Here is a 57,671-nt window from a genome sequence, read left to right as displayed (position 1 = left end):
GGATAATCCATTCCATTGGGAAAGCAACTGTTTCGTAGTATGATTCTAGCTTTTGTTGCGCCTGCGGCATGCTATGCATTATGATATGTTGTTGTGGTGTTGTTATTTCTTATTTATATCCGTAAATCTTCAATCTATAGTTGTTTTTTTCATATTCAAAAGACCCAAGCGAATTCAGAATATCTACAATTATGTCCACATATTGAATCCGCTTTTTATAATTAAGTTCCGCCTTTTTATTATGTCGTCTGCAGAATACTAAATTGTCTTTAAATTCAATCCATTCTATTTCCTTAAAATTAGCTGGACCACTAGTTAATCCTCCATCAAGCAATCCAAATTTGGTAAAATTGTTTTCGTATGATTCCTCAAAACAGAAACCCAATTCTTTGTATATATGATTAGTCCTAACGTACTTTATTTCAAATTCGGCAATATCAATTTCATTATCAATCAGAGCATGAATTAATTTACTCCATTTAGAGTTCGACATAAACGAAGAGTCAAATTTTTTTATAGCATTATCAATTCGATTATTTATTTTTTCTAATTCATTCATTGTCTGCAATACTTATTGTTCCCGATTTCCAATCTCCTTCGAATAGATTTAATATTCAGAATTCTGCCCTTTTGTTGGAAATTCCTTTTCGAGATGATCAAGTCCTCTTCAAAGATAAGTGGTTTTACAAAACCTTTATCTGCCTATGAAATCCTTACAAACCTTCTATTTTTAAGGGCAACAATTGTCAAATTTTAATGGTCCTTTTTGATAACTAGTAGTAGTCAACCACTCTTGTAAAGATATATATATTACATCATCGCCACCTTAATATTGTCTATTGTTATTTTCCTTAATCTCCCCGCTGGCGCAGATTTCGCATCTGTGCCCTTAAAGAATTTACCTCATGATCAAATTGCATGGACACACTCTCAAGGCCGATAAACCATCATCAGTGTTTTATGTGCACTTCTGTCGCACTCGTGAGGTCGAGAATGGTGCAGGTCCTCCTTCAAAAAGCTAATCATTAGACGCTAATTGTTAGGTATTTCAATGTCATCGGTTAAAACTAATTAACTTACATAAAAGACTGAAGGTCTTAAACATCAAAACAAGGGGCATCGCCCCTTGAATTTGACAATAATGTAAATATCAGGCTGTAAGTCTGAAACAAAGTCACAGTTTAAGACTTTGACAGGATCGATTTTCAATTCAGCATTAGCTTAATAACATTGACCATGTGAGTATGATAACGATCCTGCACTTCGCGTCGTATATCACCCTTCAATTCAACTGGCGATCATCAAAATTTCCAGGTGATAACAACAAGAAATTGATTCCGTGAAATCAGACCGCTTTTTTGAAGAGGTGACGAAATGCGTTTGTTAAGCATCAATGAGACAGGTGATTAGGATGTATATTTGCTTACGTATTACTTATTTTTCGTACTTAAAAAAAGTAGTGTAATTACTAATTTTGCTGATGCGAGAAAGTTTTCTTAGACTTAATTTTGCTGGCTTAATTTGTTAATCAGTTAAAATGAGCTAATGAAGCTATCAGGAAAAAATGTTGAATACAATAGCCAGGCATTCAAAAAAGTTTTTGACCGTTTATACCCATCCATGCACATGGTGGCAACCCGCATTATGAATTGCGAAGAGAAAGGAAAAGACATTGCCCAGGATGCTTTTATTAAACTCTGGCAAAACAGGAACCAAGAGTTTGACAGCGAAGAGGCTTTAAGAGCCTATTTATATGTACTGATAAAAAATGCCTGCTTCAGCCAGATAAGAAGGGATAAAAGATTATCCATTATTTCAATAGAAAAAGGGATCCTGGTGGTTGAAAAAGAGATTAAAGATGAAATTCTTCGCGAAGAAACTTACCGTTTATTACACAAAGCTATTAATGACCTGTCACCCCAGGGAATGAAGGTTATTCAAATGGTAATGAGGGGATATACCAATCAGGAAATTGCTGAGGAAATGGGGGTGACCATTAATACCGTCAAAACAGTGCGCCAACGTGCTTATAAGACCTTGCGTGAAAGTCTTGACGGACAATTGTTTATCATTTTAATGGTGGCAATGATGAAAATTCTTTGATATTTTTTTTATCCCATATGTCACCCCTTTTCGAAAACCATTCGTTCTGTAGACTAAAAGATCGATCTCTGCATTAAAAAACCGGATTATTGGCCTCGTTTTTAATCGCATCAGCTTGTCTGACAATATGATGTCGATAGTTGTGCCGCGGAGTTGATCGGAGAAGTAGACTAAAAGTAGTCTGTATCCAATTCAGCACAATGTTAAAGTAAACGGCATTGTGCTTAAAACTAAATGAGACTACAGAGACAAAAATGGAAAAGATAAGAGAACATATAAAATACGCAAAGCTGCTGTCTGCTCATGTGATGGATGAGTTAGATGAGCAGCAGAAGGCGGAACTTCATCAATGGGAGAAGATGGCCGGCAACTCACAGCTTAAGAAAGAAATACTTAATGCTGATGCGTTTACCGATTGGAAAGAAGGCATCGATAAGCTTCAGCTTGACGATCACTGGATGCATTTTCTGCATGCCATGCAACAGGAGAGAAAGCAGGAGCGCAGTATTCCGGTAAGACTGTGCAAGGCAGCAGCATCTGTTGCAGCTGCTGTGCTGATTGGCTTTACATCGTTTTATACCTATCACCTGATGTTGGATGATCATAGCTGGCAAACAGTAGAAGAAGCTCATATTGTACCCGGAACCACCAATGCCTCCCTGGTCTTAGACAATGGCCATATTGTTGATCTAACTGAAAATGAACTATCCCATATTCAGGAAGGAGCTGTTTCCATTACAAACACTGAAGGTGTGTTGGCATACCCTTCAAAGAAACGAGTCGAACCCGGACCGGCAGCTACCAATACCCTGATTGTTCCAAGGGGAGGTGAATACCAGCTGGTGCTGCCCGACGGAACTCAGGTTTACCTAAATGCTGATAGCGAACTAACATACCCCGTTACCTTTTCCGGAAACAAAAGAAAAGTGCTACTGAAGGGTGAAGCCTACTTTGATGTGCTAGCTGACCAAAACAGGCCTTTTATTGTTGATTGCGGAGACCAGTCCATAGAGGTAATGGGTACTGCCTTTAATGTATCGGCCTATGAAGGAGACGATGCCATTGTAACAACGCTCGTTGAGGGCCGTGTAACGGTGCAAACAACGACAGGTGATGAGGTGGCATTTGATACATTGATGCCCCATGAACAGCTGGTTGTAAACAGGAAAAGCGGACAAAGAAACAAACAGGAGGTGGATACCGGGATATACACGTCGTGGAAAGACGGTCGCTTTATATTTAAGAATGAAGCCCTGGAGGTATTTATGGGCAAGCTGGCCCGCTGGTACGACGTTGAAATTATTATAACTGATGATCGTGTCAAAAATATAAGGTTCACCGGTGACTTACCGCGCTATAAAGAAATGTCGAATATCTTAAAAATTCTGGAGGAAGAAACATCAGTATCCGTTGACATAAAGGATAACAAAATTATTTACGTATCCCGCTAAGGAAGTAGAACAGGAGGATGTTGGCGCACCCTCCTGCAAGCATGTACCCTTATCAGGAATACACTAATTATAAACACCTACAAAGTTATGAAAAAAAACAAAGTATTAATGGCCGTCCGCCCGCCTGGCCGACTGCCTAAAGCATGGTTGACCATTGTTTTGCTCTTTTCTGCAGTACTGTCTGTTTCAGCAGACTCCTATTCGCAGAGTAAGCGTATGAGCCTGAGTGTAACCGATCTTAGTCTGGCCAACCTGTTTGAGAAGATCAGGGAGCAGAGCGACTATAGTTTTTTCTATAATGAAGAAAACATAGAGCATCTGCAGACTGTAAGCATCGATAGAACAGATGCCACAGTTGAAGAAATACTGAATGAAGCGCTTGACAATACCGGCCTGACCTATACCATGGTGGATGATGTGATCATTATCAAAGCCAATGAGGAGTCGGTAAATGCTCAACAACAACCACAAAAAATAACCATCAGGGGAAGCGTTACCGACAGAAAAACCGGTGAGTATCTGCCTGGTGTTAATGTGGTGGTAAAAAACAGTGTATTGGGTACGGTAACCGATATGAATGGTGAGTTTGAAATTACACTGCCGGAGCTCAAAGAGGCACTAGTCTTTTCGTTTATAGGCTTTCAGGAGAAAGAAGTGCCCCTGGATGGGAAGCACCATATACTAAATGTGCAACTCGATGAGGAAATGCATGAGCTGGGTGATGTGGTAGTGACAGGTTACCAGGTGATTAATAGGCGAGAATCGACTGCCTCCATTGAAGTAATTAAAGCTGATGATCTGGATAAGATCGGTTCATTAACAGTGGACCAGATGCTTGAGGGAAAAGCAACTGGTTTAATGGCAACACAGTTAAGTAGCACGCCGGGAGCAGCTTCCAAGATCCGAATAAGATCTGGGGGCACGTTTACAGGCTCAAGGGCACCACTTTGGGTGGTTGACGGAATTATCTATGATGACCCGGTTGATTTGACAGCTGATGATATTAATAGTTTTGACAGAGTTAACCTGATCGGGAATGCGTTAACAGGACTGAATCCGCAGGATATTGAAAGTATTAATGTGCTAAAAGATGCGGCTGCAACAGCCATTTGGGGTACAAGAGCGGCCAACGGTGTTATTGTGGTTACGACGAAAAGGGGAAAAGTTGGAAAGGCCACTTTCACTTACAGTGGTAGTTCAAGTGTTCTGATCGCTCCCAGTTACAGTGATTTTGATCTGATGAATTCAAGAGAACGCATTGATGTTTCAAGAGAAAGGCATCAGCGTTTTATTGGTTATAGTGAAGCTTTGGTATCCTATACGGGTTACGAAAAAGCTTTATATGATTATAGAAGCGGAACCATCGATTACGATGGGTTTAAAAGCGAGGTGGCCCGCTATGAAACAATGAATACCGATTGGTTTGATGAGCTTTATAGAACCGGAATAAACCAGAGTCATATGATCAATCTGAGTGGAGGTTCAGAGGAAGTACGCTACTATTATTCGGTTGGTTACGATAACCAAAAAGGTATTGAGCCGGGTGTTGGGCTTGATCGCCTGACGGCCCGGGCCAATGTTAATATTGATGTGGGGTCAAAACTGAAACTGGCATTTAGTATGAGCGGAAGTGTACAAAACCAGGAATTAAATCATCCCAACATCGGCAATGTATTTGATGAGGCTTATTATAACAGCAGGGCACTGCCCTTTAAAAATGAGGATGGTTCATTACATTATGTTGAGACTATTCTAGCAAGAGGCACCACTGGCTACCAGGTTATTCCGAATTATTATAATTTTCAAAATGAATTGAATCATTCAGGCAATTCAGTAGAGAACAAGGATTTTAACCTTAATGTTACGCTGAATTATAATTTGGCAAAAGGCGTTCGCTTAATGGCTACCGGGTCGTACCGTACAACCACCAATGTACAGAATAGCTATATTCAGGATAATACCGCTTATATGGCCGAGTTTAGGGGATATTTTTATCCGGAAGATTTGGATGAGTTGTTTGTTAAAGCAAATGGCTCAGTGCCTTTTGGTGGCCTTTACACTACATCGAATACAGGGTCTAATTCATACCGTGGTAATGTAAGGTTAAACCTTAGTAAAACCATCTTTGATCATCATAATTTTAATGTGGAATTAGGCTACGAGCTTAATTCAATGCAAATGAAAGGCTCGAGTGGCTGGATAGCACCTGGTTATGATCACAATCAGGGAAGAACATTTATTTCAATACCAGAGGTATACCCGCAGCCAGGGAGTGCTGAAATTGATGAAAACTGGCCCTATTCATATATGGTTACGTGGTTAACAAAGGATCGGGGACCCTTTGATATATACCCGAGCATAACTGACCAATTGACCAATCAAATGTCGATGTTTGGTTTGTTCTCATACCAGTACAGGGGTAAGTACATTATAGGAGCCAGTGTTCGAAGTGATGGTTCCAACCAGTTTGGCCAATACGAACGCTACAAGTTTAGGCCTACCTGGTCAGTTTCAGGTCGTTGGAATATTCACAGGGAAACATTTTGGGGTGATAACAGCTTTATGGATGAGTTAGCACTGCGTGCTTCCTATGGTTTCAGGGGAACTCCGCCAGGTGCTCTTCCTTATATGTTAATAGAAGAGTATACGTATAATGCCACAATGGATGAAGATATTGCACAAGTTAGCTCCATGCCAAATGCCAACTTAACCTGGGAGCAAACTTCTACTATTAATGCAGGGCTTGATTTTTCTCTTTACCAGGGACGCTTAAACGGTAGTATGGAAGTGGCTTACAACCAAGGTAAAGATTTGATCATATCACGTGATATTTCATATGTAAATGGTTTGCAAACTCAATTGATCAATGGTGGGAAAAAAGAAGATTATGCCTATGAACTGAGTTTAAGGGGTACTCCTGTTAAAAGTCAAAACTGGGGTTTGCGCTTTGGTGCTAATGCAACATGGCTGCAGGAGGTAATACTTGAAGGTAATCAGATTTCAGCTTATGATTTGGATGTAAACGATTACCTGAATGGAAATATTTACGAAAGTGGCCATCCCATAGATGGTTTTTATTCGTACCAGTTTGACGGGCTTGACGAACAAGGTTTTCCTAAATATAAAAATCTTGAGAATACCGAAGGGACAGCAAATGAACTATTGAGTGAAATATTAACTTATTCAGGAAGACGATCTCCACAGGTTTATGGTGGGTTCAATGCCGAAGTGAGGTTCAAGCGTTTCACAGCTAATGCTTCGTTTTCGTATCAACTGGGTCATCATATTCGCTTACTGGATCTATACAATGAAAATCAAAGCATGCCACTACCGACCGAAAACCTACATGCCGACTTTAATGATCGTTGGCGACAACCTGGTGATGAAAAGTGGGCAGTAATTCCGACCTTAAGTAACAACCCCTTAAGTATAAGTGAATCGACTAATTTATCATATGTTGTTGCATATAGTAATCTGGTACCATACCTTTCAACTGGTTGGAGTTTGTATGATCTGAGTGATATACGTGTTGTAAGGGGGGATCATATCCGATTACAAGCCATAACATTAGGATACAATGTGCCAGAGAAAAGCCTGGCAAAGTTGGGACTGAGAAATATGAGATTGAGTGGAAGCATGTCGAACCTGGCGGTATGGGCATTTGATAAACGTTTAAAAGGACAGGACCCTAACCAGGTACAGGGTGTAGGAATGCCAATGTTACCAACGTATACATTTGCCTTAAATATTGGGTTCTAAAGTATATCCTATGATTTTTAAGGCATCGGATAATATCTCTATTGAATAGACAATTGAAATTTAACTTTTAGACAAATGAAAAAATACATATTAATACTGCTTCTATCCTGCCTTCTTTTGGGTTGCAAAGATTTTCTTGAAGAAGTGGATCAGGATAAGCTGATACCTACCACCACTGAACATTATGCTGCCACCATGTTAGGCAAGAACAGCAGATTTCTGGCAGAGTTTGAAGACTTAATGACTGAATTCATGACGGATAATCTTGATGAGTATCCTGTTGCTGCAGACAATACTAAAAGAGGTAGTAAGACTTTATATACATGGCAAAGGGAAATTGAACTTGATGATGTCGGAGAACACGTAGAAACAAATAATACCTGGGAATCAAGTTATAATAAGATTGCAATTTTCAATTATATGATTGAAATGGTTGAAGATGCCATTGGCGAACAGGATGAAAAGGATTATATAATAGGTGAAGCCTATTTTTTAAGGGCTTATCAATACTTTATTCTTACAAATCTGTACGGGGTGCCCTATAATAGCTCTACAGCAAACATTGACCTGGGCGTACCATTAAGACTGGGCACCGGCCTTGAGCAAACATACAACCGTTCAAGTGTTAAAGAGTGCTATGAACAGATTATAAGGGATTTGGAAACAGCCAGAGAATATATTGAAAAAAGTGGAGTAGAAAAATCGAAATGGCACCCAACGGTATCAGCCTGTGATCTTTTATTGTCACGAACCTACTTGTACATGGAACAGTGGGATAAAGCTGAGCAATATGCAACAGCCGTTATTGAATCCAATGACTTGCCTTTTATGAAGGAGAACAGTGTTTATATTGCAGAAAATAAAGCTGGTGTGCTCTTTTCTTATGGAGAATCAGTTTCGTACAGTTTTAATACTCAATTAGACATAGGGGGATATCGTGTTAGTCAGGATTTAATTGAGCTTTACCATCCCGATGATAACAGGTTAGGGAATTTTTTCTATGAAGCCCCTGGAAAATTGTTTAAAGTCTATTATCCTTCTAAAAGAGAGATGTCTTTTACTTCACTTGGAAAGAGTAATTTGCATGTAACTGAAGCGTATTTGAACCGTGCTGAAGCAAGGTATAATAATGGGGGCGATGCAGCGAGTGATTTACGCACTTTGCTAGAAAGTCGCTATAGTAATAAAGGTTCCATTGTAATAGAGGAAGGTCCTGAACTACATATGCAGATACTAACAGAGCGGCGAAAAGAGTTATGTTTTGAAGAACAGCATCGATGGTTTGACCTCAGACGTATGAAAGACCGCCCAACAATTGGTCATTACTATTCGATAACTGATAATAGTGGTAGAATTTCCAGTACACAATATTATGAATTACAACCGGAGGATTTAAACTATACCCTGCCTATACCATTGTATGAGCGGGATAATAATCCGCTGATACGTAACAATGAACGAATGGATAAGTTGCCGGTAACCTATTGATATATAGTTTATCGGAAGATCTGTCTATGCAGTCGTTCTGGTAATTTTAAGTTTTATATCTAAAAAAAAATATTAATGAAACAATATCTATATATATTAGGATTAATACTATTGTTCAGTTCCTGTGAAAAAGAGGAAGCATTAAGCCCATCCGGTTTAGATGAGGTAGCTCCCAAATCTGAGGAAGTGGATATGACAAAAGATCTTATTGCCAAGTGGAATAATGATTATGGCGTGAAAATATGCTATGACTTTGATGTCAAAACCGACTTTATGTTTGCATTGCAAGAACGTCAGGAGCTTGACACATGGAAAAAGGATACCCTAAAGCTGTTTAATGCTGAAAGCATTGATTATGGGCTAAGAATGCTTGATTCTATGGTGCTTCGTTTTTTTAAGCCCCAACTTGAGCTTAATGGAAAGATGATTGCTAATGATTTTATTAAGAACTACTTTCCCAGGCATATATTTATAGTAGACAGTATTGGCTCAAGTTCAACCAATTATAATTCGTATAGCCATGGTCCGTATATTCATGAACCAGATAACTATGAGTATTATGGTCATTATTATTCGATTTTACAAAATGGTTATGAGCCGGCCTTTGCGTTTAATTATGAAAGTCTTCATGGACTCGATAAGGATGCCGTAACGGGTATTAAAAAATACCGCAACTCCATGTTATACTGTTTTATTTCCAGTTTGTTAATTGAAAAAAAGGCGATTGACCTCTTGCCTGCCGAACTGTTTGAGCCGGTAGCAGCTTTGTATTTGGAGGATGTTGATGATTTGGCAGAAGAGGAAGATGCACCAGTTTGGGACAGATTTGGATGGGGGAATGAAAGATATATGTATTATGAACCTCAATGGTACATAAACAAGGGTTTAGTCCTGACAAACTCGTCGCCTGTTGCTACAAAGGTATATGGTAATGTAACCATGTATACTACTATTTTAGGATTAGACTCACCCAAAACCATTCCGGATAAAGAAAGGGATGTTCGTAACCTCTTGCACCTATTAATCTACGAAACAAATACAGACAACCTGGAAAGCTATTATACAGGTAAGGTTATTGTGCAACGAGTGAGACTGATGATCGAAGAACTGTATAAAATGGGAATTGATATTTATGAGATCAATCCTGCTGCCAAACACTTTTTCGACTATAATTTTGATTGGGAATAGGGTTTGAGTCTTCATAGCAATCCACGGTGTTCTTTCTTGTGACACCGTGGGAATATTATAGACTGGCGCTGGTAGTTATTACCAAACGTCTATTAATAAGATGATAATAACTTAAACGAGCAATGTGATTTTTTTAAGATGTAATCTGTTAATGGCGGGTTACTATGAATCAAAAAATAATGTAAAATGAAAAAAATAATCTATATATCAATAGCATTACTGGGTATACTATATGCTTGTCAGGAAGACCCGGCCTTTCCTGATCCGGGTTTTGATACTACTTCTGATGTGAGTGTAACAGTACGAAGAGATACTATTGACCATTATTACATAAAAGGTGATATGAAAGTGCCAAATGGTGTTAATAAAATAGAAATATTAAATGGTCTTACCTACGAGGTGATTGATGAAGTGCCGGATTACAATGGGCAGCAAATATTTCAGTTTGAGTACAAGGTTGATTTAACAGCTATTACTGATTCTGACTCAACTCTTTATTACACCGTGAAGATCATTGACAATGATCTGCGTACCTATAATAAAGCCTTTTCAATTGAGGTGAAGCGCTTTTCTGAGCCAACTATTAGCATAAATGGTTTAAGCGGAAGTACTTTGGGTGTGGTAAGTCAGGTGTTTGAATTGAGTGCCCAATTTGAAACAGGCCTTTACAATATGGAACGATATAAAGTTATATTTGACGGTAAAACCATTGATCAGGGATTCTTTGAAAAAGATACGGCCTTGTATGATTATTCATTTGTCTGCAATGAGCCTATGGTCAAGAATCAAGACTACACCTTAACCATTGAACTTGAAGATGAGCGAGAAGAAGTACGGTCTCAATCAATATCGGTAGTTATGGTTGATATGAAAAGACCTGTTAAGGTATTCAGGTTGAATGAATGGTATGGTGAAAAATCTTTAAGTCGGGAGTTTAATATGGCTTATAATTTTGATAAACCCTACTTACTGGATAGTATCTATGGGTATACTATTGGTAACACTGCAACAGGTAAATTATACAGACCTATTACTTATAAGTTTTACCATAACGAATTTAATATGGTTGAACGTGTGGAATCCTGGTGGGGTGATCCTGAAGACGATTATGCAACTGAACTAAGGGAGATGTGGGCCTATGAATATGATGAAAAACAGCGCTTAACCCAAGTTTACGACCTGGATGAGGAGTCAGAATATGACGTTGAAATATTGGAATGGCACGAGGATGGACGGGTAAAAACCTATCGTAGGGATCCCCATCGTGGTGGTATTGCTATGGAGTTACCTTATGTACAGAATGCAGCGGGTGAATTTTTACATGCCGACTCCTGGTTGTTAAGAACACGATCGATTATCGTTGAATATTCACCCATACCAAATCCGTTACATTACAAGTATTTGCCGCCGTTTTATCCCGATTACAATACGCGCTATCTCGATTTGGAGATACTTTTAATGCAGAAATACGGAGTAGTAGAAGTTCAGGAATATAAGGATGAGTTTGGATTTAATCATGATTTATATGTAGATCAAATTCCGGAAATTATTGGCGCTTATGCTACGGATAGCAATGGTAATATGACTATTAATTCTTTAAAAGACTATAATAGTTACTCGGAAGAGTATAATTTGTATGAAGAGTATTCTTTTATTTATGAATAACACGAAGTAGCACAATAAAAATTAAAACAAAAGGTAGCTTGTATTGATTGAAACGTTGTTTTAAGTGCCACTGAAAGATCATGTAAATTTGTGAATGGTAGATTTTCTGCACACGTTATTACTCCTGTATATTGGTGTATAGAAGTGATGCGGTGAGTGTTTCAAAGTGGAGGAATAGAAAGCGTCTAATAATGATGGGTCCAATCTTTTTATTCACTAAGCTTCAAGGATAGTAAATCAAACCCAGCTTCACTCTCAGTATTTTATTCAGTGTTATAGAGCAAACAATATCATAATGATCACATACAAATAGAGCTTGCTTGTCATGGTGCCCATTAGAATTAAAGCTAATAGCATCAGGCAGGTATGTTAATCACCTAAATCTCACCCTCTATGTCGCTCATCGCGTCGGAGTGTTTTCTACTGCTTACCCGGGGTCTTAATGGCTTCGGGTGAGTCAGTAGACATAATATCAAACGTAAAGAAATAGAAGGATATACTTTGTCGCGCCGACAAGCGTATCATCAAATTGTGAAAAAATGAAATCACTAACAACAGTAGCCCTTTGTTTAATTGCTATTAGCATAAGTGCCCAGGGTATAAAGTTCACCAAGGGAGAATTTAAAGAAACCCTTGCTAAGGCAGAAGAACAGGATAAACTCGTCTTTATCGATTTCTACACCCAATGGTGTGGACCTTGCAAGTCCTTAAGCAAGCATGTTTTTACTCAAAAGCAGGTTGGAGAGTTTTTTAATCGGCATTTTGTGAGTATTAAGATGGATGCTGAAGCAGAAGGGAAAGAGCTGGCTCGCAAAAATAAGGTGAATGCTTACCCTTCCTTGCTGTTTTTTAACCCCCAGGGAGAAGTTTTACACCGTGTGGTAGGTGCTATTAGTGCTGATGAGTTGCTTAGCGAAGCACAATATGCAATGGATGCAATTAGTGACCCGAACAGTTTTCTGGAGTTGAAAAAGAATTATGCAGCAGGAAAAAGTGATCCAGAGTTCCTTAAGCGATACATTCAGGTACAAAAGCAACAAAAGGAAGCACCTTATGATGCTATTAACGACTACCTCAAAGTACAAAAGGACATGAAGGAAAGCTATTTCGAGATGATGGAGTTTTTACTTAACAACAGGAGGTTCCTCATTTGTGGAGGTGAGGCAGAGCGCATTTTGGATGCTAATTACGATGAGTTTTTTGACATTGCCACCCGGCGTGAAGAGGAGACACTCAAACAACTGAAGAAGGATATGATAATGCGCACAAGGCAGTACGCACTCGCAAATAATGATAGTAAGACCTATGAGTTATTTATGGAGCGTTGGAATAGACAAAATCCGAATAGCGATGGCTTAATAAATAATGATTATTGGACCATTGAGTTGCTGGAGTTGAAAGGAGAATCAAAAGCTCTTAAAAAGCAGGCCAGATTATATTTAAATGAATTGCTAAACACCCGGTCGGTAAAAGATATACAAGCCAAAGATAAAGCGGCCTACGATGCCTTTTGCGAAAAAAACAAAAGTCAGGCGGGCAGTTACATTATAGAAGCACAGAAAAAGCGTTTACGTTACGCTAATGCCGAGCAGATTACCTCCATACTGCTAAAGGTAGCAAAGTCATACCTTTCAGCATGTCGCTCCAAGAAAGACTGTAAGGCAACCGCCCCTTGGATAGATTATGGAAAGCAGTTAATGCCAAATGATTTTCGTTTACCGTCGTTTGAAGCAGATGTTTTGTTTGTACGGAAGCACTACCATGAGGCCATTGCTTTAAAAGAGGCAGCTTTAAATATGATGTCCTCCAATGACAGAGGCAGGAAAGTGGTAAAAACAGAACTTGAACAAATGCGACAAGCATTATAAATAAACAGAATCCTCGCTATGGTGTCGTTCATATCTCGGCAAGGGATGATGTCGTAGTGATTCCCCAGCCCATCCAGTGCCTTTTTGTCATTGGGTGGGTGTTTAAATGCATGGAGTCAGATACCGAACAGGCAGTCGCATAATGGTGAATGGAATTGGTTTAATACCAAAAACTTCTCCCTGCTTGCCGTTGGCCGGCTTATAAAATGGTTTAATAAACAAACGATGAAAAATACAATAACGCTGGCGATACTGTTATTTGCAGTAACGCAATTAAGCATTAGTCAGGGCATCAGCTTCGAAAAAGATGGTTTTAATGCTGCCTTTAATAAAGCACAAGAAAGTGGTAAGATATTATTTATTGATGCCTATACCACCTGGTGTGCCCCTTGTAAATGGATGGAAAAAAATACATTTCTGGATGAACAAGTTGGACAATATTTTGATGAGCATTTGATTGCCATAAAAATAGATGTTGAAAGAGGCAATGGCCCTGACATACAAAAGAAATATGCCATTGTGGGGCTTCCCGGTTACGTGTTTCTCGACTCAAAAGGAGTGGTCTTATTACGCGAGAAGGGCTCAAAGTCAGTTGATGCTTTTATGAAGCTTGTGAAACAAGCCAAGGAATATGCCGACGACCCCAACAATATTGGGCGGCTTGCCGAACGTTACAAACTGGAAAAGGACAATGAAGAGTTGGTCGCACTGTACCTGGATAAGTTACATGAAACACGCGCAGTTAATTATACGCCAGTGTTAGAACATTACTTGAGTATACAAACCACAATGCAGGGGTCAGACAAGGAAATGGCTTTATTATTGGCGAAACATGCCAAGGCCATTATCTACGGAGGTAAAGCAGATCGTATTATTCAGGAAAACTTCTTAAGTGATAACTGGCGACAGGTGGTACGTAAAGATATTCGTCAGACCTATCAATCTTTGTCAAAGCAACTGGAGCAACAAACTTTTGAATATGCAGTGCAGGAAAAGGACTCTGCTTTAATAGATGTCATTCTTGAAAGAGGAAGCAAAAAAGAAGGTAAAGCCCAGCAGTTACTAACTAGTTATTATTACCAGACAGGAAATGGCGCAGCCTATAAGGCACTTCAGCTGCCTGTTATTGAGAGGTTCTACAACAGCTTAGACATTGCCCATTTAAAAAGTACATATAATGCAAGAACAGTTATTAATGGCGCTTCCAATGGAAGAATCATTATTACAGCTGCCGCACGCAAGTCGCAAGACCTTATGAGAATGGCCACTGAATTTGCACGATACATTGAAAGTGACCATGAAAAAGAGCTGATACTTAAATGGGCATATACTGTTTATGACCTTATGCCCGATGAGGCCACCAACATCGATTTTTATGCCAATGTTATGTATCTGTATGGCGATAGAAAGCAGGGCATTGAGCTAAAGGAAAAGTCGATTCAGTTAAATACAAATGATAAACGAAAAGAGGTGTATCAAAACCAGCTGAGTGATATGAAGGCCGGTAAAACCATTGTTTTGTAATTCAAAAAAATGATCACAATGAAGCAGTTGATAGTATTATTTGGTCTTTTAGCATTAGGTCTGGTATCGTGCCGGAAAAGCAATGATTACCCGGTTATAAACAATGGAGCAGAAGGTATTTTGCCCAATGGAATTAAATACTATGTTTTAAAAACACCATGGGTCAAAGGCAAAGCATCATTGGGCATGGTTGTCAATACAGGTAGTTTATACGAAACACAGGATGAAATAGGTTGTGCTCACTTTCTGGAACACATGTGTTTTAAATCGGTGCCGGGGTATAATGGTAAAGATAAGACCCTCGATTTTGTTAATCGTGGGGGCCTGAATATTTATAACGACTGGCAAGCGTTTACCAGTGAATATACTACGGTATATAAATTTATTTACCCCATAGGAGATGATGAAACGCAGGGCGAAATGATCAATTTCATCAACGGGGTGATTTCCGGAATGGTTTTTAATGAGGAAGCCATCGAAATAGAGCGCCAGGTTATATTGAAAGAAACTGAGACATCCTACGCCAATTCACCAAATAAAAATTATTCAGGAGGCTATTTTGAGCATCACCGAACATTAGGCGACTCGGCACAGATTGCTGCTATTACAGGAGAAAAGCTGAATCAATTTTACCGTAAATGGTACCGTCCTGAAAACATTGCCTTGGTTATGGCCGGAAATGAACCGCTTGATCAGATGGAACAACAGCTCATTAAAGCTTTCTCGCATACCAGGTGTGTGGTTGATTCGGCATTACCAAAAGCTTTTTTACCAATAAACGAAAGCAATATCGATTTATATGCTTCTCGTCACAATACAAACAAGATCAATGCAACAGTCAACTATCGTTATCAACGCTCAGGAGTAAGAAATAAGGAAGATCTGCACAAATCCTTGGCGCATGAGATGACAGGTAATTTATTGAAAGGCGCGCTTGAGCAAAAACGGGATTTTAAAGTAAATATCGGACATGGTATCAATCCAGGCATTGTTGTTAGTTTTACTTGTAAGGACTCGGCTGATTTTCGCACAAAGTTAGAAACCATTGGCAACACCATATCACACCTGAAGTACAAAGGTGCGGATCAGCGATTAATAGACCAGGTTTGGAAAGAGTATCCGTCTGTTTATACTAATGCCATGAAAATTGATACAGTACCAGTGCTTAATACGGTCTTATCCAATGTATTCCGCTTTTTTACCCATGACAGGCCCTTTACGCAACCGAAGTATTTTAAGAAGCTGGTAAATAATGAGGGTACATCACTTAACCCTGCTGATATTAAAGAAGCTGCTATTACCATCTTTAACCAAACATTGGGCATGGTGGCCGAATTTCCGGATTACGGAAAGGCATGGGAATCGAAAATGCTGAAGGTGCTGGATTCATCAAGCAACAAACCGGAAGCAAACGTTGAATTAGGTGTTCCCCAAAAGATACGTTTTAAACGTCCGGAACCCAAAAACAGGAAAATGTTACCGGTAAAAGCTTCTAAAGAATATACATCATATGTATTAAATGAAAAAATACTGGAAAACGGAGTATATACATACACCTTATCTAATGGGATGAAATTGGTGTGGCTGAGAAATAGCCGCGAGAAATCACTTTTGATAAGCATCGACAACGGTATTCAGCATGTTCCAGCTCAATACAGGGAGTTTATGCGTCTGTTTTCGACTGTAAACATTGATAGTGTGTCAGGGGTGGATAAGGAGTTTTTGGATAAGCAACTATTCGATTGGGGATTACATAGTGGTATTCATCCTCGGTTAGGAGAAAGAACGATAACTTGTAAAATTAATTGGAGCTTGGATAACACAAGCTTCTTATGGCCTTACCTAAACCTGTATTATAAAGGCATTGGTATTAGCGATTTCGAGTACCAAAAGAATCTTGATCGCTTTAATGACAAGGCTGATATAAAGCCGAATAAGAATACATACTATTTTTTTATGACTGGTTCAGAAGTTCTTCCAACACCTGCACCGGGAGACAGAAAGATACTTTCAAAAAAAGAGCTTGAGGACTATTTCAACAGGCTTAATAACCCTGCGAATACAACTATATGTATTCAGGGAGAAACAGATATAGAAAAAATGATATCGTGGATGGGGAGTATTCCTGTTAAAGGGACACTATCTGCAGGTCAGGGGCAATCATGGTTGCCGGAGTCGAATATGATAATAAAATCAGAAAAGGCAAGAGCGAAAACCTTGAATGTCAATCGCCTTTATAAAATGCATCAAGCTGAGTGGAGCCTGAAAAATTACCTGCTCAATGGTATGTTTGAAGAGTACATGAACCGCCAGTGTCTGCGCATACTGCGCAACGAAGAAGGCCTGGTATACGCCTGGGGTAGCAGTTCATACTCAGGAAAGGAGCCGCATGCCTTTACCACAACAAGTATCCGCTATAAAATAGTGCCCGAACTAAGAGATCAATCCTTACAGGTATTAAACCGGATTTGTGACGATGTCAAAGAGAATGGTATCCATGAGGAGGAGCTGAGAGGCCTGAAAAACAGAGAGTGGAACCGCTACCTCGATTCATGGAATGCCGAAAAGGAGCGACTGGATTTCTTCAACTACCAGCTTAAAACCAAGGGGCGTTTATGGGCCGATAAAGAGGTAAAAAGCACCATAGAAAGTATTAGCTCCCGGGAGCTAAATGACTTTGTGCAAAACATGCTTGCACAGCCTTCAGTCACTTTAATTAATTGATCACCCTGCTAAGGCTGATGACTAAATACAATAATTCATTATTAAAAAATACATACTGATGAGATTCTTAATCATTGCACTAACTGTTTTTATTGCGGCTCAAACAGCCCGAAGCCAGGGAATAGAATTTACCCTTAATCCAAAGTGGGACAAGGTCATTAAGAAAGCCAGGGAAATGGATAAATACATTTTTGTGGATTGCTATACCAAATGGTGTGGGCCATGCAGGAAATTAAATGAAAACGTTTTTCCGCAAAAAGCTATTGGAGAATTTTATAATCAACACTTTATTAATGTCAAGTACGATATGGAAGAACCCAATGGCATAGCTTTCAATAAAGAGTACAAGGGTGAGGTAAGGGGCTATCCGACCTTACTTTATATCAATCCCAATACAGGTCAGGTGGTTCACAATGTGGTGGGTTATAAAACTGCTGATGTGCTGATTGCAGAAGCTCAAAAGGGTCTGAACAATCAAGGTTTGGTAAGTTTACAAAAACGCTATGACAGCGGGGAAAGGGACCAGGAATTTATGTTAAGCTATGCTGCTGCTCTGGGTGATGGTGCCAGGGATCAACAAGTGTACGATGTGCTTGATGAGCTGTTCAGAAACGGTGGTGAAGATTTTAAATTAACGGATAAGGAATGCTGGGAACTCTACAGTAAATACATCGATAAGCTTAACTATGGCTATGTACAATATATCATACAAAACAGGTATAGGTTCTATAAACTGCCATATGTTGACAAAATCAGTCTTGAAAATAGAATTAAATACTGTGTGTATGCTGAAATGAAGAGTCTGTTCAGTGTAAGGGTGCAGGAAAAGGAATTCAGCTATGTTTTGCCCATTGATGATGACAAACTTGCATTGGTGAAGTCAAACCTCAAATCCCTGAGGTCACTCCAGAATCTGGAGTACATTCATTCCCTGGTATATATTTATGAATTGCTGAAAAACGAACAGTGGGAGAAGGCTTACTACGCCATGAATGCCGCTGTGGGATTTAAGTTCCCATATGCCAGGAATGGCTGTCTCGACATTTTTGCATACATCGTTCAGGAATGTGATGATAAACATTTATTGGCCATCATTTTGAAGAGGTACAAAGAATTGCAGGAGGAAAGGAAGAAAGAGTTCAGGGACTATAATATTTACGGATACATTGCCTTAACAGCCGATAAACTTGGCTTGAAAAAGGAAGCAAAAGAAGCCCGCAAGACATATGAGATTCTCAAAGAAAAACGGATAAAGCAGTTTGCAAAGATGAAGGAAAGGGCTGAAGAGAGAAGAGAGAGGTGAGAGGTGAGAAATGCGCAATAACCCAACTGCATAATCCTGAATGGACAGAGACCAGTTTGCAGTTGGCTTTAACCGGAGTGCCTCATTTTGCCATTATAAACCCGGATGGAAAGCTGATAATTAATAATGCTCCCAAGCCCTCATCGGGTATACCGGAGCGATTATTAAAAGCAATGGCCTGTAAAGTCAAATAAGACAAAACAGGCTGAAGTAGAGGTTTTAAGCCGATGATAAGGCCTCTTCTTTACAAATATTACTAAAACACATTAAACCGTATAAGTTATGACAGTAAAGTTTAAAGTGCAGGAGAGAAGCAATCCTCAAAAGAGGGGTGAGAAAAAGTACTATATACTACCTGTTCGTACAGGGACCATAAAGCGGACACAGCTGGAGACTGAGATTGTGGAGCTGACATCATTAAGTAAAGCTGATGTCCGTGGTGTTTTAATAACACTTTCTGAGCTTATTGCCAAATATATAACCCTTGGTTACAATGTGTCAATTGAAGATGTAGGCACGTTAAGTTTACGTGTTTCCAGTGAGGGGAGTGAGACTCCGGAGCAAGTAACAGCATTAAATGTGCGAAGCACAGGTATAGGGTTCAGAGCTGCTACCTCACTGCGTGACGGCATTGAAAAGATCAAATTTGAAAAAGAATAATATACACCTTTTGAAAGCTTAAACCTTTGCGCTCAAAAGGTTTAAGCCTTCGTCTTAAAAGGTTAAACCTTTCAATGCCAAAGGTACTACCTTTCAGCTCAAAAGCTTAAACCTTTCAGGTAGTACATGCTGTCATCAATAATCATATTCTTTTTAATTGTGAGTCAGATACCAACGAGAGGAGTTAAAAAAAGGCCGGTGAATGTGAGTGAACAGGTGTATGCTGTCACAGCTTAATTTGCCCATAAATACAAGTATAGAAACAGATAAGTGAACTTAGTTTTTATTGATCACCCAAGAACAACAATAATGTACAAAACAACCATTTTTATTATCAGCTTAATAGTAAGCTGGACATCATTACTGTCGCAACAATTTACTGATTTAACGCAACAGGTACCTCTAAATGCAGCCATTAAAAAAGGCGTATTACCCAATGGACTTACTTACTACATATGCCATAATAACAAACCCGAAGACCGGGTTAACTTTTACATCTACCAGAATGTAGGTGCTGTGCTTGAAAACGAAGAACAGGATGGATTAGCGCATTTTCTGGAACACATGGCTTTTAACGGTACTAAAACATTTCCGGGAAACAGCTTAATAGATATGCTGGAACGGAATGGTGTCAAATTTGGAAAAGATCTGAATGCCTATACGGCACAAAACGAAACCGTGTACAATATTAACAATGTACCATCTGCAAATAAAGAATTAATAGACTCTTGCCTGCTGATCTTAAGAGACTGGAGTAATGAGCTTTTATTGGATGTGGATGAAATAGATGCAGAACGGGGTGTTATATCTGAAGAATGGAGAACACGACGCAATGCAGGATTCAGAATACGCAGAAAAACAGGACCGACCATTTACAACGGTTCCATATATGCCTACCGGGATGTTATTGGCGAACTGGATGTTATAAAAAACTTCAAACCCAAAGAATTAAGGGATTTTTATCACGATTGGTACCGAACCGATCTTCAGGCTATCGCCGTGGTGGGTAACGTAGATACTGATGTCATAGAAAGAAAGATAATTGATTTGTTTTCGCCCATTCCGGCAGTTGAAAATCCCAAAGAACGTAACACAGTGATTATACCTGATAATCCGGAACCGCTTTATGTGCTGGCAACAGACAATGAAGTAAGTTCCATAAACATTGCCTTAAGTGTTCGTTATGAAGATAAGTCTGACAATACGATTGGTTCGTGGCGACAATCATTGGTGGACGGTTATTTTAGTTCACTTATTAATGCCCGCATCAGGGAAATAGCACAAAAAGGGGATGCACCTTTTGATCGTGCAAGTATCGGATTCAGTTCCCTGGCAAGAGGCTATAAAACATTCAAAGTAAGCGTTAGTGCCAAAAAAGGTAAAGAAGCTGAGGCATTTGAAACAGTATATACCGAGTTGCAGCGGGTTATAAACCATGGGTTTACTGCAGGTGAGCTTGAGCGAAGAAAAACCAACAGTTTAGTATCGGCTGAAAATGCTTATAAAAGAAGAGATGAGAAAACCACAGAGTCATACTGTAATGCCATAAAAGCAGATTTCCTTAATAACAGATCATCGCCTGACCCTGAGTTCAGCTATCGGTTTGTTAAAGAGATTGTACCTGGCATCAGTCTCGAAGAGGTTTCAGGCGCAGCTACTGCCTATTTGCGCGATCTAAACAGGGTATATACGGTTATAGGTCCTGAAGAAGAGGGGTTGAACCATATGTCGCAACAAGATATTGAAGCCATTATTGCCCGTATTGAAGCCAAAGACCTGGAACCATATGTTGATAATACACCGGTAAATTCATCACTTTTAAAATCAACTCCTCAGGGCGGAAAGATTGTTTCAGAGAAACCACTTGATGCTTTTAGTGCGACAGAATGGACACTATCCAATGGTATCAGGGTGGTGTATCGTTTTGCCGATTATCAAAAACGTAGTGTTAGCTTAAGAGCGGTCAGTTATGGAGGTACCAGCCTGTACCAGCCTGATGACCTGCCTTCGGTCAGTGCAGCTGCCAGCTATGTGAGTGGCTTTGGCTTAGGACAATATGATCCGGTGCAGTTGGGTAAAGTTTTAACTGGGAAGACTGCTCAATGCAGTTATAAACTGGGCAGTTTTACAGAGTCGATCATGGGGGCGTCAACACCTGAAGATATTGAAACCATGTTCCAGTTAATGTATATGCGCTTTAACGAACCTCGCTTTGATGAAGAAAAGTTTGATAACCTGAAAGAACGGGCCAGGGAGCGACTTAAGAACAAGGTTGTAACTGCTCAAACAATAATGAGCGATACCATGAAGGTTATAATGGCCAATGGAAATCCACGTTCACTAAAATTCGATGAGGATTATATTGATCAGATCAACTTTGAGCGGATGAAGCAGATATACGATGAACGCTTTGCCAATGCTGGTGATTTCACTTTTTTTATTGTCGGAGATGTTGATGCCGAAATACTTAAGCCAATGGTTGAAAAGTACATTGCTTCTTTAAGCAGCACAGCCGACAGAGAGACCTGGGTCAATAATGGTTCCTATTTTCCAAAGGGTAAAAACATGCACCGGATTTTAGTGCCAATGGAAGAACCTAAGGCAACAGTTGTGATACAAATGAAAGCAGGTACCAGGTATTCACGGGAAAACATTATTTATCATTCGATATTGGGTTCCATACTGAACCTGCGCTATACCGAAAACATCCGTGAAAAAGAGGGAGGCACATATGGTGTAGGTGTAAAAGCATCTACATCGCGCATTCCACAAGTGACAAACAGCCTGAATATTAGTTTTGATTGTGATCCTGAAAGGGCTGACTATTTGAAAGCGCTCGTATATAAAGAGCTTAATGTGATACAGAAGAAGGTGGAACAGACTGATCTTGATAAAGTGGTCTTAAATATGCAGAAGAACAGTCAAAATAAAACAGAGTACAATTCATATTGGATGTCTGCCTTACTAACCTGGTATGATTCAGGAGAAAATATATTGGAACCTGATTATTTGGATGATATAGTAGATAAGGTGAGCACCGCTGATATTGAAAAGGCCGCCAGGAAGTTCCTGAAAAAGGCCGATACAGTTGAGGTACTGTTCTTGCCAGAAGAATAGAGGTTTATTTGTGTTAGTTTAAAACCCATGGTGTTGCTAACGACATTGTGGGTTTTAATTTAAGGGTATTACCTTTGAGTGTTCGGAAAGATCTCAAGGTTCACAATTATAGTAATTTGCAAGCTGTAAATCAGCTCTCCTCCTAGCAAAGGAGAGGGGAGGTGGTTTTATACCTTTTTTATATATTAGTTTTCAACAATATAAGAAAGATATGAATTGCCATTAAGGGCATGGCAACTTTATCGTTAACACTTGGTCTTGATAAGGGCATACGACGATTAAGTGTGTGGAATATGTGTATTGCCTTTATCCTGTTGATGTTTGATATCGTTTAAAGGTCTTCCGTAGTCATATCAGACAATAATTAATGTCGTACATTACTAGGCAAGCAATTAAAGGTCTTTTTAAAGCTTTTAGTGAAATGACTTTGGTCGTTAAAGCCTAATGAAAGAGCAATATCTATTAGCGAGCGTGAAGTCGACTCCAGTAATCGATATGCTTCGTTTAAACGCTCTGCCATCAAATATTGATATGGTGGCATACCAAATACCTTTTTAAAGTTAGCTCTTAGTTTACTCTCTGACATGGCAAACGAAGTACTTAATGTTTCAATATCAGGAGGTGATTCAAGAGATTTTGATAATAGCTCTTTAATTTCGAAGAGTTTACTTAACTCAACATCAGGTATGCCGTACTTTTCTTCATTATCACTACGCTTATATAGCTGTAAAAAGAAAAGTGTACTTAGTTCAATAGATTTGGCGGAGATTAATCCCTTTTTACCAATATCAAGTTTCTGATATGAAAAAATATCTTTTATTAGTTTGGAATATTTTGGGCTCATATTTTCAAAAAGAACCCAGGGAGATGTATTCTCAATGATTGTGTTCAAGCTTGACCACTTAGATTCCGTAAAAGAATTCCATTTATCAATAGGTATATGAATAGCAAGCCATTTTATGCTCTTATTTTTGTGAATTACAATTGTTTGTTCTGTATATGTATTAAATAAACTAGCTCCATTTTCTTTCCCCTCTCCAATAGCAGTTGATTCATTTCCGTATTGAATATTCGACTCTAAAATAAATCTAATAACCAAAGATTTTAATTGATTAGGCTTGACTGTAATAGTAGTGTCTATACCAAACTGACATTCGCACAGGACAAAATGAATATCTCCTAAAAAATCAATGACTTCGTAATTAAACTCATCAATGTCGGATATAAAATTATAGCCATGCGTTGTTATCAGACCATTGGGGAATATGAGTTGTAATTGGTCTAAAATTGATTTTTTAGAATCGATAAAACTGAGTTCAAAATGCCTCATTAAATTCTTCGTTTGATTTTTAGTTGAAGGACCTGCAAGTAATAATATGGAAAAGTTCTTGTGTGTATTTTACATGATCAAACACTTAAGGTCCGATGTGAACCAGTAATTTTTAGCTTATTTATTTCTACCTGATTTTTATAATGTCAATTTGTACAATTGGTGTATTGTTTTTTACAATTCTAAGGATCTTGATACTTACAACTTTGTAATGTAATTAAAAACTAAAAAGAAACGAAATGAAAACAGTAAAGAATAATACAGTCGAACAATTGAAGAGAAAGCTAAGCTGCAGAAATAATTTGCTAACAAAGTTAGTAGTGATTCTATTAATTGTTTTTGCAAACGATATGCTGGCCCAGGATGAAAAGTCGGTTAGCAATCATCGTATTAGCGAATATATTCATTGGTATCCTGCCATTAAACAAGCAGAAATGCGAGATAAGTGGGAGCAGAATCACACATCAGGAGAATGGCAAATAACAGGACTCGTTAGTCCGGAAGACAGAACAGTTATAACCCCTCAGGCTGATGTTAATTATAGTTATTCCTGGTTTAATATTTCGGAGGAACCGGTTGTAATTACTATGCCTGAGTACAACAGGTATTACTCATTATCAATTTTTGATATGCATCATTTCATGAATGTTATTGTAAGTCCTGAGAAGCCTGTTGTTGTTAAACTTCCTCACCAAAAAAATCCCATAGAAGACTCATATGAGATAGTGTTGCATACAAATCAGGGACTTGCATTTACCAGACAGGTTGTTATAGACAATGAAGATGAAGTATTGAAACTGGCAGAACAAATAACCATTGAAGGAGGTGGAGGAAATAAACCATTTATTATTCCCAAGTTTACTGATGAAGAGATAGCTGTGGGCGAGAAGGCGATTGTAGATTATTCCATGAAAGTATCTAATGGAAGGAATTTGTTTGGTTCTAAATACGAGGGAGTTGGTGACTTAGATAGAAGTGCAGGTGTGTTTCTTGGTCAATTGGGAACTCAGGCATACGTTGTGGATTATGCACAATATATTCAAGATCAGTTTGGGGAACCTCTTAATGGTGAAGATAGTTATGAGATTGTTGTGCCTGCAGAATCATTTATAAGAAATGAAAAGGGATATTGGTCTTTGACAATTTATAATATGGAAGACAGATACCTGATACCTAACGATCAAAACAAGTATGTTATTAGTTCGTATAAAGCTAAGATGAATCAAGATGGAACAATAACCATTCGAATTAACCCTAATGGATTAGGTGAAAATGCTTTACCTTCGAATGGAAAGAACTTTTACGGAGTATTTAGAGTTTATGAACCCAAAGGTGATCTGGTATTTCCTAAGATACATAAGGTGGAGTAAATACTTTAATATCCAGAATATCAAGGTAACGAATGACAACCTGTAGACCATTGTGTTTAATGGTGGTTTTTTAAACTCAAGATCTGAATTTATAAGCTTGTAAAATTTACAGAGATTGTCTTAGAATACCTGGTTTTCTCAAATCTTCTTTAATAAGTCAGTTAAACTTTAAATATCACCCGTTACAAGTGTTTGCAGATCAGCTTTGTGTGTTAATTATTGTACTTTATAGCACTATTTCATTAAATAACAATTGAATGTCAAATAATTAGAGTATGTTTGTCGATGAATTATAACTTCAATATAAATAAAAATGAATAAAGGAAAAGTAAAATTCTTCAATGACTCAAAAGGTTTCGGTTTTATCACTGAAGATAATGGTAAAGAGCATTTTGTGCACGTTTCAGGGTTAATTGACGAAATCAACGAAGGTGACGAGGTAGAATTTGATCTGCAAGAAGGTAGAAAAGGTTTAAATGCCGTTAATGTGAAAGTAGTATAACTATATAACGTTTTATTTGTATCGAGAAGAGGGGATTCAATTTAGAATCCCCTCTTTTGACATATGGTGATTTGCTGTGTGGCCAGAATTGTGAAAATTCATCATGATATTTTGTAGAGACTTGATACTATCTACTCATTGCTTATGTTGTGGTATCATTACACATTTGCCTCGGTTGGTATCAAAACAAATGGTATAATCTATACATCCCAGTTAATGGTAAGGCTAATTTCATCGGTAGATGCATTGCTTAAGCACTCGCCTGCAGACGGTTTGTATACAAATACCAGTTGCAGGCTGCCTGATGTGTTTATATGCCCTGCCAGATCTCTTATATCAAGGGTATGATCGCCCGTGTTATCAAAGGCTGCTACTGGCAGACTTGTAATTGCATTACCACTCGCATCGGTGCCCTGCTTAAATGCCCAGGTTCCATTGCCGTAATAGCTCATTAAACTGTACAGGTTTACAAGAGGGTTGGTGTTGGCACATACATCTACTTCTTTATCGTTTAGCTCGTAGGTATCGCTGACGATTACATGCAGGTAGCCTTTATTGCTTAAGTGCTGTGTACAATATTCTTCACTTACATTAAAACCTATTTTAAGATGACTGTTATTGCTATAGTCACTTAAATTAAAAGCTGAAGCATCACTAATATCCGTACTTTCGCCTACAACACGGTAAGCACCTGTTATGTTTGCCTGCCCGCTTGCAGTCAGGATGGAAGGCTCAATTATTTTACTTATATCAAGAGTAGTATTGAGACAGGCAGTTATACGAGTGTCATTAATACTAAGATGGTCAGGCATAGTAGAGCCTCCATCACTAATATCGAGGTAATCGCCATCATTGCCATCTTCGCCTGTTGTTCCGTCACCCCAGCCTGCATCAATTAATTCTTTGCGGGCCATAGTTCCTGCGCAGTATTTAATGCCATCGGCACTAAACTCCACATTATCGTTTGCTGTATTATCTTGCACCTGTTCGTTCCATTCTATCAACATTTTATCATAGTTGGCACTGCTTAGTCCGCTATTGTCGAGCATGTTACCTGCATTGGTCAATGAGCCTATCTTCCACTGGCTTAGATCGCTATCAAAAGAACTCGCATCACAGAAAATATAGCCCATTGTGGTCACCTTACTCACATTCCAGCTACTTAAGTCACTTGTAAATTGACCGGCTCCATAGAACATTGCATACATGTTGGTCACTTCACTCACCGTCCATTTACTTAAATCGCAGTTAAAAGAACCAGCATCACGAAACATTGACGACATAGTGGTAACTTTGCTCACCGTCCAGTTACTTAAATCGCTGGTAAACAAATGAGCCCCATAGAACATGGAAGCCATATTGGTAACATTATTCACCTCCCATGAGCTTAAATCGCTTGTAAAAGCGCGGGCTCCACAGAACATGGAATACATATTAGTAACATTGCTTACATCCCAGTTGGAAAGATCTCCCTCAAATAATGTAGCTCCATCGAACATGTGCCGCATACTGGTAACGTTACTTAAATTTGGTTGATCCGTAGCATTACAGGTGAGGTTTGCACAACCGAAAAAACTACCTGCCATATTTATCCACTCAATATCACCCCATTGCTCAATGGTTAGTAATTTATTTTTGAGACTTGTTGTACTTCCTCCAAAGTAAATGCGAGGAAAATCACCACTTATTTTAACTGTATATGTACCTGCTGCGCTATAGGTATGCTCAAAGGCATCACCGTCAGATAACTGTTCAATGGTACCATCGCCCCAGTCAACCATAAAGTTATAACCTAAGCCCTCGTGAGGGATGGTTATTTTTTTATCGGCATCAGTTACTTCCCAGGTGGTGGTAAAAGTACCGCTACAATCTTCTCCGGCATCATAAATATTGGTAACACTATTAAATGAATTATCAATTCTAGTATCTCCCCAACCATTTGTCAATAAGTTAGTCCGGGCACTTTTTCCCATACAATAACTGATTCCTTCTGCACTAAAGGCTACTCCTGTTATTTCGTTGGATGTACCAAGGCTTGCTACTACCTGATTATTCCAGCCTATTAACAGTTTATCGTAGTTTGTAGTACTCATACCACTATTATTGAGCATACCGCTTGCTGTAGTGAGTGCGCTTATATCCCAGGCACTTATATCCTGATTAAAGCCTGATGCGCCACTAAACATATTATCCATGCTTGTGACTGAAGCGGTTTTACTGCCCCAGTTTAATGGCTGACCCCCATTATTGTAAGCAGGGGCAGTTGTAAACATTGAATTCATGTTTCTAACACTGCTTACATCCCAAGAGCTAATATCCTGATTAAAAACAGTTGCCCCCAAAAACATTTCGTTAACAAACTCAACCTTACTTATAGTCCATGAGCTAATATCCTGATTGAAGCTTACAGCATTTCTAAAAACTTTATCCATACTGGTTGCACTTGTGGTAGTCCAGGTTAAAGGCTGACCACCATTATTATAATCGTCGGCTCCATAAAACATTGCTGTAAATAGTGTAATATTACTTACATCCCAACTGCTGATATCCTGATTAAACTTTTTAGCATCACCAAACATAAAGCCTGCCCTTTGAAAGCTACTTGTTTTATTGCCCCAGCTTAAAGGCTGCCCCCCATTATTGAAGGCTGTGGCTTTATAAAACATATACTCAACATCACTAACATTACTTACATCCCAGTGCGATATGTCTGCATCAATTACCGAACAACCCATAAACATGGCTCTTAAGCTAATTACATTGCTTAAGTCAGGTGCATCGGCTGCATTTAGTTGTAAATTACTACACCCGTTAAATGCATGCGCCATACTACTCCACTCAATATCACCCCATCGCTCAATGGTTTGTATTTTAGCTTTATCACCACTATTGTTAAAGTAAATAACAGGAAAGTCACCACTTATTTTAACTGTATATGTACCTGCTGCGCTATAGGTATGCTCAAAGACATCTCCGTCTCGTAAGCTTTGTACAGTGCCGTCTCCCCAGTCTATGGTGAACTTATAACCCGTATCTGAGGTAGGGATGGTTATTTTTTTATCACTGTCAGTTACAGTCCAGGTGGTGATAAAAGGGCAACCCTGACCGGCATCGTTAATAGTCCATTGTGAACCGTTTGAAGCTAATAAGTTGGCACGGGCTGAAGCTCCCTTACAGTAATTAATACCTGCTGCTCCCAGGGCAATATTGCGATTGCCCAATGACTCACCGGCTGTTTTAGCACCTTCCACCTGTTGGTTCCATGCTGTTAGCAGATTATCGTAATTTTCCATGCTCATACCACTGTTATCGAGCATTTTGGCAGCACTGCTAAGGCTACTTATTTCCCAGGAACTTATATCCTGATTAAACGATGATGCGCCAAAGAACATAGAATGCATAGTAGTCACACGATTTACCTCCCACTTACTTAAATCGCTGTTAAAGGATATTGCTCCTGTAAACATATGACTCATAATTGTAGCACTATTTACCTTCCAGTTACTGATGTCCTGATTAAAAGATGTTGCTCCCTCAAACATGGAGAAGAAATTAGTATTCTTACTAACAACCCAATTACTAATATCGCCATCAAATGATGTGGCATCTTTAAACATACCTTCCATATCAGTAATAGTGCTAACATCCCAGTTACTCAAATCGGCATTAAATGAGCTGGCACCAGAAAACATGTACCTCAATTTGGTCACATTACTTAGATCAGGAGCATCGGTGGCATTATTGGTAAGGTTAGTACAACCAATAAATGCTTGATCCATACTGTTCCACTTTATATTTCCCCATTGCTCAATGGTTAGTAATTTATTTTTGAGACTTGTTGTACTTCCCCCAAAGTAAATGCGAGGAAAAGTACCTGATATTTTGATTGTAATTGTCGAGTGTCCGGCAAACTCATCAGATGTAAATTCACCTGTTTGATTTGGGAGCCACTTAATTCTGCTACCATTCTCATTGAGTATTTCAATATTATACTTATAGACGTTGTAACCAGTAGTAGGTCCATTAGCGATTGGTATGGTTATACTGCCCCCATCCGGTGCCCAGGTGGTGATAAACTCATTTTGTGCCCAAAGGTTCATGCCCGATAGCAGCACAATAATAATACTCAAATAAACTTTTGGCATAACTTGGTTGAATTATTGAAAAAAATAAGGAAGGGATGTTTGTTTTACTCTTTGGATAAACCTGGCGTATAAGGCGAGTGTGAATTAGCATAATATGCCACACTATCGATAGCCTTTAACTGGCTTGCTGAATATGTTGTTTGTTGTGCAGAATTTTTCAATTTCATCATTTGTTGTATTGCAGGCTTATAAAAATTACGAAGACAAATTTAGATGGATTGAAGCTGATATGAGGTAGTACTTTTACCCATTTTATATGGGAATTATTGGTACTCCATTTGCGTAGAGGCATGGGGAAAATTAGTAAAATCCATACTAATAATTAGTAATTATGAACGATGTTTAGCAAGTGCTGTTGTTCCTAAAAGCATTGCCTGGCAAAGGGTAGAGGATGATTGAGTTGTCATTCTCGAAAAAGGGTTTCAAGTGGGGGGTGAGTTAATATGATTTATATCATGATTATTTAAGGCAGTATGTTGTAAGAGAGGGTTGAGATAGTGAAAATGCATAGTAAGGCCTTAGGACGAAGTGCCTACACTAAATCTTTCAGGCAACAACAAGTGCTGTACAGGCATGTCCTGAGCTGGATAAGATGTGGAGCATCCAATGGAGAATGATGTTCTTGTTGGCTTGAAACCAGATCAACCAGGGGGAGTTTTAATCGTTATTTAAGGTTGTAGAATTCAATATATTCTGTAGGTGTCTTACCAGTTATTTTCTTAAATGTCCGATAAAAAGAAGTTTTTGAATTGAAACCGGCCAGTTCTCCTATATGCAGTAAGGTAATTTGTTTGTGTTTGCCTTCTTTTAAAAGACGGATAGCTTCTTTAGTTCTGTAATCATTAATAAAGTCGTAGAATGATTGATTGAGTGAACTATTTAGTAGCTCTGAAATGCGATGTTTTGATAAGCCGGTTCCATCAACTAATACTTGCGCATTCATGTCACTTTGAAGGTAAGGTTTATCAACATCCATAAATGTAAGGAGTGTTTTGATATCTTCTTTTTCCTTATCGCCATCTTCTGCTTTTGTTCTTGTTTTTTGAGCATCGGCATTCTGTTTTTCACTGGAAATTATGGATTCCAATCCTTCTGTAAAACCAAACAGATGAGGTTTGTTGAGGGTGAAGGTTCCCATCCAGATGGTTAACATGGTTAGTCCAAGGTAAAAGATATTGAAAAGATTAAAAGGCAAGGAAAAATCAAATATTCCGATAGCGACAGCAGAAGAGCCAATTGACCATAGTACTACATTAATGATCACAAATTGCTTTATCCATTTAATAGCATTTCTTTCTGCATTTGAAAGTTTACGTTTTCTAAAGTATTGAAAATGATGGATTAGTCGTATGGATAAAATGGTATAAAAAATACCCTGGCTCATAATTAAAATGTTGCCATAGGAATAGAGTTTAAGCACATACCATGGTAAACCATTAACCCGCGCTAACATTTTTGCTTCTCCGCTTTGAAAATAAAATGGAGCCAAGACCAGAAAATAGATGGCAGCTGGAATAAAGTGTATGTATATTTTTGAGAAATGGCGGGCTTCTTTATATAAGTATGTTTTAACATATAAGTAGATAAGAGGAAAGTATAGCCAGGTAAATCCTGAACCGATGCCGTATAAATGAGGAAAGCGATTCCAAAATTCATCGGACTGAAAGACGAAAATAAATACTGTAAAAGACCAGGTGAAGATAAGGGTTCCTAACACTTTATTGGCAAAAAAGCTTTTGGGATAGAACCAAATAATAAAGGATAGAAGAAGGGCAATCAGTGCACCCGAAATTAATATAATGTCAAACAAATTGTCTATAACCATCGATAACAGTCATTTTTTATAGATGTTGAAATCTAAAGCGTATAACGTCAAGCAAAATAAATGTACCTCAATTTTTTAAGAAGGGAAATATTTAAAATCAATTCACATCCTAATTATTGAGTTATGTTGTCCTATGTTTTTTTCTACAGTGTCTGATTAATTCATTTATCGACACGTGAAAATAATACAATTTTGGTGTTATCAGTGCTACTATCGGCATTTTTGAGTTGGACCACTAATGAAACATCCTGCGAAGATATAATAGTCTGATATGCAGGATTAAGGGAGGGGTTTCAATAGCCCGTTAACAGTGCCAACGGAGCCAATGGAACCCTCAATTTTGCAATGGAACCTTGTCTTAAAACCATAAATCTAGTTTTGGGTATTCAATTCTCCACTTCGGGGATTTAATATAGTTAAACTAAAAACAGAAAAATTTATGGTTAAGAAGTTTCTATCATTATTAATGATTGCAGCTGTAATGTTTACAGCATGTAATCAGGATGAAATTGATTCACTAAAAAGTGATGTAAGTGAATTAGAGGAAAAAATTGAGCAAATGGAAGCTGATAAAGCTGCTTTGATGACTCAAATAGAGAATTTAGAAACACAAGTTGGTGACTTAACTGCTGCTAATACTTCTTTGCAAGCTGATTTGGATGCATTGACTTCACAATTAGCTGATCTGCAGGCTGAGTTAGATGCTGAAAAAGCTAAAATCTTTTATGGTGATGTGATTACAGCTGAGCAATATGCTGCTTTAGCTGAAGCAACAGGAGCTACCGTTATTATTGGTAATGTTGTTGCTGAAACTGCAGAACATGCAAGTACTTTGGCTAACATTGCAACAATTGGTGGTAACCTGGTAACGATGGTTAACTTACCAAATCTTGAAATGGTATCTGCTAACATGAGTGTTGAAGGTATAACTGTTGAAGAGGGTGCAGATTTAATTGCGATTAGCTTTAATATGCTGAAAACAGTTGGTGGAGAATTCCTTGTTAATAAAAACGATGGTATGGGCTCCTTAGAGGCCGGAGAACTTCTTTTTGTTGGTGGTGATTTTACCATTACTGGTAACGGATACATAGGAAGTGTTAGTTTCGTTAAGCTTACCGAGGTAGTAGGTAACTTCAAAATTTATGGCAACTCAGCAAGTAGTGGTGGCATTAATCCTACTTATAGTGGTTTGTCTGTTATTCAAGGAGATTTTACTGCTTTAACAACTATCGGAGGAGATTTTGACCTTACTGGTAATAAAAATTTAACGACGGTTAAGGATTTTAATGCAGTAACATCGCTATCAAAAGAAGGCGTAAAAATTAAAATAGGAAGTAATCATAGTAAAGGTGTAGCCTATGATGTGTTTGGTTCGTTAACTTCTCTTACAAAGGCAGATATAGGATTTTATCCAAGTGCTGCTTCCGTATCTGGTTTTAATGCATTGACAGATGGGGTTTATAAAGTTCAACTTTCGGCAACCATGATGGTATCTGGTGATGAAAGCTTTACACCTTGTGCATTAAATGCATTTAATGCTTTGGTGAGTGTGGAGTACCAATTAGATCTTAGAGCAAAAGACGTATCTGATTTTAACGCCTTAGCCGCATTTACAGGACCAACAGGTATAACTGACCCGGAAGCGTACAACTATCAGCAAACAAAAGTCTCAATTTACGCTTATTCGACACAACCTACTCATCCTGCAAACGGATGGACATCAGATTTATCTGCATTGAATACTTACTTTAATAAAGTTAAAGCTGGTGATTTTGATGATGCTCAGTTCCATACTGTTGAGTTTAAAAATAATACAACAAACGTGTACCGACAAACGAAGTATGGCACCACGGGCACAACAACAGACCGCGATAACTACATTGACGCAGTTACTGCTACACCGGCTCTATAGCCAGCTTAATTAAGATAATAACAATTTACAATATCCACCGGAGCAAAAACTCCGGTGGCTTTCAGCTAACATATCTTATTTACAATAGAAAATAGGAGTACCTAACCTATTGTGTAAATGCTTAAGGAAATAAAACATGAAGTATAATTTTTACTTAACACTTGTAATGTCTTTACTGTTTAGCGCTTCGGCTCTTGGGCAGGGCAGAATGATTTCAGGTGTTGTTACCGACGCTGCAACAGGTGAATCATTGCCTGGTGTAAACGTACTCGAAGAAGGAACATTAAACGGAACGGTCACCAATTTTGATGGGCAGTACACGTTAACCGTTAGTGAGGGAGCGAAATTTCTGGTGTTTTCATTTATTGGTATGGAGGTACAAACTATTCCTATTGAAAGACAAACAGAGATTAATGTGCAGCTTAGTGCCGATGTTACTGAGGTGGAAGAAGTAATGGTAGTAGCCTATGGAACCACTACCAAAGAGGCCTATACAGGTGCTGCACAAACTGTCAGGAAAGAAATTATTCAGGATCGTCCGACCAGTTCTGTCGCAAAAAGCTTACAGGGAACCACAGCAGGTCTTCAGGTGAGTAGCTCATCTGGCCAGCCTGGCTCAAGTCCGGCCATCCGTATTCGTGGAATTGGTTCATTAAGTGCGGGAAGCTCACCCTTATTTGTTGTTGATGGTGTACCTATTGCAGGTGGATTAAACGATATTAATCCCAACGACATTGAAAGCTTAACTGTATTAAAAGATGCGGCTGCATCATCATTATATGGTTCACGTGCAGCGAATGGAGTTATCATCGTAACAACAAAAAGCGGGCAGGAAGGAAAGACTCAGATCTCCTTTAATTTTCAAACCGGAGTTAATACCAATATCTCCGAAGGATATCGTTTAATGAATTCAACGCAGTTTTATGAGCAGAGCTGGTTGGGCCTGTATAACCAGGCCTTGTATGTTGATGATTTAACGGTTGAACAAGCCCGGCAATTTGCTCATGACAATGTACAGGGAACTGTTGGTTTTAATCCTTTTGATATTGATCAACCATTGGATGATAACGGAAAGTTGATTCCAGGTACCCAGTTGAATACCAATACAGACTGGCGCGACCAGGTTTATAAAACCGGTATTGTTCAAAACTACAATATGAATGTTGCGGGAGGAACCCAATCAACAAAAGTCTATTTTTCCTTAGGTTACTTTAGCGATAGTGGTACTGTATTGGCTTCAGACTATGAGCGTTTTACGTCTAAGTTAAATGTGAGTCATAAGGTTAATGATTTCATTTCTGCAGGAATGAATACACAACTGACCTATTCCAGGTCTAATGTATTACCAGCAGGTACTGCAGGTGCCAACCCGGTGCGTGCTGCTCAAATTATAAATGCTGCTTCACCGGTGAAAAATGGAGATGGCACATACAATTTCGAAAACAAATCGGTATTTGACTTTAACCCGGTTGCATTGGCCGAAATGGATATTCGCCGGGGAACAGGGATGCGTAATTTAACAAGTGCTTTTCTGAATTTGAGGTTTCACAGGAACCTGTCATTTCGTACTACAGGAAGTATGGATTACAGCTCTGGTAAGAGCTTAACATATCTAAATCCGGAGCATGGAGATGGAAAAGCTGTTAACGGTCGTTCAACAGAAACAGCGACTGAATTTAGAGCCTGGAATATTTCCAATATCCTTACCTGGAGCAAAAAAATGAATAGTTCATCAATTGAAGTGCTGGCAGGACAGGAAGCTATTGGCGAGAAAAGTACTGCATTAAGTGCTGGAGTAACTGATTTTGCGATACCAGGAAAGCCAGAATTGGTTTGGGGTGCTGATCCGGAAACTCCTGCCAGTTCAGTGAGTGAAATGCGCATGTTATCGTTCTTATCACAAGCGAAATATAATTATGGGGGGAAGTACTACCTAAGTGCCAGTTTACGTGGAGATGGCAGTTCTCGTTTTGGTGAAGATAACCGTTTCGGACTATTTTACTCTGTTGGCGGTAGCTGGCGTATGAGTGAGGAGGCATTCATGGGTGGTATTAACTGGCTTAACAACCTTAAATTACGTGCCAGTTATGGTACTTCGGGTAACAATAACATTGGTAATTATGCCTCTTTAGGCTTGTATTCAGGAGGATTCAACTATGGTGGATATCCAGGACTGGGAGCTTCTCAGTTGCCCAATCCATTGATTCAGTGGGAAAAGATAACAAGCACAAATATTGGCCTGGAATCGCAATTATTTAAACATTTTGGGGCCACAGTGGAATTCTATCACCGTCAGTCAGATGGCTTATTGTATAACGAAGGCTTATCCTCACTGTTTGGTTTTACATCTATCACCACCAACCTTGGAGGAATGCAAAACACGGGAGTTGAAGCAACCTTGTCTTATGATATTCTTCGAAAAAGGGCTTTAAAATATGATGTATCATTAAATATGTCGACCAACAAAAATGAGATCCTGGACTTGAAGACTGATCGTGTTTTAACCGGTACGAAAATATTAGAGCCGGGTGGCGATATCTACCAGTTTTACATGCGAGAGTGGGCCGGTGTTAACCCCAATAACGGCCGTCCAATGTGGTATACCAATGCCGAACAGGATGATAAGGAAAGCTCAGAACAGCCTGATTCTGCCTTTGAAGATCCCCTGGGATCTGGAAAAATGGTAACAAGTGAATATGGAGATGCTGAACGCAAGCGCATGGGATCGGCTTCTCCCAAGGTATTTGGAGGCTTTACCAATAACCTGGCTTACAGAAATTGGGATTTAAGCTTTTACTTCTATTACAGTTTAGGTGGTAAAATATACAACAACGATTACATTTCAAATATGCACGACGGTAGCAGTCCGGCAGATAACCTGGCTTTAGAAGCTCTAAACAGCTGGACACCTGAAAACCGATATACTGATGTGCCCCGATACCTTAAAAGTAATCAGGATCAGGGGAATGCCACCTCTTCACGATTTATCGAAGACGGCTCTTACTTACGATTAAAAAATATTTCTCTTGCTTACAATCTAAATCCTGATTGGACAAGAAAATATGGTATTGACAACCTGCGCCTGTTTATGTCGGCCGAAAATGTATGGACATTAACCAGTTTTAAAGGGTACGACCCTGAAGTGGCTTTGAGTGGAACAACAAACGGATATATTCCTGGAGTTAAGAGTATCACCTTTGGTTTAAAAGTGAATTTATAACAGCTTAAGCGATGAATAAAATGAAATTAAATATAGCTGTAAAAAGCATTGTAATCGCACTATTTACTTTTTCAAGTATTTCGTGTAGCGATTTCTTAGATACAAAACCATCAACTTCGGTGGGCGATGAAGAAGCTTTCAAAACTTATGTAAATGCCAAAGCATCGCTCATTGGCACCTATGATCAATTGAGTTCCTATGCCTTTGATGGTTTATACGTACCAATTATGGGTGATCTGATGGGCGAAGATGTAATGCTCGATGCCGAAGATAATTGGGGATGGTTTGTGGCTGTTTATCAGCAAAATGTACTGCCTAACTATACGTGGGTGTCAAGCCCATGGGTGCTTGGTTATAAAATCATATATGATGCCAACCAAATTATCGATAAGGCAGTGCATATTGAAAACATTACAGAATCTGAAAGGGCAGAGTTAGAAAGCCAGGCCAGGATTATGCGCGCCTATGTGAATCTTAAGCTGATTCAGATGTATGCGCCGGCAGTAAGTGTCGCACCGGAACACCCAGGAATTTTACATGCCATAAAGCCTTTAGTATATGGTGATGAGGATCAGGGAAGGGTATCAACCAGTGTTATTTATGATCTGATTGTTTCAGATTTGACATCTGCTATCAGTTTAATTGACCAGTATGATCTTGAATATGGACAGGATGCTACTAAATTCTTTGGGAAACGTGCAGCTCATGCAGTTTTGGCAAGAGCATATCTAAATCTTGAAGAATGGAATCTGGCTCTTGATCATGCGGCGCTGGCACGCAAAGACATGGAATTGATGACTATTAATGATATTACCTCAGGTTTTATGTCTCCCAATCGTGAAACAATCTTCTCAATTGCCTACACCAGTGATGACAATAATATCTATCTGAGCTTACCGTCTTTCTATTTTCCTGCATCAGGTTATAGCTCTATTCGCATCGATTCGGCTTTTGTGAATCATTTTCCAACAGGTGACCGCAGAAGAACCATGCTATTAAAGGAGTATCAGTTTACTCCTGATTTTGGGCTTAAGGATGATAAGCACATGACTTTTAAGTTTCGGCACAATGGCAAAATTGGAAATGCCGAGCGTATTGCCATCAGGGCAGGTGAAATGCTATTGATTGAAGCCGAGTGTGAGGCTGAGTTGGGTAATAGCAGCCGTGCACAGGATCTACTGCTTGAAATTCAAAAGAATGCTTATCCAGGTGCTATTCGCAGCAAAAACACAGGAGAGGCTCTGGTTAATGAAATACTACTGGAGCGGCGTAAGGAATTGTATGGCGAAGGATTCAGATGGAATGATATTGTTCGTCGCAATCTACCTGTTAAACGGAGCGACGACCACTGGGTTGAAGCTGATTTTGGCCCTGAAGATCAAGAGTATTATAAAATGACCTTTCCAATTCCTCAGCGTGAAATAGATGTTAATGAGGCCTTAACTGATGCCGATCAAAACCCGGGCTATTAAACAGGATGTTATGAACAGAGGGATAGAAACAATTAAAAGTAGCTTCCTTATCGCTTGTGCTTTACTTATGCTGTTGGCATGTGATAAAGAGGTTGAAGAAGTCAATATTGACGCAGATGCCGGACGAAGCTTTTCTGATATGGCAACAGAGGGTTATAGTGTAAAGCTGGACGCATTGATGCCTGAAAATGGGCAGGTAGGAACATGGTATATGTTCAAAGGCAAAAATGGGCGATTTGAAGAAGTAAACAATCCGAAGACCATGTTTTTCGGAGAGCCTGGAGAGCATTATGTTCTTGGCTGGGAAGTAAAACAGGGTGATAAGTACTCTGTTTCTGAAATCACCGTTTCATTTCGTGAGATGATAGTGGCCATGAAAACAGAATTGCCTGACACATTATTGGGTAATGTGTCAGTTTATCTGGATGCAATGGCGCCTGAATTTGGAGAAACAGGTGAATGGTCGATCATTGAAGGTGAAGGTGGTCAGATACTGAACCCAAATGATGCGAAAGCCGGTTTCGTTGGTAAAGCCGAGACGCAATACAAAGTGCGTTGGACCATGACATTTGGATCTAAAACGGCGTATATCGAGCGTTCCTTTTATACAAGCACTTTAAAAGCCTGGGCCGGAGATGATAATACAGATATTATTACAGGAGGTAGGGAAGAAGTACGTTACTATAATCTGGATGCCCAATTACCGGCCGGAGCAACAGGGTCATGGACAATATTAGATGGCGAAAATGGTACAGTATTAAGTACAAGCGATGCGAAATCGCTCTTTAGCGGAACTGTAGATACCAATTACCGCCTGGTATGGAATGTAAGTGTGAATGAATATACCTCAAGTGACACCTTAGATCTTCGTTTCAGGGGTAAGTGGGGGGTATATACCGATCCGCGTGATGGGCAAAAATACCGATATGTGGAATTAAATGGAAAACAGTGGTTTGCTGATAATCTGAACTACAATGCTTCCTTTTCACAATATGGTCGTTCGTGGTACTATGGCCAGTCTTACCGTGCCATAATCATAGATGGATATGCTATTGAAACCGATGAAGACAGAAAGCGTTACGGACGTTTGTATAATTGGTATGGAGCAATGGATGCGCTTCCTCCTGAATGGCGCTTACCTACCAATGAAGACTATGAAGAATTAGTAGCCTTCTTAGGCGGTTCTTTTGCTTATAGTGATATGATTGAAGGTGGAGAATCCGGTTTAGAGCTTGTCTTTGCCGGGATGGCAGGACAAAGCAATAATAACCCCGACGCGCGTGATGTTTTTCAACAGCAGGATGAGGCTTGTGTTCTCTGGACATCAAACTATTTTGAAAGAGACTTTTCAGCTATAGCTATTGCGCTGGTTAATGGTACCGGGGGTGGGCATCAACAAATCAGAGTCAGTGCTTTCTGGTCAGGATTTAGTGTGAGAGCGATACGTGATATCAACTAATTATTTGAAAATGAAGCATTATATAAATATACTGATAACTGCTTTCTTACTGTTATGTGCTACAATCAGCGCTCAAACAGAAGAAGATGTTGTTTATGGAAAACTTCGTATTAAACTAAAGCAAGAAGTATTACACGAAGTGAGTGGCTTAAAGTCAGCAAGCATGGGTACCAGCGATCAACTGTTGGGGCTTGAGAGTATAGATGACTTGAATAAGCAAATGGGTATTACACGTATTCAACGGGTAATTCCTTTCTCTGTTAAGCATGAGAAAAAACACCGTGAGTATGGCTTTCACCTATGGTTTGAATTGGATTTTGATCAACAAACCAGCCCGAATGCCTTGTTAGAATTCTATTCTTCACTTGATGAGGTTGCAATGGCAGTTCCTTTATATAAAAAAGTTACTTCACAAGGCAAGGCTTTCCCTATAAACATAGACTCTATCATGTCTAAAGGAAAAGTTGTAAGCGGAAAAAATGCTCATGGCTTAAAGTCAACGGCAGCCGTTGAATTTAATGATCCGCTTTTGCATCAGCAGTGGCATTACGAAAACGATGGTACCATTGGAACTGCAAACGTGGATATTGACCTGACAAAAGCTTGGGCTAAAGAAGTTGGGCAAAGCAATGTCATTGTTGCTGTTATTGATGGTGGTGTTGACACAAACCACGAAGATTTGAAAGATAACCTATGGGTAAATGAAGCCGAGCTAAATGGCGAAGAGGGTGTTGATGATGACCAAAATGGTTATGTGGATGATATACATGGCGTAAACTTTGTAATGGGAGGTCCCGTAACAGGTGATGTACACGGAACACATGTTGCAGGAACGGTTGGTGCAGTGTCTAACAATGGTATCGGAGTGGCCGGAGTTGCCGGTGGAGACGGCAGTGGAGATAATGGTGTACGCATCATGAGCTGTCAGGTTTACGATGACCGTGTTGGCGGAAGTGGTGACTTTGAAGCGGCTCTTATCTACAGTGCCGATAACGGTGCTGTAATTAGTCAGAACTCATGGGGGTATACAAGCCCCGGTTATTTTGATCCGCTGGTTTACGATGCAATTAAATATTTTATTGCTGAAGCAGGCCAGTACGAGGGTAGTCCCATGAAGGGGGGTGTTGTGTTTTTTGCAGCCGGTAACTCTGCTTCTGACCATGAACACTATCCGGGTGCTTTTCCTGAAGTTGTTGCTGTTGCTTCAACAGGCCCCACCGGAGACAGAGCTGCATACAGTAATTATGCCGATTGGGTTGATATCTCAGCACCGGGTGGAGATAAGACGTATGGCAATGAAGGAATGGTTCTAAGTACCTTGCCTGGTAACGATTATGGTTTTTTACAAGGTACATCAATGGCTTGTCCGCATGCCTCAGGTGTGGCTGCATTGATGGTTTCTCGCTTTGGTAATTCATCATATACACCCGATGATCTGATCAGGAATATGTATAACTCTGCTACCCCGTTTACATTTGACCACAAGGATAAAATGGGAGTAGGGAACCTTAATGCGTTGAATGTACTTTCTGAGGATCTTCAGTTGCCTCCTGATCCAATTGATGACTTAAGGGCAATAGATGTGTTTCATAATCAGGTACGCATAGGCTGGACGGTGCCAGCTGATGAAGATGACTTTCAACCGGTGGCATACAGGTTGGCTGTCAGTAGTGAACCCATTACGGTTAGAAACTTTGAAGAGCAGAGTCTCATTCAGTTTAACAGTATTTTTGAAGCAGGCTCTGAAGTTGAGGTTACCTTATCAGGCTTTAGTAAACTTACCGATTACTATTTTGCCATTAAGTCTTTAGATCGTTATGAGAATATCTCTGAAATATCAAATATTCTGAAGGTAACAACAAGTGATGCTCCTAAGTTTAGAGAGTCAACACGTTATGTTGAAGTTGATTTGGATGTGACAGCGTCGCGCGTGGTTCGTAAAATGCTTCAATTCTCAAATGTTGGGGAAGGAGTGGTTTATTGGAACAGTCAGACCGTAAACGAGACTGAATACTGGCGTGATCAGGTGGAGGAAATTCAAAAAGAATTATTGGAAGAGCAAGCACAACAAGCAGCCATACTGTCTTTAGCTGACACAGAACAGGCTCCGCAAATGGGACTTAAGAGTACCAGCATTGCATCCGATAATTTTGACCATTGGAAAAATGATCGCACTGTCTTTCGCGATGGCTTTGACTATAATAACGAATGGGGGCGTTTGAGCCTTGTTGGTTCAGGAAACCCTAATGTGGGCCTTATTTTCGCTACCAGGTTCAATGCACCAATGAACATTACTCATATAGAGTGTATGATGGCATTAACGCAAAAGGAGAAACCTGTTGTTATTGAATTAAAGAAAGGAGAAACACTGGAAGATGCTCAGATGGTATACATGCAAAAGTATTACAGCGATACAACAAATGTTATTATGAATCGCCGTATTCCTTTGTATCAACCGCAGATTATGCGTGAAAAAGAAACCTATTGGGTAGTGCTGCATTTTCCTAAGGAAGAGTTTCAGCCTTTAGTAATACAGGAGTCTACTTATATTCCCGATACTTTTTTCGCATCGAATGATTACGGACAAAGCTATATCCCTGCCTGGAAAGTTATTGGGCCCAAGGTTCCTGTTTTGTCAGTGTTATCATCTGGTGAAAATGGTGCAAATACCTTTATTGATCCTGTCAACGGTTCAATAAAAGCAGGTGAAATTATGGATGTTGAACTTATCGTTGATGCTCAGACACTAAAAAATGGTAAGCACTTATCATCGCTTAGTGTTGTTACCAGTGACGTCTTTCGTCCGGGTATTAACATTGATGTGATGATTAATGTAAGCGGACAGACAGCGAAAGCAAAAGTTGAAAATGTATATAAGTTTCAGGGAGGAACCGATATAGATGATAAAAATACTTATGCGATTGAGAATGCAGGTTTAGATACTTTGAAAGTGTATGATTTGAACTTTAGCCTAAGTGAGTTTCAGAAAGATTTTGCTGATACCATAATGGTTTTACCTGGGCAGATTGCAGAGATACCTTTTGTATTTAATACAGAAATGCCGGGAGCATTTAGCGAGACTGCCACGCTTGTGAGCAATGTGGGAGATGTGGATCTGATTACTGAGATGATTGCTTATGAGTCGCCATCTATATCGGCAACATTAAATGCAACCACAGTAAGTGTGCAAGCCGGCCAACAGGCAACAATTGACCTTAGCATTACGAATACCGGTAATGGTAACGAGCTAAATTATGATTTATCGGCTAATTACCTGCCTCATATGGCTGGCGGTAAACTGACGACAAAACTTAACTATAAGATACGTTCATCGTTTGATGCTGTAGATCCTTTAGAATATGCCTGGGACGATATTGAGTCGTATGCAAACAGGTATCCGATGGCTCAAATCTGGACAAAGCCATTAGATTTTCAACAAGCAGTGCCATTCTTCGATAAAATGACGGATATTGCTGTGTCAGGTATTAGTGGTAATATATCATTTTTCGGGGCAATTTCAGGAACAACGATGCTATATGGCTTGAAATTGAATGGTGCCGATAATCGTATAGAAAACTTTTACCATTATAGCTTTGGAGACAGAGAAGTATTTACGGTTGAGGCAAAGGCAGTGTCAAGTTCATACAAAGAATTAGAAGGCCTGAAAACGAAGTATCAGATGGTGATATTTCGTGATGGTACGATTGAATACCGCTATAAAGATGTGGAGCAGCTATTGAATGAAGAGAATGCTGTATATGAAGTGGGTATGATTGGCTCCACTCTTAATGACAGCGTCTACTTTAAGCATTACAACGATACTCATGTAATCACCAATAATTCAGTAGTACGCTTTGAGCCGACCAACCGTAGTTCTGCCATTGGTGTTGAGAGGAGTGTTAAGAGTAAGGTGGCACGAGGCCAGTCAGTCTCCATACCTGTTACCGTTCAGCCTGATGTGTTGCTATTGGGTAATGGTGTTTACAAAGATACCTTAATGATAGAAAGTGATGCGAAAGAAGGAATACAGAAGCTGCCTTTAAGCATTACAGTTACCGGTACGGGCAATTTTTCAGCGGCCGACACCCTGGATTTTGAAGATGTTCATATTGGTCAAACGGCTACAAAATACCTGTCTGTTTATAATGATGCTTATGGTTCCGGTGACATTAGCAGCATAGTATTTACTCATGCTGATTTCACAAGTAATATATCCTATCCCTTAAGCATTGCAGGCTTATCTGAAAAACGTATTCCGGTACACTACCGACCTGTTGCTGCAGGAGAGCTTGAAAGCATGGCAACCATTAATTTTTCTAATGGTCAAAGTAAAGTCGTCAGATTATTGGCCCGTGCAGATATTGATCCGGATTTCGATTTGACTATTACGCTTCCTGTAAGTGCCACTGTCAAGGCTGGAGAAACGGTGCGAGTACCTTTTAAGCTGACTAACACCAATGACCAGGTAAACCTGGAGTATTTCTTCAAAAACTCAGCCATTGGACATGTATACGGTGCCAATGTGCATCCGGGTGCAGGACGCAATGAAGATGCTATTGTTGATGACTATGGCTACAAATGGGAAGATAGTGATGACCGTTTAAACTTCTTCAAATGGAAAGACATTAAGGAAACAGGTACATTGATTGAACCATCACATGCGCGTGCTACCATTGTGGCATTGCCATTCCAGTTCCCATATTATGGTGAACTATATGATACGGTATATGTATCGAAGAATGGTTACCTGGCTGTTAATCAGCCCATGGATGATTTAACAACCATTATCTTTAAAAAGGATGATGGAATCAGTGGAACGATAGCTCCTTTTATGACTCAATTAACTCCAGACCGGGTCAATGGGGGAGTGTATGTCTGTAAAGAAGAGGACAGGGTATATTTCCAGTGGGAGCAACATTCAGGAGATGCCGGTTCTGGAGGCAAAGTCACCTTCCAGGCAGAAATTGTTGATGATGGTAGCATCTATTTCCACTACAAAGACATAGAACAATGGTCGGGCATTATGGTGTATGGTATCGAAAGTCCTGATGAGGAAGAAATGGTGGTGATAGATAAAAGCTACATTATGAATTGGGCAACGATTGCCGATAGCACTTCAGTGGCACTCACAGCACCAACTCAAAATGTTTTGTCTCCTAATGAGGAAATTGATCTGGAGCTTGAATTATCTGCAGAGGCATTTTATATGCCTGGTAACTATGTTGATACAATTGTGATGGCTACCAATAGCCAGGCACAGGAGTGGGTTGAAATACCAGTAGAGTTAAATGTGACATCGGGTTCTAAAACCTTGTTGGTGAATGATACAATAGATTACGGCGAAGTTATTCTTGAACCTGCTTGCAGCAAAGAGACATTGATAAGTCTTAAGAATGAGGGGCATGGGATTCTTGAGGTGACTAACTTAGTAAGTTCAAACATTGGTAAGATTGACTTGTATGACGCTGAAGGCAATAAGTTTGAGGTGAACTTTGGCGGTCGATTGGTGCCGTCAATCAAAATAAACCCATGGGAAACATTTGTTGTAAGGGCTGTTGCATTTTTTGAAGAATTAGGTGCTGTTGATGACGAGTGGATATGGAAAGGCACTATGGATGATACGCGCACGGTCGTATCGGCCAATATTGTTGAAACACCTCTTTTTGCATGGAGTGCTGAAGATCAGACGCTTAAAGCCCTTGAGTCTGAGGAGGAAGCGTATCAGTTTGTAATTGAGAACAAGGGAGTTACAAGTCTTCGCTATGAATTAAGTCCGGCTGTGAAGCCAGCACTCGCATTAGGTGAATACCCTGGCATTATCGATGAGAAAGGTGTTACAAGTCTGGAAGCTCCTGTTATTGTAGATGAGATGAAAGTTGATCATTACGATGATGAGGCGGATGGTTACTTTCAGTCGATGACTGGTCACAGTCGATTTTATGAGTGCACTGAATATACAGCTCCGGAGGAAGGCTTTTACCTGACTCATGTTAAGAGTAATACCATCATTAAAGAAGTTAACTCTCGTGTATTGATCCGTATATGGGTTGGCGGTGACCAGCCTGGTGTGGGTATAAACCAGGAGTTCGAAGAAGATGTTATCGGAGACAGGGGGGAGTTAGCTCTTGAGCAGTATTTTACCGTAACAGAGGTGATAAACAAAGAATGGGTTTACTATAAGCTTAAAGAACCTATAAGTATTCCACCTAATGAAACATTCTTCATTACTATTTTACCACCATCTTCGCAACCGGGATACGATACAGCAGGGCCCGATGATGATGAAATGTTTGATAAGTCGTGGGTAGGCATTAACAGGTGGTATGTTTATGAAGATGGAAAGCCTATTACAGAACAAAGTGATTCGGTCATATACTGGCAGAAGTACCCGATAATGAAACAGATGTGGAAAATTCGTCCTGTTACCGCCGGAGGTGAAGGTCAGTGGTTAACACTTGATCAGATGACTGGAGAGATTGGGGCAAACGGTGCAGATACTATTACTGCAGTCATCAAGCCTCAGTTTGCAAGCAAAGGTGAGCATATTGGTACTGTAACTGTCAATTCGAATGATATTAATTATCCAAAAGATTTATTCAATATCAACCTGCAGGTGAATGGTCAGCCAGTGTTTACATACCGACCCAACGAGTATGCAGATACTCTTAATATATTGGAGCTGGACGTAAAGGAGTATAATTACTACTTTACCGATCATGAAGGTGAAGACCTGTTGTTTGAGCTAACAAACACCTATGGTGACTCCATTGATATCAGCTATGAGCAGGTAAGTAATGAGCTGGCTAAAATACGCCTGGAAACAGGGTATGAAAGCAGTGGACTATATGAGTTGGATATTACCTTAACTGATGCTTCAGGCAACAGGACAAAAGATGTTTTGCGCATTCAGGTAAATGATGTGAATCGTGCACCGGTATTAAAACCGGGTTTTGAAGAATTCTTCCTGTATATGGGTAACCCCGAAGGAATTACCATAGATGTGAAGGATTTATTTACCGACCCCGATGGTGACGAGCTAAGGATTCTGTCAGGCAACTATACTCCGGCAGTTTATGATTTAGCCTTGGGTTACCGGTACATTACCATGCATCCACTTCAGACAGGTGTAGGTTTTATTGTATTTGGGGCTGATGATGGAAAGCCCAATGGCTTCTCAATTTATGGATCATATGTTTATGTGCTCGATGGCGAGTCAGGAGATGAGCAGAATATGTTTGATTATGAACCGGAATCAGGAGAATTGGCTGTCTCACCAAATCCTGTAGAATCGGGAAGCACATCGGTAAGCTTTTCACTGGAGGAGAAAGCGCATATCTCTTGCGAACTATACTCAATGAGCGGTATAAAGGTAAAGACCCTGTTCAATGAAACATTGGATAAAGGAAATGTCGTGAAGTTTGTTAATGTGAACGGATTAGCTCCGGGTGTATATACTATCGTCATTCATATTGATGGTAAAACAAAAATGACAGAAAGGTTAGTTATAGTAGGATAATTTTAAGCTAGCCTGCTAGGGTGGGGGGAGTATTCATGCCGGAAACCTCCCCCTAGCCCTATTGTTTATAATCAAATCGCTAAAATTGCATAAGTATGATACTAATCGATTACCTGGGGGCTATCTATTTGACGACTTTTATGGCTATTTTAGCTGTATTTATTCGAATTAGTATTAGAGTTAAGAAGAAAGAAAGGGTATATATGGAACATGCTATACTGGAGGGGAAAGCAACCGTTATGTTTTCGAAAGATAAGGTGAGAGGAATGTTGTTTTTAACGGATAGCAATCTAACTTTTAAAAGCCTGGATAATAATGTTGAATTAGACTTTGATTTAGGTGACTTATCTGAAAAAAGGGTTAATACAATGTGGAAACTGCTTCAGCAATTTCTTATAATTAGTAATGAAAAGAACGATTTTCGAATAAAAGTAAAGTACCCTGAAGATTGGAAAGCAATCATATTATACAAAAGTGCCCTTGCTACAGATACCAAAGGCGCATAATGAACTGAATTATTTAGGTGAATATTAGTTGACGAATTGATTTGTATTAATTCGCTTGTTAAAATGTTTAATAATCAATCTGCTATGGCTATGATAACCTGCCAACTTAACGACCTGCATTCCCCCTGAATTAGTCAACTTCTTAAGTGATAAACCAGCTCGTATCGTAATGCTCAACATTTACAGGCAAGAGCTACCTTTCTATGGATTGTCTGACTATGCCAGCATAAATAATTAAGCTAGGCACTTAAATTTATAGCTTATCCGGAGCTATCATCCATAAAAAATCCGATACCCCGTTTTGCATGTTGACGATGGTTTCCAATTCGTTTGAATCGAAGTAAATACTGTCACCCTGGTTTAATACATGCAACTTGCCGTTTAAACTTATTTCAATAACTCCGCTTAAAATATAACAGAATTCCTGTGCGTGTCTTGTACTGTCAGTTAAGTCTTTGCAGTGTCCCTGGCTTTCAAGTCTCACAAGGTAGGTTTCAATGCTTTGTACCAGACTATAGTCAGATATCTGGTAAAGAATGGCGCCATATTCCGTTTGTTTAATAAGCTTCTTTTTATTGTGACGAACAACCGGATTTCTATTAATGGTATCTTTTTCACCTACTAATGCGCCTATTGTGGTATTGAGGGAATTAGCAATGGATTTTAAGGTATTTAATGATGGTGATGCTTTTTTGTGTTCAATTTGTGAAAGTAAACTGGCACTAACTCCCGCAGCATTACTTAACTCTCCCAAAGATAAGCCCAGAGCTTCTCTTCTTTCTTTGATTCTTTCACCAAGTCTTTCCATTTGTCATGTATGATTGAAATTTCAAATATACTGAAATATTAAATGTTATTGAATTTGGACATTAATAATTAAATAATATTAAAATATTCAATCTGATTAAACAAGTTTAAAAAACTAAATGTTGTCTAAGGATCAGTAGGAGAGGGGAGTGTGATATTAGTGATATTAAATATATAATTCGATTATTAAGTAACATTAAATATTGTGCCCCAGGATCAGAGAAAATAGTATTACTTTCGTGCGCAGAGAAAACATGGAAAAAGTGCTGATTTATTGTTGCTTAATGTTTGTCATGGTTGCTTATGCAAGCTGTGAGTATCCAGGTTCGTCATCATCACCTGGCAAGAAGGTTGAGATTTAATGTCGAACTCAGGTAAATAATAAGTTAATGAGTGTGATAAAGAGATAGATATTATGGAGAAATTAGTTACTTCTAATTTGAAACTGGGGATTATTGCAGGTGGGCAGCTTGGTAAAATGTTAATACAGGAAGCCGGTAAGTGGAATATCATTACATATGTATTGGATAATGATGAAAATTGTCCGGCCAGGAGCATTGCTTCACATTACATCAAAGGCGACAACCTAAGCTTTGAATCAGTTTATGAGTTTGGGAAAATGGTTGATGTATTAACCTTTGAAATAGAGAATGTAAATATAGAAGCACTTAAAAGGCTTAAGGCAGAAGGTGTAAGGATTTTGCCTGACCCCGATATACTGGAACTCATACAAGATAAAGGTCTGCAGAAGCAATTTTATGAAAGTCATGGCATTCCGACATCACCGTTTAAACTTTACGATTCAGAATCTTCAATTAAAGAAGATATAGAAAAAGGTCAGCTTAACTATCCATTGGTTCAAAAATTGCGAAAGGGTGGATATGATGGTCGTGGCGTAGCAGTTCTGAATAATTCAGATGATTTTCCGAAATTACTGCCCGGTGCATCGCTTATTGAAGAAAAAGTTGAAATAGCAAAAGAGATCTCGGTTATTGTTGCCCGAAACAAAAGTGGCGAGGTAAAATGCTACCCTGTCGTTGAAATGCTGTTTGATCCTGCTGCCAATCTTGTTGATAAATTAATTTGTCCTTCATCAATTTCAGTTGAACAATCAGAAAAAGCAATTACTTTTGCAGGCAGGATTATTGAATTGCTGGATATGGAAGGACTGTTGGCTGTTGAGTTTTTTATAGACACTAAGGGAGAAGTGATTGTGAATGAAATGGCACCACGTACCCACAATAGCGGACACCATACCATTGAAAGCATTATTACATCGCAATTTGAGCAGCATCTGCGCTCCATATTGAACTTACCACTTGGTAGTACAAATCCTAAGCTTCCATCGGTAATGATAAATATTTTAGGGGCAGAAGGGTTTGAAGGGCCGGTCATTTATGAAGGGCTAACAGAAAGCATGGCAATTGAAGGTGTAAAAATTCATTTATATGGAAAAAAGATAACCAAGCCTTACAGGAAAATGGGCCACGTAACCGTTTTATCTTCAACATTGGAAAGTGCATTAAATAAAGCAGAAAAAGTAAAACAATTAATTAAGGTAAAGTCATGAAAAAAGTAGTGAGTATTGTAATGGGGTCAGACTCAGATTTACCCATTATGAAACAAGCGGCCGAAATGCTTGAAAAATTCAATATTGCTTATGAAATTGATATTGTTTCTGCGCATCGTACTCCTGAAAAGTTATATGAGTTTTCATCAAATGCACACAAGCGTGGTGTTGCGGTAATAATTGCCGGGGCAGGTGGCGCAGCACATTTACCAGGAATGGTTGCTGCAATATCTCCACTACCTGTTATTGGAGTGCCAATTAAATCAAGCAACTCCATAGATGGTTGGGATTCTGTTTTATCGATTTTACAAATGCCGGGGGGAGTACCGGTTGCTACTGTAGCATTAGATGGAGCAAAAAATGCAGGTATTCTTGCGGCACAAATTGTTTCGGCAACAGATGAAACGGTACTGAATAAAATTATTGAATACAAACAAGAGCTTAAAGAGATCGTAATAGAGAAATCGGGTAAGTTAAAAGCTTAATAAGCAGCTCAGCATTAGGGCGGGACCATTAATTCAAGACAGAACAGACATGTTAGATACTAATTTAGATATTGCAGCACGATATATAAAAGATGGAAAGTTAGTCGCAATTCCGACGGAAACTGTATACGGTTTAGGCGCAAATGCACTGGATCCATTAGCTGTTGCCAAAATATTTGAACTAAAAGAGCGACCATCATTTGATCCGCTCATCGTGCATATTGCAGATTTAGATCAATTAAATAAGCTTACTTCAGGTCCCGACGAAAGGATTTTGAAGTTAGCGGAGAAATTTTGGCCAGGCCCCTTAACCATTGTGATGCCTAAAAGCGATATTGTTTCTGATATTGTAACATCAGGCTTACCAACAGTCGGCATAAGAATGCCTGACAATAAAGTGGCTCTTGAGTTAATTAAAAGATCAGGTTGTCCCATTGCAGCGCCGAGCGCCAATAAGTTTGGAAGAATCAGTCCTACAACAGCTGAACATGTAAGAAAGCAATTGCCTGATGTTGATTATATTTTGGATGGAGGTAAAACTACCGTAGGTATAGAATCAACCATTATCAAGCTTACAGATAAAGGCTTTCAGATACTTAGAAACGGGATCATTACTCAGGAGGAATTAGAGCAAGTTGTTCCCTTTGATGGAAACTCTGAAATTGATAAGTTATCTGCTCCCGGTATGCTTAAATCCCATTACAGCCCTAAGAAAAGGTTCTTAATCGCTGATAATGTAAGTTCAGATCTGGACAGATCAAAAGCCGGGCTTATTTCATTTACCGGCAATTTGGAGGGTAGCTTTAAAAAGGTGATCAATGTTTCTAAAGCAAATGACCTGAGGGAATACGCTGTGAATATGTTTGAAGCCATGCATACTTTCGAAGATGATAAGGAAATTGATGTAATTATTGCAGAACCGGTAGAAGAACAAGGCATTGGAAAAGCAATAATGGACCGACTAAGAAAGGCTGAATATAACTGGCAACAGGAATAGACTGAATTGTCAACTCATCGGATGATTATGGACCATCTTTGTTAGTTATCCGCTGGGTAATAATTCATTAAAAAAGAGACCATCTCCCAGGAGACAGTCTCTTTGCATAGTTTGTTGATAAGCCTTAGGTATTACTCAATAACTTTTACATTTACACTGGAAAAGCTTTGAATAGTTGATTCGGTATGTAGTTTCTTTATAGGCTGCATGTTGAAAAGCAAAGAATACTAAGCTATAATCATTCACAATCGCATTTTTTCTTCTCTAATATAAAGAGGCTGTTATCTTTGTAATAAAATCACCATTAATGCAAAGACTATTTATTACCTTTTTTATAGCCTATTGCTTGCTTTTACAAATAAATGCACAGCACTATCTGCCCAATGTAACATCATTCACTAAGGATGATTATGGGGCCGGTCGTCAAAACTGGGACATTGATATCGATGATAAAGGCGTTGTTTACTTCGCCAATTCAGCTGGCTTACTTTGCAATATATATGGTGAGTGGAAACATGTTAAGACAGAGGAAGGTCTTTATCTAAGAGCTGTTCTTGCCGAAAATGATACAGTATGGTGTGGTGGAGCGGAGATAGGTTTTTTTGTAAAGCATAACGGACAACTTCAATATAAAAACCTATATAATCTGGAAGGAGAGCAGGTATGGAATATCGCATCAACAGCCACAGACATTGTTTTTCAAACAGAGTATAGTATTGGATTTTATAATAAACTCACAAAACAATTCACATTAAATAAAATGTCCGAAGCATTCTGGACAATGTGCATTTGGAATGGTAAGTTATGGCTTTCAGACAGAGATGGTTACTTTGGGTATTTATCCAACAGGGAATTTAAAAAAGTGGCTTATTTCGAGAAAAATGCAAAGCAGGAAGTACGGAAGATGTTTGTGCATAATGACTTATTGTACCTGGTTTTCTTCGAAGGAGGTGTTTTTCAATTTGATGGAAAAGAATTTAAGCCCGTTTTAATTCCTGAATCATTAAGAGAAAATACCTTGTTTACAGGATTGTCATATGACAATGAGAATATTTGCCTTGGAACTGTATCTGCCGGTTTTATTCAATGCGACAATAATGGCGATCAAAAAACGATAGTTAATTCGGGTCACGGCCTTATCGATAATACAGTGCTGTCAATGGCTACTGATAAAATGGGGAATGTGTGGCTTGGATTGGATTATGGTGTTGCAAAGGTGGAACTGCAAAGCGCAGTGAATTATGTGTTTAAAGGTGCTGCCACCTTTACTAAGAAGGTTTACAAGGGTCAAACATATGTCGGCACTAATAAAGGTGTATATCGTCTTTCAGAACAAGGAGTGCCACAAACAATTGAAAACATTGAAGGTCAGGTATGGAAACTTCGAGCAATAAACGATGAGTTGTACATTTGCCATAACAGGGGCTTATATAAATTAAAAGATGATAAGGCTGAACCAGCGTTTATGATTGGTGGTTTTCTTGATATTGTTCACTTTAAAGGCACTGATCATTACATCCTTTCCACCTACTATGGTCTTGTTTTGGCCCGTCATGATGGCAAACGTTTTCACTATGTCAAAAACCTGGAAATATGGGGGAATGAGAAGCTGGCATATGATGCGATAAACAATTGCATATGGGCAGAAATTAAGAACGAGAAAATGTATCGATTATCATTGGATGAGAACTTAAAGGTGATAAAGGAGGAATTCAATGACATTAAACATTTATACGATACCAGTAATGGTTTGTTTTTCGATGATGGAAACCAGATAATGGCCTATAAAAACAAGCGGTTTGAAGTAACTCATGAGCCTTTATTGGATCAAATAGCATGCAAAGGATTAACAGCTCTTGATTATAGCGAAGATGGTCGCTCGGTTGCCTATATCTGTGATGATGAGATTAAACTCAAAATGCTTTTGTCTGATGGTAATATTCATTCATATGATGCCATACTCAAGTCCTTGTCAAATGATATTGTGGAGTACCATCAATTCATTGAAGTTGATAAACAAGAATTAGTGCTGGCCACCGATCGTGGTCTTGTTGTTTTTGATCTGAATTTTAGCTCTACTTTCAATAAAAGCAGTCAACCTGTTATTTCATCGGTGAATGTATTAAATGAAAAAGCAGGTAAAAAGTATTATCCCTATAATGAGGAAAGAGTATATCTGGGAAAGGGCAATAAAAGTATTGAGTTTCGATTTGGAATTAATAAATCAAACTATGATGAAGTTGAGTACAGATACAGATTATTACCTGTTGGAGAGTGGAGTGAATGGAGTGTGTCCGATGAGGCTATTTTTTCAAACCTTAAAGGAGGTAAATATACCTTATCGATCCAATCCCGTTTAAATGGAGGTAATCCTGTTGATGCTGAACTTGCGTTTAAAATAGATAAACTCTGGTACCAGACATTCTGGGTGATACTACCAATCATTGGAGGATTTTTATTGATTCTATCGGTTGTTGTTTTGATCATGACAGCCATAAATAAGGGAAAGCTTAACAGGCAGAAGCAGGACATGTTGTCGGCACAGGCGAGTGAAACCTTACAGATGAAAAATGAGCAACTGCTCCAATATACCGAGATCATTAGTCACAAGAATGAATTCCTGAATAAATTAAAAGACGGATTGGAGTCCATGCGGAATCAGGATGCTCAGCGATTCGTGAACATGATCAGTGATGAAGTCAACAATGAGAAGAAGGAGTTCTTATTTCATAAGCTTTTTTCTGAGGTTCAGCAAGACTTTATAAATCGCCTTACTGATGTCTATCCAACACTTACTTCGAATGATGTCAGGACGCTTTCGTTCATCAGGATTAACCTTGACAAGAAAGAAATTGCCAACCTGATGAATATTACTCCAAGAAGTTTGGATACCAACCGTTATCGTCTTCGTAAAAAATTAGATCTGGACCAGCAGACCGACCTTGATCAGTTTATTCGTAATTTCTAAATTTAGTTTGTTTTTATAATATTCAGATATACAGAACCTTCGCATATCTTGTTGTATGATTTTTGACAGCTTTCTTTTGAATGTTGAGAGTTAGTCAACAGGCTTTTTTTTGATGTCCTGTCTGAAAGTAATAACGTTGATTTAGTTTTTAAAATGGCTGCTTCCATGTTCATGGAGCCGCTATTCCTTAAATCATTTAAACTAAATTAATATGAAAAAAATTACTTTTTTATTGACGTTACTATTAACGTTTTCATTCACATTTGCACAAAACGTTGCGCTTAACAAAACGGGTACAGCTTCAACGGCTAGTCAGCCTGCCAATAATGCCTTTGATGGCGATGGGACCTCACGCTGGGAGTCAGCATTTGAGGATCCTCAGTGGATCTATGTTGATTTGACCGGAGTATACAGTATAACCGGCGTGAAACTGAATTGGGAAGGAGCATTTGCAAGTGCCTATACAGTAGATGTATCAAGTGATGCCGTTAATTGGACAACTGTGTTTACGGAGTCAGCAGGAGATGGTGGTGTTGATGATATTACATTTGCTTCTGTGAGCGCTCGCTATGTTAGAATGCATGGTACAACAAGAGGAACTGGTTACGGATATAGCTTATGGGAGTTTGAAGTGTATGGAACGCTTGATGAAACTTCAGTGGCTACCTTAAGTGACTTGCAGGTAGATGGCAGCACTGTTGAAGGTTTTCAGCCGGGTATATTGGATTATAATATTGCATTACCAGACGGTACAGTTACTGTACCAACAGTTACAGCAACAACCACAAAAGCAGCTGCAGGTGCAGTTGTCAATGCTGCCGGGGCGTTGCCGGGTACAACAACAGTAGTCGTGACCGCAGAAGACGGTGTAACGACTGTGACCTATAATGTCAATTTTACTATACAGGCTCCTGCAGCACCTGTCCCCGGACATGATGCAGTTGATGTACTTTCGGTATACAGTGATTCATACACGAGTATTGCTACTAATTTAAATCCATGGTGGAATCAATCCACAGTAGTTACCGAAGTGCAATTGGATGGTAATAATACACTTAAGTATGAAAACCTGAACTATCAGGGTATGGATTACACCTCTTCTGATGTTACAGCCATGGAATATCTGCACATCAATTATTATACAACAGATGCCACTGCACTGGTGTTTTCATTGATCGGTGGTGGTCAGGAAAATGCTTATAACGTAGCAACAGATGGTAGCGGAATTGTAACAGGGCAATGGGTAAGCCTTGATATTCCTCTCACTCACTATACATCACCTGATTTAAGTATGGTTTCTCAGTTTAAAACAGAAGGTAACGGTACGGTATATATCGATAACCTGTTTTTCTGGAGAGAACCGCAGGCAGCCGGAACAGATGCTTCATTAAGTGAAATAACAATTGATGGAGAGGTGATTGACGGATTTAATAGTTTAAAAACTGCCTATAATGTTGATTTGGTTTATGGTACTACTACTGTTCCTGTTGTTGATGCTACAACCTCTAATGCTGCAGCTACATATGATGTAACTCCGGCAAGTGGAATACCAGGAACAACCTCAATTGAAGTAACTGCGGCCGATGGAACAACAAAACAAACGTATACTATCAGCTTTGAGGCTTCAATACCGGGTGATGCAGCACCAGCACCTTCATTAGCAGAAGCCAATGTGATTTCGGTATACAGTGATGCTTATGCTACAAATATTGCCATAGATCTTAATCCGGGCTGGGGACAGTCTACTGTTTATGAAGAGATGCAACTTGATGGTAACAATACACTTAAATATGGTCAGTTAGATTACCAGGGTACAGTATATGCAAACACTGATGTATCGGCTATGGAATATTTGCACTTCGATTATTGGACCAGCAATGCGACTGCTTTGGAACTTTATCTGATCGCAGGCGGTGAAAATTCATACAATGTTGATACCGAATTAGGTATTACAACAGGTCAATGGGTGAGTGTGGATATTCCTTTAAGTTATTACGCAGACGCAGGTAGAGATTTAACAGCGGCTCATCAGTTTAAGGTAACCGGAAATGGAACTGTTTATTTTGATAACTTATATTTTTGGAAATCAACTGCAACTAATATTGAAACTAAGGTAGATGCTGATTTTTCGGTATATCCAAACCCTGTGGTTGATATTGTCAATATCAACTCTCCTAAAACCATCGAATCTGTGCAGGTATACAACCTGAGTGGCAATTGTGTGCACAGTGAGATATTAAGCACCAACAATGCCTCAATAGACATTAGCTTGTTAAATAAAGGGGTTTATATTATGAAAGTAATGGTTGACGGAACTGCAGGAACAACAAAGCTTATTAAAAAATAGGAGAATTCTTTAATAGCTAAATATTGCCGGGCATTGCTATGTCCGGCATTTTTTATGCTTTAATTTTTTGCCTGATCTTATGGATCGGTATCCGCCAATCACTATTCGTTACCATAGTACCTGTGCGTTATTTTATGGATGATTACCCAATAGGCTCATGCGTAAAGTTAATGCTTTGCTTCCCGCGTATTTTACACGAATTTTATTCACCATTTAAATCATCCTTTGTGGTGGTTTTTATCCCTGATGAAGCCTCAAAATAGTCTAACTTTTAATGGATTTATTTGGTTTTGTAAAGGGCAGTGAATCAATCTTGTAGCATAGCGTGTTGTAGCGTTGTCTACCTGTTATTTGGGTATGTTGAGCGTAAGTCTACCTCGAACATTTGGG

33 protein-coding genes are annotated in these 57,671 nt (G+C 39.1%); 27 read left to right on the top strand and 6 right to left on the bottom strand.

The window, feature by feature from the left end:
- Positions 1-109 precede the first annotated feature (109 nt).
- Positions 110-559 (bottom strand): DUF6678 family protein, encoded by a 450-nt coding sequence (locus ACRD69_RS11090; RefSeq protein WP_430815153.1) that lies wholly within the window; start codon positions 557-559, stop codon positions 110-112.
- Positions 560-1,545: 986 nt separating this feature from the next.
- Between ACRD69_RS11090 and ACRD69_RS11085 the strand changes: the two genes are divergently transcribed.
- From ACRD69_RS11085 to ACRD69_RS11020, 14 genes are all read left to right on the top strand, one after another.
- Entirely contained in the window at positions 1,546-2,103 is a 558-nt protein-coding gene (locus ACRD69_RS11085; protein ID WP_430815152.1) for an RNA polymerase sigma factor, read from the top strand.
- Between the two features lie 254 nt (positions 2,104-2,357).
- The gene (locus tag ACRD69_RS11080) at positions 2,358-3,554 is read left to right on the top strand and encodes a FecR family protein (RefSeq protein ID WP_430815151.1); all 1,197 of its coding nucleotides are present in this window, start codon (positions 2,358-2,360) and stop codon (positions 3,552-3,554) included.
- Between the two features lie 87 nt (positions 3,555-3,641).
- Complete coding sequence (locus tag ACRD69_RS11075) at positions 3,642-7,313, top strand: SusC/RagA family TonB-linked outer membrane protein (RefSeq protein WP_430815150.1); 3,672 nt, start codon at positions 3,642-3,644, stop codon at positions 7,311-7,313.
- 75 nt (positions 7,314-7,388) lie between these two features.
- Positions 7,389-8,801, top strand: a complete 1,413-nt coding sequence (locus tag ACRD69_RS11070) for a RagB/SusD family nutrient uptake outer membrane protein (RefSeq protein WP_430815149.1) — start codon at positions 7,389-7,391, stop codon at positions 8,799-8,801.
- Between the two features lie 75 nt (positions 8,802-8,876).
- Positions 8,877-9,989, top strand: coding sequence for a hypothetical protein (locus ACRD69_RS11065; protein WP_430815148.1), 1,113 nt, complete (start codon positions 8,877-8,879; stop codon positions 9,987-9,989).
- A gap of 186 nt (positions 9,990-10,175) precedes the next feature.
- Entirely contained in the window at positions 10,176-11,654 is a 1,479-nt protein-coding gene (locus tag ACRD69_RS11060) for a hypothetical protein (protein WP_430815147.1), read from the top strand.
- A 539-nt stretch (positions 11,655-12,193) separates the two neighbouring features.
- The gene (locus tag ACRD69_RS11055) at positions 12,194-13,522 is read left to right on the top strand and encodes a thioredoxin family protein (protein ID WP_430815146.1); all 1,329 of its coding nucleotides are present in this window, start codon (positions 12,194-12,196) and stop codon (positions 13,520-13,522) included.
- 225 nt (positions 13,523-13,747) lie between these two features.
- Positions 13,748-15,046: a thioredoxin family protein gene (locus ACRD69_RS11050; RefSeq protein WP_430815145.1), complete on the top strand. Its 1,299-nt coding sequence runs from the start codon at positions 13,748-13,750 to the stop codon at positions 15,044-15,046.
- An 18-nt stretch (positions 15,047-15,064) separates the two neighbouring features.
- On the top strand, positions 15,065-17,770 hold the full coding sequence (locus tag ACRD69_RS11045; protein ID WP_430815144.1) for an insulinase family protein: 2,706 nt from the start codon (positions 15,065-15,067) through the stop codon (positions 17,768-17,770).
- 58 nt (positions 17,771-17,828) lie between these two features.
- Positions 17,829-19,073 (top strand): thioredoxin family protein, encoded by a 1,245-nt coding sequence (locus ACRD69_RS11040; RefSeq protein WP_430815143.1) that lies wholly within the window; start codon positions 17,829-17,831, stop codon positions 19,071-19,073.
- A complete protein-coding gene (locus ACRD69_RS11035) occupies positions 19,070-19,267 on the top strand; it encodes a hypothetical protein (protein WP_430815142.1) in 198 nt (65 codons plus the stop codon). Before ACRD69_RS11040 ends, ACRD69_RS11035 begins: the two co-directional genes overlap by 4 nt.
- An 88-nt stretch (positions 19,268-19,355) precedes the next feature.
- Positions 19,356-19,733 (top strand): HU family DNA-binding protein, encoded by a 378-nt coding sequence (locus ACRD69_RS11030; RefSeq protein ID WP_430815141.1) that lies wholly within the window; start codon positions 19,356-19,358, stop codon positions 19,731-19,733.
- 309 nt (positions 19,734-20,042) lie between these two features.
- Positions 20,043-22,850: a M16 family metallopeptidase gene (locus ACRD69_RS11025; protein ID WP_430815140.1), complete on the top strand. Its 2,808-nt coding sequence runs from the start codon at positions 20,043-20,045 to the stop codon at positions 22,848-22,850.
- Between the two features lie 230 nt (positions 22,851-23,080).
- Positions 23,081-23,185, top strand: a complete 105-nt coding sequence (locus ACRD69_RS11020) for a hypothetical protein (protein WP_430815139.1) — start codon at positions 23,081-23,083, stop codon at positions 23,183-23,185.
- Between the two features lie 29 nt (positions 23,186-23,214).
- Here ACRD69_RS11020 and ACRD69_RS11015 read toward each other — a convergent pair whose 3' ends face one another.
- On the bottom strand, positions 23,215-24,180 hold the full coding sequence (locus tag ACRD69_RS11015; protein ID WP_430815138.1) for a helix-turn-helix transcriptional regulator: 966 nt from the start codon (positions 24,178-24,180) through the stop codon (positions 23,215-23,217).
- Between the two features lie 239 nt (positions 24,181-24,419).
- Here ACRD69_RS11015 and ACRD69_RS11010 point away from each other — a divergent pair, with 239 nt between their 5' ends.
- Both ACRD69_RS11010 and ACRD69_RS11005 read left to right on the top strand, forming a co-directional pair.
- A complete protein-coding gene (locus ACRD69_RS11010; RefSeq protein ID WP_430815137.1) occupies positions 24,420-25,550 on the top strand; it encodes a DUF1214 domain-containing protein in 1,131 nt (376 codons plus the stop codon).
- 313 nt (positions 25,551-25,863) lie between these two features.
- Positions 25,864-26,052: a cold-shock protein gene (locus ACRD69_RS11005; protein ID WP_430815136.1), complete on the top strand. Its 189-nt coding sequence runs from the start codon at positions 25,864-25,866 to the stop codon at positions 26,050-26,052.
- 200 nt (positions 26,053-26,252) lie between these two features.
- On the opposite strand, the gene ACRD69_RS11000 is transcribed toward ACRD69_RS11005, so the two are convergent.
- The 3 genes from ACRD69_RS11000 to ACRD69_RS10990 all read right to left on the bottom strand — a co-directional run bounded on the left by ACRD69_RS11000 (position 26,253) and on the right by ACRD69_RS10990 (position 32,022).
- Positions 26,253-30,197, bottom strand: a complete 3,945-nt coding sequence (locus tag ACRD69_RS11000; protein WP_430815135.1) for a BspA family leucine-rich repeat surface protein — start codon at positions 30,195-30,197, stop codon at positions 26,253-26,255.
- 44 nt (positions 30,198-30,241) lie between these two features.
- Entirely contained in the window at positions 30,242-30,364 is a 123-nt protein-coding gene (locus ACRD69_RS10995) for a hypothetical protein (RefSeq protein ID WP_430815134.1), read from the bottom strand.
- 497 nt (positions 30,365-30,861) lie between these two features.
- Positions 30,862-32,022 (bottom strand): helix-turn-helix domain-containing protein, encoded by a 1,161-nt coding sequence (locus tag ACRD69_RS10990; protein WP_430815133.1) that lies wholly within the window; start codon positions 32,020-32,022, stop codon positions 30,862-30,864.
- A 439-nt stretch (positions 32,023-32,461) separates the two neighbouring features.
- Here ACRD69_RS10990 and ACRD69_RS10985 point away from each other — a divergent pair, with 439 nt between their 5' ends.
- The 6 genes from ACRD69_RS10985 (at position 32,462) to ACRD69_RS10960 (ending at position 48,107) form a co-directional block, all read left to right on the top strand.
- Complete coding sequence (locus ACRD69_RS10985) at positions 32,462-33,934, top strand: hypothetical protein (protein ID WP_430815132.1); 1,473 nt, start codon at positions 32,462-32,464, stop codon at positions 33,932-33,934.
- Between the two features lie 136 nt (positions 33,935-34,070).
- Complete coding sequence (locus ACRD69_RS10980; RefSeq protein ID WP_430815131.1) at positions 34,071-37,154, top strand: SusC/RagA family TonB-linked outer membrane protein; 3,084 nt, start codon at positions 34,071-34,073, stop codon at positions 37,152-37,154.
- Between the two features lie 20 nt (positions 37,155-37,174).
- Positions 37,175-38,626, top strand: coding sequence for a RagB/SusD family nutrient uptake outer membrane protein (locus ACRD69_RS10975; protein ID WP_430815130.1), 1,452 nt, complete (start codon positions 37,175-37,177; stop codon positions 38,624-38,626).
- Between the two features lie 10 nt (positions 38,627-38,636).
- The gene (locus ACRD69_RS10970) at positions 38,637-40,085 is read left to right on the top strand and encodes an FISUMP domain-containing protein (RefSeq protein ID WP_430815129.1); all 1,449 of its coding nucleotides are present in this window, start codon (positions 38,637-38,639) and stop codon (positions 40,083-40,085) included.
- Positions 40,086-40,095: 10 nt separating this feature from the next.
- Positions 40,096-47,601, top strand: a complete 7,506-nt coding sequence (locus ACRD69_RS10965) for a S8 family serine peptidase (protein ID WP_430815128.1) — start codon at positions 40,096-40,098, stop codon at positions 47,599-47,601.
- Between the two features lie 95 nt (positions 47,602-47,696).
- Complete coding sequence (locus tag ACRD69_RS10960; protein ID WP_430815127.1) at positions 47,697-48,107, top strand: hypothetical protein; 411 nt, start codon at positions 47,697-47,699, stop codon at positions 48,105-48,107.
- 253 nt (positions 48,108-48,360) lie between these two features.
- Here the strand turns inward: ACRD69_RS10960 and ACRD69_RS10955 are convergent, their stop codons facing one another.
- Complete coding sequence (locus ACRD69_RS10955; RefSeq protein WP_430815126.1) at positions 48,361-48,915, bottom strand: helix-turn-helix domain-containing protein; 555 nt, start codon at positions 48,913-48,915, stop codon at positions 48,361-48,363.
- 414 nt (positions 48,916-49,329) lie between these two features.
- Here ACRD69_RS10955 and ACRD69_RS10950 point away from each other — a divergent pair, with 414 nt between their 5' ends.
- The 5 genes from ACRD69_RS10950 (at position 49,330) to ACRD69_RS10930 (ending at position 57,281) form a co-directional block, all read left to right on the top strand.
- The gene (locus tag ACRD69_RS10950) at positions 49,330-50,484 is read left to right on the top strand and encodes a 5-(carboxyamino)imidazole ribonucleotide synthase (RefSeq protein ID WP_430815125.1); all 1,155 of its coding nucleotides are present in this window, start codon (positions 49,330-49,332) and stop codon (positions 50,482-50,484) included.
- Entirely contained in the window at positions 50,481-50,969 is a 489-nt protein-coding gene (gene purE, locus ACRD69_RS10945; protein ID WP_430815124.1) for a 5-(carboxyamino)imidazole ribonucleotide mutase, read from the top strand. The genes ACRD69_RS10950 and purE overlap by 4 nt, the downstream gene beginning before the upstream one ends.
- Before the next feature lie 49 nt (positions 50,970-51,018).
- The gene (locus tag ACRD69_RS10940; RefSeq protein WP_430815123.1) at positions 51,019-51,966 is read left to right on the top strand and encodes an L-threonylcarbamoyladenylate synthase; all 948 of its coding nucleotides are present in this window, start codon (positions 51,019-51,021) and stop codon (positions 51,964-51,966) included.
- Positions 51,967-52,273: 307 nt separating this feature from the next.
- Positions 52,274-54,934: a triple tyrosine motif-containing protein gene (locus tag ACRD69_RS10935; protein WP_430815122.1), complete on the top strand. Its 2,661-nt coding sequence runs from the start codon at positions 52,274-52,276 to the stop codon at positions 54,932-54,934.
- A gap of 211 nt (positions 54,935-55,145) precedes the next feature.
- Positions 55,146-57,281, top strand: coding sequence for a discoidin domain-containing protein (locus tag ACRD69_RS10930; protein ID WP_430815121.1), 2,136 nt, complete (start codon positions 55,146-55,148; stop codon positions 57,279-57,281).
- Positions 57,282-57,671 lie beyond the last annotated feature (390 nt).

It is taken from the genome of Carboxylicivirga agarovorans (genome assembly GCF_050589845.1).
In the GTDB taxonomy this organism is placed as follows: Bacteria; Bacteroidota; Bacteroidia; order Bacteroidales; family Marinilabiliaceae; genus Carboxylicivirga; species Carboxylicivirga agarovorans.
The sequence above is the reverse complement of the archived record's forward strand: the minus strand, read 5'-3'. Positions and strand labels throughout refer to the sequence as shown.

Excerpts from the sequence above, each read along its gene's own strand:
- ACRD69_RS11090 (WP_430815153.1), bottom strand. The coding sequence starts at position 559 with ATGAATGAATTAGAAAAAATAAATAATCGAATTGATAATGCTATAAAA.
- ACRD69_RS11085 (WP_430815152.1), top strand. The coding sequence starts at position 1,546 with ATGAAGCTATCAGGAAAAAATGTTGAATACAATAGCCAGGCATTCAAA.
- ACRD69_RS11080 (WP_430815151.1), top strand. The coding sequence starts at position 2,358 with ATGGAAAAGATAAGAGAACATATAAAATACGCAAAGCTGCTGTCTGCT.
- ACRD69_RS11075 (WP_430815150.1), top strand. The coding sequence starts at position 3,642 with ATGAAAAAAAACAAAGTATTAATGGCCGTCCGCCCGCCTGGCCGACTG.
- ACRD69_RS11070 (WP_430815149.1), top strand. The coding sequence starts at position 7,389 with ATGAAAAAATACATATTAATACTGCTTCTATCCTGCCTTCTTTTGGGT.
- ACRD69_RS11065 (WP_430815148.1), top strand. The coding sequence starts at position 8,877 with ATGAAACAATATCTATATATATTAGGATTAATACTATTGTTCAGTTCC.
- ACRD69_RS11060 (WP_430815147.1), top strand. The coding sequence starts at position 10,176 with ATGAAAAAAATAATCTATATATCAATAGCATTACTGGGTATACTATAT.
- ACRD69_RS11055 (WP_430815146.1), top strand. The coding sequence starts at position 12,194 with ATGAAATCACTAACAACAGTAGCCCTTTGTTTAATTGCTATTAGCATA.
- ACRD69_RS11050 (WP_430815145.1), top strand. The coding sequence starts at position 13,748 with ATGAAAAATACAATAACGCTGGCGATACTGTTATTTGCAGTAACGCAA.
- ACRD69_RS11045 (WP_430815144.1), top strand. The coding sequence starts at position 15,065 with ATGAAGCAGTTGATAGTATTATTTGGTCTTTTAGCATTAGGTCTGGTA.
- ACRD69_RS11040 (WP_430815143.1), top strand. The coding sequence starts at position 17,829 with ATGAGATTCTTAATCATTGCACTAACTGTTTTTATTGCGGCTCAAACA.
- ACRD69_RS11030 (WP_430815141.1), top strand. The coding sequence starts at position 19,356 with ATGACAGTAAAGTTTAAAGTGCAGGAGAGAAGCAATCCTCAAAAGAGG.
- ACRD69_RS11025 (WP_430815140.1), top strand. The coding sequence starts at position 20,043 with ATGTACAAAACAACCATTTTTATTATCAGCTTAATAGTAAGCTGGACA.
- ACRD69_RS11020 (WP_430815139.1), top strand. The coding sequence starts at position 23,081 with ATGGCAACTTTATCGTTAACACTTGGTCTTGATAAGGGCATACGACGA.
- ACRD69_RS11015 (WP_430815138.1), bottom strand. The coding sequence starts at position 24,180 with ATGAGGCATTTTGAACTCAGTTTTATCGATTCTAAAAAATCAATTTTA.
- ACRD69_RS11010 (WP_430815137.1), top strand. The coding sequence starts at position 24,420 with ATGAAAACAGTAAAGAATAATACAGTCGAACAATTGAAGAGAAAGCTA.
- ACRD69_RS11005 (WP_430815136.1), top strand. The coding sequence starts at position 25,864 with ATGAATAAAGGAAAAGTAAAATTCTTCAATGACTCAAAAGGTTTCGGT.
- ACRD69_RS11000 (WP_430815135.1), bottom strand. The coding sequence starts at position 30,197 with ATGCCAAAAGTTTATTTGAGTATTATTATTGTGCTGCTATCGGGCATG.
- ACRD69_RS10995 (WP_430815134.1), bottom strand. The coding sequence starts at position 30,364 with ATGAAATTGAAAAATTCTGCACAACAAACAACATATTCAGCAAGCCAG.
- ACRD69_RS10990 (WP_430815133.1), bottom strand. The coding sequence starts at position 32,022 with ATGGTTATAGACAATTTGTTTGACATTATATTAATTTCGGGTGCACTG.
- ACRD69_RS10985 (WP_430815132.1), top strand. The coding sequence starts at position 32,462 with ATGGTTAAGAAGTTTCTATCATTATTAATGATTGCAGCTGTAATGTTT.
- ACRD69_RS10980 (WP_430815131.1), top strand. The coding sequence starts at position 34,071 with ATGAAGTATAATTTTTACTTAACACTTGTAATGTCTTTACTGTTTAGC.
- ACRD69_RS10975 (WP_430815130.1), top strand. The coding sequence starts at position 37,175 with ATGAAATTAAATATAGCTGTAAAAAGCATTGTAATCGCACTATTTACT.
- ACRD69_RS10970 (WP_430815129.1), top strand. The coding sequence starts at position 38,637 with ATGAACAGAGGGATAGAAACAATTAAAAGTAGCTTCCTTATCGCTTGT.
- ACRD69_RS10965 (WP_430815128.1), top strand. The coding sequence starts at position 40,096 with ATGAAGCATTATATAAATATACTGATAACTGCTTTCTTACTGTTATGT.
- ACRD69_RS10960 (WP_430815127.1), top strand. The coding sequence starts at position 47,697 with ATGATACTAATCGATTACCTGGGGGCTATCTATTTGACGACTTTTATG.
- ACRD69_RS10955 (WP_430815126.1), bottom strand. The coding sequence starts at position 48,915 with ATGGAAAGACTTGGTGAAAGAATCAAAGAAAGAAGAGAAGCTCTGGGC.
- ACRD69_RS10950 (WP_430815125.1), top strand. The coding sequence starts at position 49,330 with ATGGAGAAATTAGTTACTTCTAATTTGAAACTGGGGATTATTGCAGGT.
- purE (WP_430815124.1), top strand. The coding sequence starts at position 50,481 with ATGAAAAAAGTAGTGAGTATTGTAATGGGGTCAGACTCAGATTTACCC.
- ACRD69_RS10940 (WP_430815123.1), top strand. The coding sequence starts at position 51,019 with ATGTTAGATACTAATTTAGATATTGCAGCACGATATATAAAAGATGGA.
- ACRD69_RS10935 (WP_430815122.1), top strand. The coding sequence starts at position 52,274 with ATGCAAAGACTATTTATTACCTTTTTTATAGCCTATTGCTTGCTTTTA.
- ACRD69_RS10930 (WP_430815121.1), top strand. The coding sequence starts at position 55,146 with ATGAAAAAAATTACTTTTTTATTGACGTTACTATTAACGTTTTCATTC.